Origin of the sequence: Alkalicoccus saliphilus (genome assembly GCF_003044065.1) — a bacterium.
Classification (GTDB): Bacteria; Bacillota; Bacilli; order Bacillales; family Salisediminibacteriaceae; genus Alkalicoccus; species Alkalicoccus saliphilus.
Window position 1 is genome coordinate 56666 of sequence record NZ_PZJJ01000010.1, and the last position, 52574, is coordinate 109239.

Here is a 52574-nt window from a genome sequence, read left to right on the forward strand (position 1 = left end):
ATTGGAAGAAAGTGAGAAAGATAGATTGATAAGTGAAATTAGTAGTAGATTAAGCGAAGCTTTAGAAGAAGGCCCCCCTGATAGTCCACTCTTTCAGTTAATAAATGGATTCCCAGGAATTAATTTAGATTATAAACAAGCCGAATCTTTCAGAGAAAACCTATTTAAAATTGAAAGTTTGCATGAAAAATTAGCTGATCTAAGACATTCCAATGACCCACAACTAATAGAGAAGATTAATGAAATTGAAGAGAGCGTGGGTCATTTTGATTCTTCCTCATATGAATTACTATATGATCTTTTGATGTCATACAGAAGTGTTGAGAGCTGGGATGACATGATTCGGTTAGCTGAGTCTTTACCTTCGCGTGTAGGAGAAAGTATCAAAGTAAAGGAACAACTTTCTTTAGCTTTGAATCGTAGGAATAAAAACGAAGACCGAAGTAAGGCGATTAGAATATTAAATTCTATAATAGATAATTATGGTGCTTCTTCGGAAACATTAGGTATTTTAGGTAGAATATATAAGGATCGTTATTACGAAGAAAAGAATTCAGAAAATGATCGAGCAGCAGATGGCGCTTTAAATAAAGCAATTGAGTACTATTACAAAGGTTTTGAAGAGGATCCACGAGATTACTATCCAGGCATTAATGCCTTAACATTGCTGTTTATAGAAAACAAGGAAACCTCTAAAGAAAAGTTTAATAAATTAAAGCCTCTTGTTCAATTTGCTTTAGAGAGACAAGGAGGAATAGAATCAAAAAATTATTGGGTTTTGGCTTCTTTATTAGAGTTAGCTTCTTTAAATAAGGATTGGGTGCTAGCTAATGATGTAGCAGGGCAAATATTAAGCATGCAATATGAAAAAATGGAAGTGGCCACCACCAAAAACAATCTTAACTTCATTTTAGAAAAACTTAAAGAAAGGGAAGAAAGCTATCAAGAATTAGAAAGCATTATAGAGGATTTGAGAGAGGATTAATAGAACTCAAATATGCTTAAATCACTATCCTCTTTACCAATATGATTTTTATATACTACGTTATAACAAAAAAACACTTTCACGCTTTAAGTGAAGTGTTTTTTGTTAATTTTTTAGATGATTCTTAAACACAAGTTGAGTTCTTCTACATAAGTAGTAGATATTAAGTTTCTAGTTAAAAACATACTTATCAATCACAATTTTTACCTTGTAGCCAATTCTTGAAGCTTTGCTTCACTCCACTCATAAACGTGAATACCATTAGAAGTTAGAATATCTGGAATTTTACCCTTAGTCCCGCTTATCCTCATAGCATAAACTGGCTTCTCCGCATCTAAAGTCATTTGAACTTCTTGAGGTACCCAATAACTTTTGTGTGTTTCTTCCCCTACAAATACAATGGTACGTGAAGTGCCAGTTAGCTTTTTTGAAATTGCTTGTCTAATCACAGACCTATCTGTTGTATCCCAGCGCTTCAATAAGTCTCTAACTCGAAAGTTTAAATTAGCATAACGAGAGTTTACTGCTCGCCCTTTTATAGTTAATACCGTTTCTCTATCCAATTCTTTAAAACCAAAAAAAACTACGTTTGGCACAAACAAGTCCCCCTTCATATTTAAACACACCCTAAATTATAACATATAATCCGTCCCTTACTATTAATGAACTTTTTTATTAGATATTTACATTAATACCATTATTAATATAAACACCTGCCGTTCAAAAAAGTACACGTTTACGAACCACCTCAAAACCTCAACAAGAACATAAAATAACGTTCGTAAATGTCGTAAAACTTGTTCCGAACGTTCGTTAATCAACACACAGTTTTACGTGCAGGATAACAGTTAAAATCACTGCAAAATATCAGTAGAAGTAACAGGAGATTTATATTTTTTCTCACCTATATCAAACATCATCGTTTTTGATAGGGGTGATGCTGTTATTTATTTTTCCTTAATTTTCTTATTCTATAACTTTCTTTTAATCTCCCCCATTAAACAAAAGAAATTTTGTCTAACGGACAATAATTAAATCCAGTGTTCAGTATTTCTCAATATTTTAGCGGTTATTTTATGTGCTTTATACGCATTGCTCAACTGATTGAAAATTATACAATAATTCAATAACGCAACTACTTTTATAATTAGCAACTTTAGAAATTTGAATGTTTGATATTTCTGATCAAAAACTGCCCCCCCATAGAATGTTCTCTGACACAGGCAGGCGCAAAATGTTCTTTACCCTCCTTCGAATTCATTTGTTCTGCACTCACTATATTCGACATTGGGGGTACTCCTTTTTCATGTCCGATCTTCCCTGACGCTTAAGAGACGCAAACTATGAAATTCGCCCGGAAGCCTCATCTTTAAATTAAAAAGAAAAACGGCAGGTTCTCTGCACATAAAGAGCGGACAGCCTCCCATCTGATGAGAGACTGTCCGCTTAAAGAATCAAATATTTTTTAACGACCGGATCTGATCTACGCCTTCTGCAGTGAAATCATGCGAAGAGAAGTACGTACGCAAACTGGCGCAGCGGCCTTGATCAAAAAAGATTTCCATGCAGGAATGATCGAGGTACATGTTAATGACGAGGCCCTTTTCATAAATAGAAACAGGGATGGAAACTGTGTCCTGATCTCCAAGTGCCATGTTGCTCCGGTCCACTAGGAGGCAGTCGGAACGCAGGGAAAAGTGCAGCACGCTGTCTCTGTTTTGAAGTGTCCATTCATCGCCAGGATGAGCTGTTTTTTCCAAGAGGCAGACCGGCCCGGGAGCAGCGAGGGTGTCAGAGGCAGCTTCCCATTCTGCCGGGGGCTGCTGAATCAGGTGGCCATTCACTACGCCCAATTCTCTCGGCATCGTTAATGCCCCTGCCCACCCCTCCGGTTTTTCCGCCATCGTCCGCTCCCACATATTCATCCAGCCGATCATCAGGCGTCGTCCCTTGTCATCAGAAAACGTCTGCGGGGCGTAAAAATCAGGGCCGTCATCTATCTCGCCTTCTTCTTCGACATGAAAAGTTCCGGATTCAAACCGGCCCGTGCGCCACTTCGTTTTGGAGCCGGGGACACCCATTGGTGAAGACAGCAGAACGTCTTTCCCATCGAGTTCAAAGAAGTCTACGCATTCCCACATCGTTCCTTCGCCGCTGGTTCCCTGAAGAAGCACGCCCTCGTATGTCCAGCTGGTTAAATCCTGTGAGGAATAGTAAACGGCAGAGCCAAGGTCATCGAATGAAGTGCCGATAACGAGGAGCCATTTTCCGTTTTTATAAATCACTTTCGGGTCACGGAAATCTTCTGACGCCCCTTTTGGAGGGGAGGAAATAATAGGATTCTGGGTCATTTTCGTAAATTGGATGCCATCCGTCGAATAGGCGCCGCACTGCACTTCTTTCGGGGAGTTGTCTTCATTGTGTCCGGTATAAAACAAGTACAATGTGTCATCTTTCACGACGGCGCTCCCGGAAAAACAACCGCCTGCTTCGTAGTCATGTTCAGGCACGAGAGCGACAGGAAGATGCTCCCAGTGAAGCAGGTCAGGGCTTTTGGCATGCCCCCAGTGCATCGGTCCCCATTCTGTGTCATAAGGATAATATTGATAAAATACGTGATATTCTCCCCGGAAGAATACGAGTCCGTTCGGATCATTTATCCAGCCGACGGGAGCACTGACATGATGTGCCGGCCGAAGCGGCTGAGGCGGAAGGCCGGGAAAGGTGTCTTTTATCCACTGGTCTGCTTTCGCAGAGGTAAATGTCGTCATTGAGAACACTCCTAAGTTGATTATTTGACCGCACCATCGGACACGCCGCCGATAATATGGCGCTGAAGGAAAAGGTAGACCGCAATAACCGGCGCAAGCACCATCAGGTAGGAGGCGAAAGCAAGGTTGTAATCAGCGGCATACTGCGATTCGAATACATACTGCATCAGAGGCAGCGTCCAATCAGCCGCGTTATTTAAAATGACGAGCGGCATGAGAAAGTCGTTCCAGATCCAAATAATGTTTAACACGATCAGCGTAATGGTCATCGGTTTTAACATAGGGAATATAATGTACCAGAACATTCGGAAAACACCACACCCGTCAATTAACGCTGCATCTTCCACTTCCCGCGGAATAGACCGGAAATAAGCAACGTACAAAAAGACGCATTGGAAGAGGCCGTATGTGGCATACAGCATAATCAGCCCCCATTTATTCATCATGCCTACGGCACTTAGCTGCTGTACAAGAGGAAGCATCATAACTTGAAAAGGAACGAAAAGGCCGCTGACAAAGAAATAATACATCACGCGGTAAAAGACAGAATGCTGGTTCCTTGCAATCGCAAAAGAAGCGATGGATCCGAGAAGAATAATAAAAGTGACAGAGACGACGGTAATGAGCAGCGAGTTGAAAAAGGCACTGAAGTAATTGCTCATTTCTGCTGCACGGACAAAATTCTCAATATGCAGAGAAGAAGGAAGGCCAAGCAGTGATTCAGCGGATTCCTCCGGCGTCTTAAAAGCTGTGGTCAGCGTTAAGTAAAGCGGAAATAAAATGATCACGGAGCCGGCCAGAATAAAGCCATAGATACCGATTCGGTTCCAGGAAAACGTCATTATAACTGCACCTCCTTCTTACGCAGTATATTGATTTGAATGATGGAAATAACGATGATAAATACAAACAGCATCAGGGCAACAGCTGTACCGTAGCCGAACTGGTTGTTTAAGAAGCCGAGGTTGTAGATAAGGAGTGTCACCGACTCTGTAGCAAAACCAGGACCGCCGTCTGTCAGGGCAATAATATAGTCATATACCATCAAATGCTGTTTCATTGCCAGAATCACGCAGATGGTAATCGATGGAACAATCAAAGGCAGCGTAATACGCGAGAACCGCTTCCACCCACTCGCACCGTCAATCGCAGCAGATTCATACACGTCTTCTGGTACTGTCTGCAGCCCGGCCATATAAATGACGACCAGAATTGCAGAAGCCTGCCACACCGTCACAATAATAAGCGCCCAGAAGGCAAGATCCTGATTTCCGAGCATGTTCGTCTGCAGGGCTTCGATATTCAGCCGTTCCGCAAAGTAAGGAACGACATGGTAAAAGATCTGCTGCCATATGTATCCAATAATCAACATGCTCAACACTGCCGGGAAGAAAAAAACGGCCCGGAAAAAGTTGCGGAACTTGATTTTTTTTACAAGAACCAGAGCGATGCTGAGCGCGACGATATTGGAAAGAATCGTGGAAACAAAGGCATACTGCAGCGTAAAGCTGAGTGCATTCAGAAAACGGGGGTCAGTAAGGGCCGCACCGTAATTCACCAGGCCGACAAAGTCGTGACTTCTGCTTACACCGTCCCAATTCGTCATACTCATGTAAAGAGCGCTTAATACAGGGTATACATAAAACAAAGCAAGAAGAAGAAGGCCGGGAAGCAGAAGTATTAGGTAACCCTTCCGCAGGGATTTATAGGCACTATTCTGCATCTCAATTCCTCCAGTACATCAGGAAGGAGGAGGGCCCGTGCCCTCCGCTTCCAGACATTAGTTTTCTTTTCGATAGCTCTCAAACATGGCTTCGAGGTCATTCAGGTATTGATCGATGTCTTCATGAATAAAGAAGTTCTGGCTGTGGGACCGGAAGTCCGCCTCTGCAGCGGTGCCGCCTTCCCAGTAATGGTTCGGCCAGTTGGCCACCTGATTGTTTTCTACGTGAGGGGCAAGTCCTTCCAGTACTGGATCCTGTACATCCACACCTTCAACGGCACTGAAGGAGCCATCCATTTCGGCAAATTGATCTGCCTCATCAATGAGGAATTCAACAAAGGCAAGCGCTTCTTCGGGATGCTCGGAATCTGCTGCGACCGACAGGCCGACGTCGACCCCGGAGATCGTCACGTTCTCTTCCGGTTCATTTGTCTGTGGAAACGGGAAGTATCCGAATTCTTCGTCAAAGTTTTCGTTCATGCCGCGGAGTGTTGGAAGAACCCACGCTCCCATGAAGTACATGGCGCCGTCCCCGTTGGCAAACATCTGGTTCGCCTGATCCGTGTCCGTTCCCATATGATCATTCTGCGCATATTGAATAATCTCCAGCATTTTCTCGGAGGCTTCACGCCACTCGCCGGATTCCGTTACAGTCTCTTCCCCATTGTTAAAACGCTCCCAGTAATCCGGGTCAAACTGCTGAGCAATAAAGTTTAAGTTAAAAATCGACGTCTGGTCGACGTTTTGGTTGCCCATAATAAGCGGTGTTTCACCGGCAGCATCCAATGTTTCAAAAGCGGCCGTAAATTCGTCCCACGTTTCAGGAGTATCAATGCCATGCTCCTCAAACGTTGGTTTATGGTATAAAACGCCGTTTGCATTCAGCGATAAAGCGGCGCCGTACATCCGTCCATCTTCAAGGTACCGGTCCTGAATTTCCGGGTTCAGCTGCTCAATAAACTCTTCGTCGGTCATATCCAGAAGATAATCATTGGAAGCCCGCAGAATGTAGTCTTCTTCTACAGGATACGTGATAAAAATGTCTGGAATATCGCCGGTGGAGAATCGTGTCGTGAGAACAGTCATCCCGTCCGGGACGGTATTTTGATCGATTTCAATATCCGGGTGTTCTTCTTCAAATTGGTCGATCAGCGTATCGAATGTATCCACTCCTTCAGGCTTCACCTGAAAAAATTCAACAACGGCTTTGTCCCCGTTCCCGCCGTTTTCACCGCTTGCGGCTTCTTCATTTTCTCCGCATGCTGCCAGCAGTAAAAATGGCGTGCAGGATAGTAAGTACATGGATTTTTTCATATTGTAAATCCCTCCTTGTTTATAACTATATAGAATCGTAAGCGCTTTCTGAATGAGAGGATCATTCGATTTATGTGGAATATTTTACGAAAGCGCTGTCATGAAGAAATAAAAAACCCTGTTAATGAAAATCATTAAAGGGTTTTACGTATCAGATCACGTCGACTGATGCTCCCGCCGGTAAGCGCTCGGGGTCATATGAAAATGCCTGCGGAAAATCTGGCTGAAATAGCGCTGATCTTCATAGCCGACGAGAAGTGCAATCTCATAAGCAGGTTTGTTCGTCTCCCGTAAAAGCTGCTCTGCTTTCTCCATTCGTCTTTGTTTTACATAATCGGAAAAGGAGATATGCATCGTCTGTTTAAATACAGTGCTGAAGTAACTCGGACTCAGTCCCACATGACGGGCAGTTTCTTCACTTCGAAGAGGTTCGCTTAAATGATGGTCAATCCATGTCTTTGCCTGCCGGACCGCCTGCAGGGAAACCGGTTCGATTTCCTGAAACGCACTATAGGATGCCGGTGTAATGATCGTTTCATCCATGTACTCCGCGCTTGCTGCATACATATAGACTTCATCCAGTGCTTCTGCCAGCTGAGAAGGAGAAGCAGGGCTGCTCCAGGCACCCTTTTTCAAGGCATTCTCATACTTAGAAAGCTCTTCCTCTAAAAAAGGCACACCATCCCCGGCACAAATTAAAAGCACTGTTCCCGGGCCTAGCGGGTACGAAAAACAAATACCGGAAGTATCTGATTTTTCCTTCCAGGAAATATCCTTTCCTTCTTTAACAGTTAAGTAAAACAAAGAAAAGCTGGAGAAAGGGAGAGTCACTTCCTGTTTGTGCTGTGTAGCTGCCTGAATCAGTTCTTCTTTCCAAAATCGTTTGTTCGTTTTCCGCTTTTCTTCCAGAGATGCGGCTGCCTGAAGGAGTGTTTCTCCAAGCTCTGCACGATCCAGAGGCTTCAACAAATAGTGAAACGCTTTATACTTCAATGCATCACGTACAAACTTAAAATCATCGTATCCGCTTAACACGATGATTTCATCCACCGACCGCTGCTGAAGCACCTCTTTTAAAAAAGAGATACCATCCATATCCGGCATTTTTATGTCTGTGACGACAATATCCGGTGCTGCTTCCTCAAAAGCGTGCAGTGCTTCCCTCCCATTACTTGCAGTAGCTGTCACTTCACAATAATACTCGCTCCAGGGAAAGGTTTCTTTTAGACTCTGCAGTAGCAGAGGTTCATCATCAATCAGCATTACCCGGTACATGCTCATCCCTCTTTTCTGGAAGTAGTAATCGTATGGTTGTGTTTCCCGGCTCGGAGCAGATGATCAGTCCGCTCTGATTTTGATAAAACAAATGAAGCCGTTCGTGCACATTCCTCACACCAAAACCATCTCCGGGCACCATACGGCCGCTGTTCAAGGCGAGAAGAACTTCTTCTGAAAAGCCGGGACCGTTATCATGCAACGTTATGTGAAGCGCACCGTCGATCTGTTTGGTTCGTACGGTAATGAATAAATCCGGAGCAGAACGGCCGTGCTCTATGGCGTTTTCAACCAGAGGCTGCAGGATTAATTTCAGTACCGGGAGGGCAGTTTCTGCCTCGGCTTCAATATGATAATCAAAGGACTGGACATGACGGACGCGCTGAATTTCCAAATAGCTTCGCACATGCCGAAGCTCTTCATCCAGTGGGATTTCATAGGGACCTTTTAGACTGATCCGTAACAGCCGTCCGAGATTCGTGACAAGATGCTGCGCTTCTTCTATTTTTTGAAGGCTGGTCAGAGCATTCACGGAATCCAGTGTGTTATATAAAAAATGTGGGTTGATCTGATGCTGAAGTACTTGAAACTGGGCGTCCTGTTTCTGGCTCTGCTCCTGTTCGACCTGACGGATCGTCGAGCGAAGATCCATCACCATGTGGTTAAACCCGGAAGCAAGCGTCGTGAACTCTGATTCACGATAAGCTCCCATCTGCACTTCAAGATCTCCCGTAGAAGCTTTGGACATCGACTGCCGCAGCTGCTGAAAGAAATGCAGAAGCCTCTGGGAGAACAGCTTATGGAAAAGAAACAGCAGTACGAGCAGTCCAGTGACGATACCGAGTGTAAACCATCGTGCCGGCTGCAGAATCTCATTCATGCTCTCCACACTCTTGAAAGAGACAAGCGTCCAGTCCTGTGCGGTTTTGGAAGCTGTGAATAAATACTCTCTCCCGTCCGCATCAAAGTAAGTTCCTGCATTCTGCTCCTGAGGGAGTCCAGCTGCAGAGCCGCGGAGAATATCCGGGTTCGTTTCATACACAATGCCGCCGTCACCGGTGATGATGCTCCAGTCGGTTTCACTGTTGGTCCCCAGAGAATCTGCCGCTTCCAGCACTTCAGGATTGATAAATAAAAAAAACTGGCCGAGTTCCCTGAGTGACTGTGGGTGAATGACACTTCTTCCCATCGTAAAATAAGCCTGCTCTGAATCAGCAATGGAAGGATGGGAAGGCCCGATCCACGTGTTTCTGCCTCTGGCTTCGCGGACAGACGCAAGAAAAGAAGATTCCTCAAGGTGGTAAAAGCGGGATTCCGGAGGTTCCAAAAAATAAAGAGGTTCTTCGCCGGGACGGAGGATATGAAAATCCTGGGTCCATTCATAACTGAAAGCCATCTGGGAGAGGGTGTTTTCATTCTGGACGCGCTGCATCGAAGATTCCCATTCCGATGTTGTTAACTGGGCCATCATGGGATCGGACGTCACCATGTAATCCGAGAAAGATTCGGCCTCCCGCATAAGCGAACGAATATTCAAATCGATTGCATGCTGCGTATCCAGCATATGTTCACTGATCTGTCCACGATAGATGGAAGTAGAAAACTCATATGTAATCCAGCCCGTAATAAGCAGCGGAAGCATCACTAATAAAAAGACAAGCATATGAAAACGGCGTCGAAGCGTCATCCGGCATCCCTCCCTGCAAGTACAAAAGTTGTTCCCTTTATCATATAGGGAAGAGACCAGTAAGAGAAGCCCGTATCACGTTTCTATGTAAAGTTCTACACGTTCTACCCGGCTTTTGGATAATACAAATTATTTATATGCCAGAGTGCCGCTGCCGTATCTTCCGTATGTCATCCCCACCCGACGGTTCCTGCTCCTTCCACCACTATAAACAGCACGGCTGTTGTCAGAAGCATGGCCATCCACGTAGGATGCAGCTCGAAAACCGTTGCTAACAACGCTCCCGCAAAGGCTGTGAATAATGCTGTACATAGTGCCATAACGAATGCAGCGGTCTTTTGTTATCATCGTTATACATGCGCCCCTCTTTCTTCATTGTAAGTGAGGTTTTCAGCCCCCTCAAGATGAATTGAACAAGAATTTCCTTTCATTAAATAAATTTTCCATTAAGCACCATTTTACATTGAGGTGCATTCTGTCAGAAATCTCCCAGGCCATGCATGAACTTGTATATCTTCTCTTAAGGGGGAAGCGCCCTTCTTCTAGAAGATATTTATTCCTTGTTCTGAGGTGGGATCAGTCCCGTTCTCCAATGTACAGTTCAACAAAGGTACTATCACCTTGTTTCTTTTATTTATTGTTTCCCTGCTGGAGCCGCAGGGGACGACTCCTGGGCGATAGAGGGCGCGCCCGGAAAGCGTTCCACGAAGGCGAAAGCAGGGAATCGGCTGCCTATGCTTAAAAACACCTTATAAACAGACTGAAACCACAGAGACGATACGTTCTCTGTGGTTTCAGTCTGTTGGTTAATACCTCCTTAAACTCTTTATTCTACAGAAAAAAAGCGCTTGAGTTTTTGGGTGCAGATAAAAGGTTCTGCTGCTTCCATAATCGCTTCTTCGGAAACGTTCAGGTGAAGGGCGAGATCTGACACTTTTGCTTCCTGCCCCTTTCTGGCAGAAAGAAGGTCGTTTGCTTTTTTTATGTCCCTGTTTTTGACCTGTTTTTCGACGGCCAGTTCCATTCTCTTCAGCTTCATACGAGCGACAGCATTTTTAAGAATCAGCCGTTCGCTGGCATCTCCTGTTTTATGAAGCATTAGGACTTCCTGATTGGATAGAAGGAGGCCGACAAATCGGTAAAGCGATACTTCTTCCGCTGTACCGGCAAACTTTTCTGCCAGTTTTTCCACCTTCTCTTCCAGTCTTAACATATGTAAAAACTTTCTTGATTCCAGTTCTTCCATTTTCATTGCCATCTTCATTCACTCCTTCAGTTTTTGAATTATTCCGGGCGTGGATACATTTTGCAGCTCTCAGAGCAGTTTTTTTATTCTTTCCATCGTATCGGAAGGTTCATTTTCAGCTTTCGGATCAGCGGACGGTCTGTTAACAGGCCGTTTGCCGCGCGGCCCCTCGATTCGGCTTTGCCAGAGAATAATACAAGTCTGCGATTCCAGACAAATACGCAAGAATCGTTTCTTTATTTATCATCACACCCAAACTCATAATTCGTCCCGCTATTTTCTCGTAGTCCTCTACTTTCAAAAACTTGATAAAATCATCTACCGTAAGTGAGACCCTGTTCACTTCCAAATAAATTTGATCATTTCTGCTCACTCGATAAGAAATAAACATCTGCATTAAACTATTATCCATCCCAGGGCCCCCTTTTTCTTTTCCTACTGGTTTAAAGTATAGACTTCATCTGCTGTAAGCGGTATCAGGACTTTCCCTGATTTTGGTCAGGTCTGCAGAACAAAGCGTACGATACAGCTTTTATACAGGGTCCTTATTATGAATCCCGGGCGCAAAAAAATCTCCCTCTTCCCGGCGGTTAAGCCCGCCGGGAAGAGGGAGATTATTAACAACATGGTTCGTTGCCGATGTATGAGAATCAAAGAGATTCGATAAAATGTTCCATCTCTTTATAATGTGTTTCAAGTTCATGGAAGCTTGATAAAACTGTTTCCCAATCCCCGCTTTTCGCTGCTTGTTGAATGACTGCACTTAAACGGGTAAATGTTTCTGCCTTAAGGACCGCGGAGCTACCTTTTAAACTGTGCGCAATTTCCGCTGTTTCGACTGATTTCTTTTGTTCAATAGCCTGCCGGAGGTTCTCTAAATAACCGGGTGCATCATTTAAAAACATTTGCAGCAGCTCTTTCACGAGGCTTTCATCTCCATAGCTTTCCTGCAGATTTTCCATGTTAATCGGGGGGTTCTGCGTCTCTGTCCTGTTTTCCGCTTGAAAGGAAAAAGGCTGACCGTTATCGGGCATCCAGTGTTCGAGAACTTGCTTTAACCTTTCCAGATTCACCGGCTTGCTTAAATAATCGTCCATTCCTGCTTCCAAATAATTTTCCTTGTCGCTTTTCATGGCATTTGCCGTCATGGCAACAATAGGAACAGCATAGTGTAACCGGCGGATTTCCTGCGTTGCTTCTATGCCGTCCATCTCAGGCATTTGAATATCCATTAAGATCAATGGATACTTCTGTTTTTTCACAGCTTCCAGCGCCTCTTTTCCATTCGTAACAGCCTCTGCCTGGTAACCTAATTTATTAAGTTGAAAAAAGGCGACTTTACGATTCATCGGGTTATCCTCCACAAGAAGAATCGGCTGCTCTTTGTTGATGATTTCGGTCTGTGGACTGCCTTTATGAGACGTGTCCAGGTTCTCTTTCATCGTTGATTCTTCTTCTGAAAAAAGTGGCCGGGCGACATTCGCAATACAGTCAAAAAGCTGGGATTGTTTCACCGGGGCTGTAAGAAAAGCTTTATATCCATCCGTCCCCTTTTCTTTCTGGCTCTGCTCCCCCAATAAAATAACATCCAGTTTAGAGAGGTGAGGGCTCTGCTTGATAACCTGCAGGAACATTTGGCTGTCCATGCCGGGATTTTTGAGGTGAACAACAGCAAGGTCATACGGCCGGTTGTTATTTACTTCTTTCTGCAGTTCGGCTAAGGCATCGATCCCGTTTTCGAAACTTGCATTTTCCATTCCCCAGGAACTTATATACTTTTCTAAAATTTCACGTTCCTCCGCATGATCGTTTAAAATGATGACACGGAGATTTTCGAGCTTCGGATCGATGTCTGTTTCCGCAGCAGGAGACGATTCAGGCAGAGAAAACGGAACGTCAAACCAAAAAGTGGATCCTTCCCCTTTTTCACTATTCACCCCGATATCTCCCTCCATTAATTCGACGAGCCGCTTCGATATAGCGAGCCCCAGTCCTGTACCACCATGCTTGCGGGTGATTGACCCATCGATTTGGGTAAATGGCTGAAATAAGCTGCTTATCTCGGTGCTGGATAAACCATACCCTGTATCTACAACAGAAAAATGAAGTACCACTATATTTTCATCCGTGATTTTCTTCAAAATGGTTCGGATCAGGACACTCCCTTTTTCCGTAAATTTGATGGCATTATCCGTCAAATTCAACAGGATCTGCTGTATTCTGATAGAATCCCCCAGCAGCAGTCCCGGGATCGATGGATCTATGTACGTTAAAAGAGAAATGTCTTTCTGCCGGGCTTTTGGCAGTAATATTTCAGCAATTCCTTCCACGAGAAGGGTCGGAGAAAACTGCACCTGCTCAATGGTCAGTTTGCCGGCTTCCATTTTTGAAAAGTCCAGAATGTCATTAATGATCGTTAATAAAGATTGTGCCGAACGCTCGACAACGTTAATAATTTCTAATTGTTCCTTGTCTAAAGAGGTGTTCATCAGAACATCCACCATCCCAATGATTCCGTTCATAGGGGTCCGGATTTCATGGCTCATGTTTGCGAGAAACTGGGATTTTAATTCCGAAGCTTCGAGGGCCTCGTCTCTCGTCAGGGCAAGTGCCTCTTCCATTTTCTTTCTATCTGTAATATCGACTCCTGAACCGACAATCTCACTGACTTGGTTATCCATGAAAATCGGGGAAAGCGTAATATAAAATACCTTCCCAGCAAACGCCCACTCATAAGTTACCGTTTCTCCTTCGAAAGCTTTCGCATGATAGTTGTCCAATTCTTTTGATATGGAGAGCGGAAATATTTCTTTGTTTGTTTTATTAAATGTGGAGGAGGTGGACAGACCAATCTCCTGGGCATTATAACCTTCCATTAACGTATACACAGGACGGCCTGCCGGGGCTTTTTCTAATTTGAATACGAGGTTCTGCAGGTTTTTTACCGTGTTTTCAAAATTCTCTCTCGTTGCTTTATCCAGCGCCTCTTCTGTTTTTCTTCTCTCGGTCATATCTTTTGTAATTCCGACAAAATGCATTTCTTCCCCAATAAAAAATTCCGTTACGGCAAGATCCATCGGAAAATGCGAGCCGTCTTTCCGCTGTCCGGTGACTTCCCTGCCGATACCGATTATTTTGGCTTCCCCGGTTTCAGCATAATTATTGATATATGAATCATGTTCTTTTTTATAAGGTTCCGGCATAAGCATCTTGATGTTGTTTCCTATCACTTCTTCCGCTGAATATTGAAATATTTTTTCAGCGCCTGAATTAAACGATTCCACTTCACCTTTGCGGTTAATCGTTATTATTCCATCCAGCACGTTATCAATAACTAACTGCGCAATTTGATCTCTTTCATTTAATTCTTCTTTACGGTTGCCGTTCATTTATTTACTCCTTTTTAAAGCCGGAAGCCTCTGTTTAAGTGAGATTGTAACGTAAAGGAAACGAATTCGCGTTTTTGTTTATGGAAAGGCAGACATCCGGTGCCGATAAAGATTTGTTCAGGTCTCTTTCTTTAAAAGTCCATTATTCAGGGCATACTCCACAAGTTCATACCGTTTTTGGAAGCCAAGTTTGTTCATCAGATTACTTTTATGAGTTTCCACCGTTTTTACGCTGATGAATAACTGAGCAGCAATTTCCTTATTGCTGTACCCTTTTGTGATCAGGATAAGAATCTCTTCTTCTCTTTCGCTGAGAAGCTTGTACGTGGAGAGGTCCTCCCCCTGCTTTACCCGCTGTAAAAAATCTTCTATGAGACTTCTCGTTTCAGAAGGATACAAGTACACCTGGTCTTTCATTACTTTTTCTATCGCCGTAAGAAGTTCTGAATCCAGCGCGTTTTTTAATACATAGCCGGAAGCTCCTGCCTGCAGCCCCTGGAACAAATCATTTTCGTCATCATGCATCGTCAAAATTAAAATCATCGTATCAGGCAGGCTTTTTTTAATTTCTTTAGTTGCTTCCAGCCCGTTCATACCCGGGGGCATGCTCAAATCCATGATGACAAGGTCCGGCTGTGAAGAGAGCGCTTTTTCCACGCCTTCTCTTCCATCGGTTGCCTCCCCGATCACTTCTATGTTTGTTTGCTTTTCAAGCAGCATCTTCACGCCGGCCCTCACAATCGCGTGATCATCCACGAGTAAGACACGGTAGTCCATTTTCATTATTAGGTTCCCCCCCTATTTTCCAGAATTGCGCTTTTTTACAGACCTGCAGTTTTCCTTTCATCATTCATGTCACTGTTGGAAAAATTATAAAATAATGCGTTTTCATTCTGCAGCCAGTAAAGGATGTCAAAGCTTAAGCTGCATTACGGAACAGGAAAAAGGGCCTCTACCCTGCCTCAAATGTGTATAAAGATAATTCAATCCTGTGCGGCAGTTTTAAACTTTTTCATCCTTTCATCCATTTTCCATATTATTGATCATCAAAATTATCATAACATTTCCACCTTACAAATATATGTATTTCTAAAAAATTATCGTTATATCACTATAGTGAAATACCTATGACAGCAAGGTTCTTCTCAGGTAAGGTGCCATTTCCTATGAGCGCGTAGAAGCTGGTGGGTACATGTCCTACTTATCTTATTCTTTCTCTGAATTTATCTGTCTTTAGTTAACTATTGCTTACAGAAGATGCCAATAAACGCTTATTTACTTTACGGGCAGAAATATAAAAAACGGCGTGGCCTCCCACTATTGGAGGCCACGCCGGCTGACTGTTAAAAATACTTCTTTGTGTATAAGGATGTGAGGAATGGCTTTCTCCTTCGGGGCAAGCTTTCCGGAGGGGACGGCCTCCACTAATTTTATCCGCCCGTCAGGCGGATAAAATGGATAGTCGCCGCGTCCTGATCCTCCCGGAGTCATGCCCTGCGGCTCCAGCCAGTGAAATATCGTTGCTATCAAAAAAACGCTGTTACAGCCGTTTTCTCTATTCAAAAGACATCTTCCCCTCTGGAACACTCCGGCGGGGTTGCCACGTCGAAAGGTCTTTTTCCATGTCCCGGGACATAGAAAAGAGCTGCAGCCGAGATCCACGACATGGCTGAGTGCAGGAGAGCCCTTGTAAACAGAATAGTTATTTCAGAAACAAGACTTAATCAAAACGATAACGGCGGAGCCTCCAACTTTTAGAGGGCCCGCCATATGATCGGGAATATTAATTTTGTTCCATATGATCCATTTCGTTAAAGTTTGCTCTCGGTTCTGCTCCCATTGTGCCGTGGTGTTCCTTGTACATCGCTTTTACCTGCTTCGTACTCATGTTCGGATGCATTTCCTTCATCATCTTTTTCGCCTGGCCAAAATTAATAACCGCATTGGAGCCCATCATATGCTGGTGCATTTCTTCCATGTTTATATGACCGCTGTTTTCTTCCCTCATATCCATTTCTCCACTCTGCGCGCTGACTCCCGTCATGCCTCCAGTCAAAATCATTCCAAATGCAAATGTTCCTATAATAAATTTTTTCATTTCATCAGCTACTATTTTGAGATTAATTAATTATGAAAACACTATACCCATAAACTGGGAATAAAGTGTTAAGCCCTTCAATTCTGAAGGTAATTCAAAAAGCAGAGCGTATGAATACAACCGACAAGTAAGTAGCAGTGCAGCTATTACAGTTTATTTTATAAGTTTCCTGTTTTGTACAGCTAACGCCCATAAAATATCTACTGTCAAACGAAGTAAAAAAATAACTTCCTGATCTTTGTTTAGAATACTGGTTTCCTTAAAATATAAACCAAAATAACCCTCAGGTTGTTGTTGATCCAATAGAAAATCTGTTGCTTCAACAATCCATCTTCCATGAAGGTTTAACTCTGCACTAATTCTAATAAGCGAAGCAACTACTGATAGGTCTCCTTTGCTTGCATAAGATAAAGCAATTCCACCTAAAAACTGATTCCAATTATTTATCTCTTCTCTGTCTACATTCCAAGTTTCAACATTTGAATTTCCTACCTGTTGAGCTAATTCAATTATTTCTTCGCGGTTGTAATTTATTAAATCTATCGGTGATTTTAGAATCTTGTGGACGTCGTCTGCTTTTTCAACTGTTAGTAACATTTCTTTTTTATGAATACTTTCTATAAATAATAAACCTAATTCACACAGTGCTCTATTTTGTTCTGGTACTTCCAGAGATTTAATCCATCGTTCGACATGTATTATTACCTCCGAAATATTTTTCATTTGGAAGCCTCTTTTTGTAATGTTTTATTTATCTCAACTGCGCATAAAAGCACGCCGACCAAGGTTGTGTGATAACAAAAACTGAACTCACTCTGTTCACTTTCATTTCTCTTATTTTTCATGGCAGGAATAGACCCATCTTCATTCCATGCGTTTAAAAATGCGTTCCTCGCATTTCGATACAGATAAGTATTATTTTTTTCTAAGAATGTCAGATTAATTAAAAGTTCTCCCATAAGATCATAATGACCAACACGCCAGTAATGTATTAGAAGAGCCTCTAAAACATTTGCTATCTCATCAATATCTGATTGAGATAAAGAAAGGGAACGGTTACCGAAGTCAGTCATATAAAATAAAGTATGTGTAATGGAATATGCTGCACTTTCATCAAGTGTTATTGTACTTTGAAAGCGACCCAAAATCGTTGAAGGAAAGTGTTTTATCCAGTCAGGCTCACCCTGCAAATCCGATTTCCATAAAAAGTACTCTAGATCCATTTTACGAAAGGGAACTAACTCGATGGAGTCATAATGCCCCCAATTTATCATATATTGATGACTTTCTTCGTAATAACCGCTTTTATATCCAGTCGATCTTAATTGTAAATAAGGGAACATCATGTGATAGGCCTCTTTTGGTCTTTTCCTCACAGCCTCAGCATACAGTTTATTTTTCAGATGATTCTCGAAAAAACTTTGCCAGTTAGAGATTTCCGCCTCAAACTCAAGATGATTTCTTTTTTTAAGATAAGTATAAAGAAGAGATAGTTCTGAAAACGCCTTTACGCCATCTAAACAAAGGTTATTATTCCTGGTGGGAGAAAAACTGTCCAAATGTTTATTAAGCCACGATAAAGACTTGGCTGCGAAAGATTTGTGCGTTAATAAAAAATCGCTCTTTAGTTCATTCTCTATGTTCAATCAGGTCACCTCCGCTTCATATGTAAGATGTAATATAGCTATGATTTTCCAAGCAATTTTAGAAATCTACAGCTATATTACAAATGTATGGCTTAGTGAATCTGTTTTTTTAAACTTTAACTTGTTCAAAAACACTGCCAAATTGTTTCAAATAGCCAGAGGGTTTAGTTTGCACACAACGATTTTATTTAATAATTAATTAACTAGATTATCTTTTTCTCGTCCTTCCAACGATAACTTCATTTAAAAAACTTCTAATCAGCGGGACCTTTTTTGATTGATTACATCTTCAGCATCAGTGATTCCAGAAGCCAGAATAAAATTTGTGTAAATTAATGCAGACCAACCTACCTCGTCAATATTGCCTTTAAAGCCATCAAGTTCTTCCATTTTTTTAGCCGCTTCTATAACAGATTTCATAGTCAAATCTGGATTCAAGACACGGCTTTCTTCTAATATTTTTAAAGATTCTTGCATGTTTAACTTTTGGTTAGTCATGATAGTCACCTCCTTTCCTATTTTCATAATATCCATAATATTATGAATATTATAAATAATATACCATGTAAAAGTTATCTATGGTGTAAAATTACAAAAAAAGGTCTTTCGTCCTTTTTTTGTCCATAGTATAGGTTATGGCATCTCTCATAACAGTTCTTCTATTCGTCCTACATTTTTCTGTTGAACTTGCTGGCGGGAGTGTCATCAGAAAAGAAAACTGCTGGTGCAACCGCCTTTTTTCTCATACCAAAGGTATCTTCTTTTGTTATTGCTGCAACCTCCGGATACCGGGTTGCAAAAACGGTTATAAGTCCTTTTTCACATATTATAGGTTGATTTCATGGCAACCTATATCCATTTTTAATAGACAACATACTATACTTTCCAATAACCATTGAAATTGGATAAATTCAACTCACTTTTTCTCGCTTAAATATAATACTATATAAGCATTTGAAAGATATACTTTATCTAACTGAGGGAGTTGAACTTAATAATTAGTTTCTGTTTCTGCAAACAGCCGCAGGCCCTCCAATGACAACACAGACTATAAAAGAGACACTCATGCACAATCAATGCCCCATGAAGAATGAAAATGTCCTTTTCCAGTAAGGTTACCTACTGCCGAAACAGGGGGAACGAAGCCTGTTTATGCACTGTCTTTTATACCGTAAGCTGTAGAAGACATGGAGAGACTACGAACGATTAAGGACGAGCCCCACTCTGACCGACAAAAAGAGGGCAGAATTAGCTGAGGCCGGCCCGCTCGGAAAGCTTCTCTATGGAAACTAAAGCGGCCGTTCATTTTATTTTCAAGGCAGCCATTTTTAAAACGGATTAAATACAACTAAGCTCTCCGTAACGAACAGCGGAGAGCTTAGTTAGATAACCTTACTTATTATGAACGAGGATCAGCCGCATCATGTTTTCCACTAAGCTTGTGAGCCATTCCGAAGAACGAGGTATGATTTCTTCCAGAGAGGCACTTTTTTTAATTAAGGAAAAGGCAGCGAGGATTCCGAGTTTATGCATCTGCTCTGAAGAGAGTTCCAGCTGGCCACATACAGCCACCACCGGGATGCCTAAGGATCCTGCCTTTTGAGCTACTCCGTTAATAACTTTTCCATCAAGTGTCTGACTGTCGAGTTTTCCTTCTCCTGTAATAACGAGGTCGGCTGTTTCCAGTCGTTCAGAGAAGGCAGCTTCTGACATGACCAGCTCAATTCCAGGGATTAATTCCGCCTGTAAAAAGGAAATGAGCGCCGCTCCTATTCCCCCGGCAGCTCCCCCACCCGGCAGTTCCAACATTTTCTTGTTCAACTGCTTCTCAGTCGTTACGGCAAAATAACGCAGATTGTTATCGAGTGTTTTGACCGCTTCCGAATCTGCTCCCTTCTGCGGGCCAAATACCGCACTCGCTCCCGCCGTTCCACAAAGAACATTCTGTACATCACTCGCTGCAAGAAAAACTGCTTCTGTAACACGCGGATCCAACTCAAGCGTGTCGAGCCTGTCCAGCTTGTGCAGATGTCCCCCGCCTTCTGGAATCGGCAGGTTATTTTTATCATAAAACTCTATTCCAAGAGCTCTCAAAAGCCCCATTCCAGCATCATTTGTAGCACTGCCACCGAGACCAAGTATAAAACGACGGTATCCTTTATCGAGTGCGCAGCGGATCAGCTCCCCCGTACCAAAACTGGAAGCATGGAAAGGATCAAGCTCCTCTGAGGTCAATAACTGCAGGCCGGAGGCCGCTGCCGTTTCGATCACAGCGGTTTCTCCATCTCCGAGAACTCCCCAGGCAGCCTCGACTTTTCGAAAAAAAGGATCATTCACTGTTTCATAATGAAGGTTTCCTCTGGAAGCAGCCGTCAAGTTTTCTACGGTCCCCTCCCCTCCATCTGCCATAGGGACTAAATCAACTGCTGCTTCATCCATCACATTGTTGATACCTCTCTCAATCGATTGACAGACTTCAAGTGCAGTCATGGAACCTTTAAAAGAATCAGGAGCTACAACGATTTTCATAAGTTCCCTCCTGCCGGTTTTTACGCTTATACAGCTTATACAGTTTCTACACTATCTTTAATAAGCCGCTTTTTCTTTTTTCCGGTGAATTAAAGAAGCGGCGGCCACCACCCCTGACTTAAAGTTTAAGGAGGACTTTTCAATCTCCACTTCTCCACTTCCGGGGTTCAATGTATTATTCTTCACATATTTTCTCACTTCTTTAAATAACGGCTCTCCTATATTGGAGACCCCTCCTCCAATAATAATTTTTTCCGGATCAAATAGATTAATAAGAGAAACACAGCCGATGCCGATATTTCTAAATATATCTGTCATCAATTCTACAGCCGCTGTCTCGCCATCCATGTAAAGTTGTACTACTTCCTGGGAAGAGAGAGATTTTCCGAAGCGCTCGCTTCCTCTTCTCGCAATTGCGGTTCCAGAGGCTATCCATTCAAAACAGCCTTTTTGCCCGCATCTGCATGTTCCGTAGGCAGGATCCATCACCATATGACCAACTTCTGCTGCATTGCCAGTCCTTCCTTCAAGCAGGTTTCCTTCCGCAAAAATGCCTCCACCTATGCCTGTACTGATCGTCAAATAAATAAAATTATGAAGATCCTTTGCTCCTCCGAGCCACTTTTCAGCTTCCGCCGCTGCATTAGCATCGTTTTGCAATTTGACCGGAAACTCGTACCGGGAAGTAAAAACGTTAACGATATCGAAATTTTCCCATCCCGGCAGATTTGGAGGACAAAGAATGCGGCCGGTTTTGGAGTTTAATGGGCCCGGAGCAATGATACCGAGACCTTCCATGAAAGATAAATCCAGACCCGTTTCCGCTGTTAACTGATCAGCTGTGTTTATTATCCGGAGACACATCTCCGCAGGCGGCACCGATTGATCGGTTTTCAGCGTTTCTTCCAGAAGAACGGTGCCTTCTGAAGTTACGAGCCCGACGGCTGTTTTTGTCCCTCCAATATCAATACCGATACTGTAATTCATTTTTTCCCTCCTTTCGCAGTGCAAAGATTACGTTTCTTCCATATAGAGAAAAACAGTGGAAATAAAAGCTCCCGGCCACGAAAACCAATGTCGGGATGTAACTTCTCCGCTGTTTTCGGAATACGCCTCTGAAAACATTCCATCAAACTGTACTACCTGCTTCAGCCGCTCCAGGATGCGCTGGATTCCCTGCTCATCTTCATGGTAATAATAGTAGAGAAGCTGTTGTCCATCCCCGAGCGGCCATGGATGAGGAGTGTGAACAGAACCGAGCCCTTCATATTTCCCTTCATAAAAACCTCCTTTATTTTCACCCGTCAAAGCAAAAGCAAAGGTTTTGTTCCATACGGGATCTTCTTTTTCGCAAAATCCCCAGACCGGTGCATAAATAAACGGCAGGTCATTGGCATCATGATACAGACTGCAGTTCCCCTTTAAATCGACGAGGTAAGCAAAAATCCCTTCTGGAGTAACAAATTCGGCCCACGTGTCCCGTTTAATATTTTCCGCCCAGCTGTTCAGCGGTTTTTCCGTAAAAGGACGCAGCTGATTCAGTTTATCCAGTTTTTTTATCGTATACCACATAAGAACCTGGCTGGAAAAATGGTAAGGAAATTCTACCTCATCGTCCGCCGGTGTTTCTCCGGTGGCAAAAATCCAGTGGGAAGAACTTTTATATTCGAGAAGCATCGAGAGAATCTGGTCTATTTCTTCCCAAATATCCGCCCCCAGCTTAAAGAGATTTTCGTTATTCATTTCAATGTAATCACAGATTTCCAGGAGCGGATAGCACTGCTGGTCGAGCTGAAAAACAAGATCTTTGCACGTTCCATTTGTTAAATAGGCTCTCCCCCAGTATTTTTCTGGGCGTTCTGCCCGTCTAAACATCCAGTTAATATGTTTTTTCACTGTTTCTTCCGCAGTTCCCGGCGACGTCTTTCCTCTTTTTTGTGCTTCCAGAAGAAGCTGAACCATGTAATAGGAGTCTCTGTTCCAAGACAGCGGTAGCAACTGATGGTCTGTAATAACGCACGTTTCTTCCTCATTTAAGGATACCGAGCAGCAGTTAAGGATATAATTGATGTTCTGCTGGACAACAAAGCTATTGAAATCCACCTCTTTTTCCTTAAATTCCCGGTTTTTAAAATCCCAGATTTTCTCCGGCCCGCCATTCGGCTCCAAGTCGATCGTCAACTGACATTCTCCCGTTTCTCCCGGCTGAAGTGTAATTTCTGTCAACAGGGTGCTCTCTTCGTTTAGTAAGTTCTCGTCTTTAAGAAAACTGCCATTCAAAGAGAAAGAACAAGCTGCTGAGGTTTTTAAGCTTTTATTTTCAAGCAGAAGAGTTTCATTCTGCCAGGAAGATCTGCGCTCAGGTTCCGGAATCGGAATAGGACCACCCTCTGTAAGCTGTCCGTAGCTGCTGCGGTTCATATTTGCTCTTCCTTCCCAGTAGACCGGCACAGCCATAACTTCTGAAGAGCCGTTGGTCAAATGGTCCACCTGGGTTACCGTAGACCCTTCCGCCTGAAAATAAGAACGGAGCTTCAGCGGCCCTTTGTCTCTTTCCAGAATAATCGTGCCTTCTTCGCTTATATAACTCTGCCTGGTTTGAAACCTTGTATAATGCAAGCCGAAACCTGCATTGCCTGCAATGCCTTTTCGGTATTCCCGTACAAATGAACTGTCATACCATTTATCATTAGGAAACTGGTCAAGAAGGCTCATTGTTATATAGCCGTAATCTTCGTTTTTATAATTGACAGATTTAAACTTTCCATCCTCCCCGAGACTGGCACTCAAGCTTCCGGATCCAAAATCCAGAGGTTTTTTATTCTGTACATTTAACGGCTTATAAATATTAAAGCTTTTCATTCTATCTCTCCTTATTCTTTTACCGCCCCGCTTGTTAAAGCTCCAACGATGTACTTCTGCAGAGCAACAAATAATATAATAACCGGCAGAATCGCAATCATACTCGCCGCCGCCAAATAGTGAGTCGTAATTGCTTCGGCTGTAGACTGCAGATTAATTAAACCTACCGATACCGGATAAAGCGCACTGTCATCGAGCAGAATAAATGGAATAACAAATTGAGACCAGCTGAGTACCCCGACGAGAATGGAAGCAGAAGCAATTCCGGGTGTGCTTACGGGAATAAGGACTTTCCAGATCATCTGCAGGCGGCTGCATCCGTCTATTTTCGCCGCTTCATCCAATGCCTGCGGGATCGTGTCAAAAAATCCTTTTAAAAACCATGTCGTAAACGGCAGCTGTATGGCTACGTAAACAAGAATCAAACTCCAGTGCATATTAATCAGGTTGAACTGAACAAACAAACGGTACAACGGAATCGCAACGACTACCGGGGACACCATCTGGAAAATAAGAATAAAAAGCATAAACGCTTTTTTAAACTTAAACTTGAATCTCGATAACGCATAGGCCGCCGGAACAGCGACTATCAGGGAAATAATAATTGTAGAAGCAACGATAATAAAAGAATTCATTAAATAGGTCAATATTTGTGTTCTCTCAAAAATATAAGCATAATTTTCAAACTGCGGGTCGGAAGAAAACCAGACGATGGGGGTCTGAAAAAGTTCCGGCACAGTTTTTAATGAAGTGGACAGCACCCAGAAGAGAGGAAACAGGAAAAACACGAGCACTACGGCATACAGCACATAGATCAGCGAATTTATCAACATTCTTTTCTTTCTGCTTTCCATGTCAGCCCACCTCCTGATTTTTCTGCAGCACTTTAAAATAAATAACGGTCATGAGCGCATTGATGAGCAATAAAACTACTGCAGTCGCAGCTCCCTGGCCCAGTTCAAACTGATTAAAAATACTGTTATAAATACTCAGTGCAATAACTTCCGTGCTTCTTCCCGGACCACCGCCTGTAAGAGCCATGACCATGTCAAATGTGTTAAATGTTTCTACAGTAACAATGATCAGATTCACAAATAAAACAGGAGACAGAATTGGTATAATGACCTTGAAAAGCCGCTTAAAAGCGTTGGCACCGTCCACCAGGGAGGCTTCGATCACGTCTCTGGAAATCGTCTGAAGCCCAGCGTAAATCATAATCATACTAAAAGCTGTACCTCTCCATATATTCGCTACTGTCACAGAAACAAGAGCATTGACCGGATCCGATAAAAAAGCGACGGAATCAGCGATGCCGAGAGAACTCAGTATGTAATTTAATACACCCGAGTCAGCTTCGTTATACATCATCATCCAAATGATCCCGATAATTACCCCCGGGATCGCCCAGGCGGTTAATACGGCTGTCCGGATGACAATCGTGCCGTGCAGTTTTCGTTTCATTCCCTGGTCGACAAGCAGCGCAATCGCCAGCCCAAGTATCATTTGAAATGTCACGCTGAAAAAGACGAAGACACCTGTAATAATAAGCATTTGCGTAAACCCGGGAGATGTAAACAAAGAAGTATACGACTCGAGGGTTACACTGTAATTAGTGTCCAGCAGTCCTGCATCTGTAAAGCTGAAACGAACAATTTCAATAATGGGATAGACGAAGACTAATAATAATACTGCCAGCAGAGGCAGGAACCATGGGATAGGGTTTTCCCCTATCCCTCTGTTCTTTATGCCTTTTTTCTGCATGAACACTCACCCCTTTTTAACGTTTACTGAACAGACTCCCATGCATCATCCAGAGCATCTTCGGGGGAGCTCGATCCAGACAATACACTGGAGACCGCATTGGACAATTCCGCCGAAATAGACGTATAGGATTCTGCTGCCGGACGCATTTCCGCATGGTTCAGGAATTCACTGAATTCATCTGAGAATTCTCCGCCTTCGTAATGTTCACTATCGTACAGGGATTCTCTTGTCGGCAGGTAACCACCTATCGTGGCCCATTCTCCCATCCCTTCATCTTCTACAAAGGTGTGCGTAATAAAGTCAAAGGCAGCCTGCTGCTTCTCTTCATCTTCAGCAAAGATTCCCCAGACCCATCCACCGGCAAGCGTCGTCTGGTCTTCCGGATCTTTATGCGGAATCGGCGCTACATCCCATTTATCTGCATCATCGCCGAGAATTTCTCTCATCTGAGCCACCTGCCAGTTTCCACCGATAAACATACCTAAGTTCCCACCGGCAATCTCCGCATTTAAGTCGGCTTCATTTCCGTAGGTGGTAACCCGTGTAGGTGTCACACCGCTGTCTACGAGCTCTTCCAGATATTCCAGCGTCTCCAACATAATTTCTCTGTTTTCTCCTTCACCAAACACTGGTTCCCCATCTTCATCCACCAGTTCGCCGCCCTGTGCCCAGAAATACGGCCAGAGGGAGGTATTGACGGTCGGCTCATCCGTTCCGCCAGGGAACATAAACGCATCGTATCCATCCTCAGAAAGCTCCTGGCCGATTTCGAGTACTTCCTCCCACGATTCCGGCGGCTCCGGCACAAGCTCGGTATTGTAATAAAGGTTTCGGACGTCAGTGGTAAACTGAATGCCGTAAACATTTCCATCCGGCCCGGTCATGACTTCCTGAGCAAAAGGAAAGAAATCATCAATTGTCAGGCCGGCTTCCTCCATAAATGGATCGAGCGGCTGAAGGTAATCGTAAAATCTCGGGAAAATATAGGAGTCAATCATCGCGACATCCGGGGCCCTCCCCTGGGAAGCCTGTTCCTGAAGGCGCGCCATCCCTTCGGAAATGTTGGAGGTGGTGACCATCGGATTCACTTCCATCCCTTCATTTTCCTCTTCCCACTCTGATATGGCGCTTTCCAGGTATTCCACTCGTTCTTCATCGGTTGCCTGCAAAGAATAAGGGGGGATGGCCTGCCAGTTAAGGACACCCGGTTCTTCTACTACTTCACCTTCAGAGTCGTTTTCTTCTCCACCCAGATTATTTTCCTCTTCGTTATTGCTATTTTCATTTTCCATGTCCTCTGCTGCTTCATTTAACCCGCCGCCGCATGCAGTAAATAATACGGTAACTCCTGCCAGTACAGTAAAAGTGGTCAGCCTGCTTTTTTTCATAATGAATCTCTCCCCTTTAATTAGTAATAAGTTTATTCTGATAAGAAAATAAAGAAAAAGAATCGTTAATTACCAGCGACGAAGCCCCAAGTACCACTCCTTCCTTAAGAATAGACTGCACTACGTGGACATTTTTCGTGTTTTTCCCCAGGACTCTGTGCTGAACGGCCTGTATAACGTTTTCTGTGACAAGTTCTCCGGCTTTTCCAAGCCGCCCCCCGAGGATCACAATTTCCGGGGAAATAATATTCAAAAGATTTGCTGTTCCGGCTCCTAAATAGGTGCCTGCTTCTCTGAGAAGGTTCTGAGCACCCGGCGAGCCTTTTTGAGCCGCTTCCACAATGTCATGAAATTTCACTTTTTCGATAGGCTTTGAAAAATATTCCTGGTCCATATAGGAGCTTTTTAAGTTGTTTCTCATTTTCTTCTCCAGTACCGGTATCGCAATAAATGTTTCCAGGCAGCCATAACTTCCACACGAGCATTTCTCACCAAAAATGTTGATGGTGGAATGACCCATCTCTCCCGCTTCTCCGGCCACGCCGCCATAGATCTGTTCGTTAATAATTAATCCGCTGCCCACCCCGTCATCTGCGAGAATATATACAAAGTTTCTGCTGTCTCCCCCCTGTCCAAACCATTTTTCGGCCATAGCAGCTACGTTGGCGTCGTTGTCGATAATAACGGGAAAATCGAGCTCTTCTTCCAACAGCCGTGTGATAGGTATATCTCCTCCTTTATAGTAGTTGGGTGGAGTGGACAGGCTTTCCATTTCATTAATCGGTCCCGGCATCCCGATTCCGACACCAAGTACTTTTTCTTTCGCAATGTTTCCTTCTTCCATAGTGGCCTGCAGTTCTTCTTTCAGAATTTCAATCAGCTGATCAAAACTTTCAACTTCTTCAGTTTCTTTCTTTCTGAATGAAAGAAAGTCTCCGTTTAAATTCGTAACGCCGATTTTTAGTTCTTTTCTTCCTATCTCCACACCTACCGAATACGCATACTCCGGATTGAAAGCCAGAAGGATCGGTTTTCTTCCTCCATTTGACTTGCCGCGTCCTGCTTCCATCAAAATGTTTTTGTTCAATAAATAGTCTGTTATCCTTGTCACTGTGGGCTGAGGTATATTAATTTCCTGAGAGATATCCACCCGGGAGATTTTTTCTTTATCCCGCACCAGTTTAATAATCCGCTGCACATTTATTTCCTTCACGTTTATACGACTCATCATTACCCCTCGATTCTGTAAAGCGCTTTCAATTTATTTCAGTATATATTCCTCCGGAGTTAATTTCAACATGAAATTAACTGAAAATTTTATATTTGACCTTTAGTCCTGCTTAAATTCTATTATCTTCCTAATGTGTGTTTCTTAAAATTTATACAGCGGCAGTTTTTTATATTGGTTACCCTTCTATTATCTTCGAAGGATCCCTCCTACTTTTAGCCAGTGAATCAATTTCATAAGTCACTTGAAGACAGGATTTTCTGAACATAGTGAAGGATTTGCACAGAGCTCGTCTTCATCCCGCCGGAGTCATGCTTCCGTTTTAATTATCCGATAATACATGCAAATATTCACGTTATAAATTGATAAAATGTTCGTTAAAAAATATATTATGTAATTAATTCCAGTATTTAAATACGGCCGGTCCTCCAATTATTGGAGAACCGGCCGTATGATCGGGAATATTAATTTTGTTCCATATGATCCATTTCGTTAAAGTTTGCGCTCGGTTCTGCTCCCATTGTGCCGTGGTGTTCCGTGTACATCGCTTTTACCTGCTTCGTACTCATGTTCGGATGCATTTCCTTCATCATCTTTTTCGCCTGGCCAAAATTAATTACCGCATTGGAGTCCATCATATGCTGGTGCATTTCTTCCATGTCCATGTGACCGCTGTTTTCTTCCGGCATTTCCATATCTCCACTCTGCGCGCTGACTCCCGTCATGCCTCCAGCAAAAATCATTCCAAATGCCAATGTTCCAATGATAAATTTTTTCATTTTCATCAGCTCCTTTTGGGTAACTATATCAGGAAAATGTGAAGAAAGTATTAAGAACTTCCCGGATTTTTGAAGATACTATAAAAAGAAGGCAGCTCATTACTAAGAATAAACATAATGGGAAGGAACGAATCATCTGAAAAGAGAAGGAATTGAACCTGCAGACTGAACAATAATTACATCTACTTTTTCAGAAAACCTGCGATATGCAGTCTTGCCCTTCCCACGCGGAATTTATCGATCGAATAGTTTTGGGTAAATTATCCACTTCGATGATTATTATAAAAAGAACGAAAGTATCCGCTATTTCTGTCAATTATGTGATGTATATAAGATATGGAACAATAAATATAGAGACAGTCGTCAAGCTGTTTATAAGGTGTTTTTAATACATGGGTATACGTTTCCCTGCTTTCGGGCGGGCCGGCTTCAGCTAATTTCTTCCTCCCAAACGGATCTTCTGCTCGTCCTATCTTGCCTCGGAGACGCCGGTGGGATTGGAGCGAAGTCGGAAGATCCTTTTCAAAGCCGGCAGGCATTGAAAACAGCTGACGGCGAGCCCCAGGGCAAGGCTGAGCGGAGGAAAAAGCTGTACGCTCAGAAGAATCATTATTCTGAAATCAAGACTTAATCAATACTCTGGCGAATATATAGATATTCGTATAGTACACTAAGGAGTAACCTGCTCCTTATTAAAAGATCTTATTCAACCGCCTTCGATGCAGGTGGCAGAAGTGCTGCCAATCAGGTTGTTTAATTCTATAAGAAGAGGAGACAGATCCTCGGGCTTAGTAATTTTTTCTAATGCCTTATTACTAAGAGGAATATTATTTCTTTGGAAAATTAACCTCGTTTCTTCCCAAACTTCAACAATTGCTTTTGGTGACATGTTTCCCTGAATGATCATCTCCGTGCCTCCCCTTCTTTATTGTACGAATCCGCAGCCTGTAAACAAGGTTTTGACTTGTGCATCTGTGAAGTTAACTGTTTTTTTAACAGTTTCTGCTTTTTCTAATTTGTATTTTGACGCAGAAATCATCCAGCGATTCAGCTTTAATTCATTACATTCTCAAGATAGTTCTATGCCATTTTCAGAGCCGCTTGGCCGGAAACTCCCCTTTGTCCAAAGATACGCTGTTACCAGGTGGTTACAGGGTTCAGCGTTGAATATTCATAATGCGGGGGTTGATGAAGTCCTTCGACCGGCTGATTGCTTCGATTAATCCAGGCTGTAGTAAACCCGAATGCTTTCGCTCCGCTTATATCCCAGCCGTTACTGGATAAGAAAATAATCTCGCTCCTGGGAACCTCTACCGCATCTAAAATAAGGTTGTAAGCTGCCGGCGTCGGCTTGTATTGTTTGACAGTGTCCACACTCAGAATATGATCCAAATAACCAGTAATCTGCGCCTGTTCCAGTAATGGATGCAGCATAACTGGATCACCGTTACTAAATACAATTAAGCTGTGCCCCTTTTCTTTCAAATTGCTCAGCACTTCCAGACTTTCTGGAAATAACGAAAGCGATTGGTAAGCCTTCAACAGCTCATCTTCTTCTCTAAGCGTTAAGGGACGGCCGTGTAATTCCGCCGCAAAGCGCAGCGCATCTCTTGTTACGTCAGAAAAAGGGACGTATTTCCCCATTGCCTGCCGGAGAAAAGTATATTGAATCTGTTTTTGCCGCCACGTTTCACTGATAGATTCTCCTATTCCGGGAAAATACGTTTCACAGGCTGTTCCGATAGAATGCACATCGAACAAAGTGCCATATACATCAAAAACAAACGTTTTATTTGCTGGCATGGTCATCCTCCCTCATTGGTCAAGCTGATCTAATTTAAATCCCAGACAATACAACGAATTAGGAAACTTACTTTTCACTCATAAACTTTTTAATTTCTGCAGCGAACTCTTCGGGTGCTTCCTGAGGGACCCAATGGGAAGCGTGATCGATTCTTACGAGCTTCCCGTTCGGCAGATCTTTTTCCAGCTCTTCCCCCGTCTCGACAGGCTGCCAGGAATCTTTTGTCCCCCACAATAAAAGAACGTCATGCTGAATATTAGGAAGTTTATGCGTAATAGAAGTAGTTTCATTTGTATTTAACGCTGAGGCATTGCGGACGAGACTTACTTTCCCTTCTTCGTGCAAATAAGGCTCCATAATTCCTTCTAAGAAAGTACTCGTAAGCTGCTCCTGATGGGAAAACATGTCTTTATATCCCTTGGAGAGAAAGTCTTCTATTTCCTGAGAAGTTTTGTTTTTACCTGACGGATGCCCCATCATCAGCATTTCTTCAATCGGCCAGGAATCGTAAGCCACGGTATTCGAGAGTACAAGTTTGTTTATTCGTTCAGGCTCATTAAGTGCAAGGAGTAACCCGACTCCGCCTCCGATATCATGCGCGGCAAGATTTACCTGCTTCAATTCAAGTTTTTCCATCAGTTTCACGACCAATTCTGCCTGCACCTGCAGGGAGCGGTCGAAGCGGTCCCGCTGATCGGAAAAGCCGTAGCCAAGAAGATCCGGTGTAATCACCCGGTATTCTTTCTCCAGCTCGGGAATAACTGCTTGAAATAAATAGGACCATGTAGGAATTCCGTGCAGCAGCATAATAACAGGACCCGATCCCACGTCTGTATAATTCACTTTTACCGGTTCCTCCACAATCCCCTCTAAAGTAACTGACTTTTGTCTCTGCTTGAATGCTTCTGCGGTCATTGTGTTATTGGTCATTTTGTTTCCTCCTTAAAATGATGTTAAAACTACAGCGGTGTTCGAAAGATTTACTTTCGTCTTTCCTTCTTGCAGCTCCTAGTGAAACTGCCTTTTTCCGTATTTCTTCACTTTAACTTTTTTAATATTTATATAACTGTAAGTCAGCTTACATTCCCATCCATGAGGTTTTATGAGCTTTTCCACTGATAAGGTAACGAATATACTTTTTTCTGGCTGGAAGAGATAACAGGAAAAGAAATTTTAAAGCCGGTAACGACAGCTGCAGGGCTCCGTGGAGCCCTGCAGCTGCTTTTTTATTTTAAATGTTTCTGAATATATTTTGCTGTTTTACGGAGAGCCTTGGCATCCGGCCTGCCAAACGGCCCCGACTGCTTCTGCACAAAAAGGATTCTTCCTTTTTCGTCGAGCAGAAAGATCGCTGGCTCTCCATGATTGCCTTCATCTTCATAGGGACTCGTTTCATCATCATGATAATAGACGCCGTAAGCCTCCAGCATTTCGTACTCTTCATCTGCAAGCATCGGAAAAGGAAATTCGTTTTCCTCCTGCCACACTTTCAGATTTTCGAGACGGTCGGAAGAGACAGTCGTAAAATAAATGTTATTTTTCGTAAAATAGCTTTCGTTCTCTTTTAGATCCTCCAGATCCGTTTTGCACGCTGGTCACCAGGAGCCCCGGAAATAAATAATATATCTCCACCCGCCTCGTTCCTGCATGTCTTCCTGAAGACGATACGTTTCACCGCTGACGGACGGAAGTGTAAAATCGGGAGCCTGCTCTCCTAACTTGAATTCTTTCATTTTCTTCACCTCATTTGAATAAAATAGTGGAAAAACAGCTGCTTTTTCGAACCATTCCCTGTCTGAAATTTCTAAAACTATTGGCTGCTATTATTCACCACTTGAGAAAGCTCCTTTTAGATGCCATTTTTACTAACCAGCTGAAGCTGGCGACGTTAATCGTTCAGCGCATTCAAAGTCCCCTTTTATTAAATTTTCACTAACAAAGCAGGCGTGTTTCCCACCTGCTTGAACGCCTCCACACGTGTTTTCTATGAAAACTGGCTGGAGCTGTTCAAACAAGCAGATTGAGCTCTTTACACTTCTTTTACCACTTTAGGCACTGCGAAGAGTCTGCCGGACCTTCTTCCAGACGCTTGATCCGGGACCTTGTCACATCGATAATTCGTGGGATTAAGTGAGAACACCAAATCACTATTGATCCGATACATTTCCAGTACACCGTATGTTTCAACATAGTAAACACTAAAACAAAGAGAGAACTGTTATTCCATCGGTCAGAAGATCGCACACTATCAGAAATAAAGAAGACCCCCCCTTTTAGAAAAAGGTGGGTCTCTACTTATATACGAAACGAGGAATTGATCTTAAAATTTTTTGATCCGGATCATATGCAATTGTCTTAACGGACAGACACTTCGTCTCTATATACTAGAAATGAAAGATACAAATTCAGAGCCTGTATCCCCGAGATTATCATACGCGCCCTTTGAATAACTGTCACCGGCAAAAGGCACGCAGACCACTGCTTCTTCATCGAACGGCTGTGGTTCTGCCGGTTGAAAAGCAGCTTCGCTGTTAAAAGGCACGAGTGATTCTTTATTGTAAAACGTTTCCTATGTATGCATGTAAATGCCCCAGGCTTCTGCCACTTCCACGTCATCCATGTACCATCCCCATCCGACGGTTCCTGCTCCGGCCAGAAGAACAATCAGCAGCACGGCTCCGTAAAGCTTCTTTCTTCCTCCTGCCGAGTGCTGGGCAAACAGCAGGACACCTGCCACTACTATAAACAGTACGGCTGCTGTCAGAAGCATCGCCATCCACGCAGTATGCATTTCGAAAAAAGTTATTGTCAGCGCTCCTACAAAGGCCATGAATAAACCTGTACATAGTGCCATCACGAAGGCAGCAGTCTTTGTTACCATCGTCATCCGTACGTCCCCCTTTCTTCCTTTATTGTAAGTGACGTACAGACTCTCCTCAAGGTGTTACACCCACTCTTTTCCATGTTTTCGAAGGAATGCCATATCATTTATGTAGTGTTCCAAGTGTCCTTCTTTTATCATTTTTTGAAAAGCTTCGTCCCCTTCTGCCGCTTTTCGTTTCATGTACATACAAAGTCCTTCCAGCCGCCGCACAGTCATTTCCAGATAGTTTTTTTCCATTCCTTCCATACCGTAAGAAGCAAAAAACAACTGCACTCTTTGTTTGATGCGCCCGGCATCCTGTGCTGGATTATAATACACGGCTTTTCCTGTTTCCGTAAGATAAAACCTGCTTAACGGCACACACGTATACAACGTATAGGCGATATCCCAGAGCCTTGGTCCGGGAGCAGCTACGTCAAAATCAATGATGCCTACCGGCTTTTCTTGATGGAAAATGATATTATACACTGCAAAATCGTTGTGGCATATCACCTCGAAGTTATCCGGGGTGTTATCCAGCGGCTGCCATCTGTCCGGAACAAGAAAATCTGCGACAGCATCATGGAAGGCACGCTGCTTTTCCGCTATTTCTTTTAAGACGTCATCCGACCACATGTATTCTTTCAAAGGGTAATTTCCAGCTTCTCCTTCAATATACGTTAATACCTCTCTCCCTTGTTCATCGATCCCTAAAAACTTCGGCGCGAAATCGAAACCCTTCGCTTCTAAATGCTTTAATAATGGATGAATCAAGGCGCTGACCGGTTTTAACTGCCGGCGGACCGTATCCTCCGACCGATAGACGTCTGAAACGTTTCCTCCTGAAAGCTTTTGTTCCTTTCCGCCGTCCTCTTTCATTCGAACCCTCCTTACGATTGATGGCCTGTCTTCGTTTACTTTACCATTATAATAGACGATAAACCCTTTCCTGAAAAAGGAATTTCAGTCAGTTGCATCCTTCTTGCATGAGTTCGTATATTTTCCGGGCGGTATTGACGTTTCTTACGGTAACCTGTTTGTATAGTTTGGAACCTACTATTTTTGACATCCCACTTTTGGTTAAATCTTTCTTGTCTACGGACCAGAGTATGGCTCCTGGGACATATTTCACCGTATCAATAGCTGGCTTGACCGCAAGCTTTTCAAGTACAGCCTCCTCATCCACTTCATCCCATAAAAACATCACATCACTTTTCATGTTTTTATCATTTTTCCATTCAGGAGGGATGGCGTGAATGATCCGGCGGACATCATCGAAACTAAGGACGAGCACGTTAATCTGCAAGCCAAAATCATCATATATCGCTTCTTCCAAAACAGATGACAGTTCTTCTTTTGACAGGTTTTCGTTTGAAAAAATAATATTCCCGGTGTGGAGGTACGTTACAACATCATTCATCTCCACGTTTTCAAACGTTTGTTTTAATAACTTCATATCGACTTTATTATTTCCACCAACATTAATTCCCCGGAGAAGCGCGATATACACCACAGCAATCTTCCTTTCGGCTTTATCTTACTTATACTGATTATACCCGCTGCGAGATCTTCCTTACTTCTTTTTGTTCCCACTGATGAAATAATGCATCAGGATTATTTCTTCTTCATTCGGTGCTTAATGTTTCTTTTCGTAATATCGGGATTTTACATTTGCAAATAAATACGTCCCTTCCTGTTATCTTTCAGCGCGTTCAAGTACGTCCCTAACTCTTCAGACGTTTCCGGTTCATAATGAGAGGTCACACAGCAATCGACTTCGTACTTAAAGATGTGCTTCTGAATCGATCGCTGCCTGATGCATCGTCCCCCCCAGTACTTTGCAGGGATTGGTTTATTTTTCAGGGAGCAGAACCACCTTGCCGAGTTTTCCTTCTTTTTTGAAATACGTCTGTGCTTCCCGGGCTTCTTCCAGCGGAAAAGTACGGTCAATAACTGGTTTGATTTTTCCTTCCGACACAGCGTGAAGCAGTCGTTTAAACTCTTCCCTCGTCCCCAGGACCGAGCCGAAAAGCGTAATGTGCTTTAAGTACAGCGTTCTAAAATCAAGTTCCGTCTTCTGACCGCCGGCAGATCCGGATGTACAGAACTTTCCGCCTTTTTTCAGTACTTGCAGCGAAGTGGAAAATAACGCATCTCCCACCACATCCAGCACCGCGTCAATCGGACCGCCATTTGCTTCTAATATTTCTTCTGCAAGGTTCGCTGATTTATAAGATAAAACATGGTCTGCTCCCAGTTCCTTCAATTTCCCTTCCAGGTGTAAATCCCCTGTAATCGCAATCACCTCTGCCCCAAACACGTTGGAAGCAATTTGTACGTTTAAGGAGCCAACGCCGCCGTTTGCTCCGGTTACCATGACAGTCTCGCCAGGCTTGATGTGCAGCTGTTCTGCCATATGCCACGCGGTCAGCCCGCTTACCGTAAAAACCGCACTTTCCGTATAATCAGCAAGAGGCATAGCAAAACATAGATGAGCCGGCCAGACGACATATTCCGCGTATCCGCCGTCATATTCTGAACCGATAAAGGACATATCTTCGGAGATATGTTCAAAGCCAGCTTCGCCGCTGGACGTAAACGGGAAAAGCACCACTTTTTTACCTGCCATCGATTCATCCACAAATTTTCCGGTCTTCACTACGATTCCTGTTATATCGGAGCCCGGTGTACGGGGAAACTGAACTCCTTCCGGCCGCCACCCGGACTTGGAACCTGTCCCGTAAGCTCCCTCCCTCATCCAAATTTCTGTATTATTGATCGCACAGGCTTTCACTTTTATTAACACTTCATTTTCCTCAGGCTCCGGTACAGCCTGCGTCACCACTTCCAACTTATCCACATCCCCATAGCCTGTTACCTGTACAGCTTTCATCAACTCATCTCCTTCATTGGATTCATAACAGTACAAAGGAAAGACTATTCCTTCACTCTTTATCTTTCCTGCGATAATTCGTTTATACATTCTTCCCTGATCTCCCATAACGTGCCGGCACTGAATGTTTGGTTCAGTTTATTTTCATTTAACCAGACACGTATGTAAGAACGGTGAAAGTTCACTTTATAACTTCCAATCTGCGGTGGGGTGATCTGCTCTTCCTTCAAAAAAGTATTAATCGGTTCGCCATTTTCGTCCAGGCTCGTAAAATCATATCTTCTATCTTTATATTTTAAATAACAGTGAGCTTCTGGAACAGCTTTCAATCCGTGTTTTTGAAGGATACGTCCTACTCCGGGTGTATTGTTGTCATCCATTTCATATATCCCCGTATACAGCTTAATGTCTTCTACTTTTTGTTCCATACACAAGTGCGCCAGTAAAGCATGCTTCGTGCTGCAGGTTCCCCTTTTTTCTGTTAATACAAGTTCATATTCTCTTCTTCTGCTGTTTCTTCCATAAGGTAAATTCCCAATAAAATGCACAGCCTGCGTAAACTCATTTATTCCAAGACGAAGAAATTCTCTGGAAATCCTTCCTGTATGATTGATTTTAAAATTGGGTAAATCCTCTATGTTCATCAGATCCCTCCTGTAATTCTCCTAATGCCTTCTGTACTTCTCGTTATGAAGCAAGAGCTTAGGGATCGCAGACTATTATAAATTCATTCAGTGAGGTGGCTGTTTTAGTTTGTACAGATTGATGACTGCAGGAGTCACTAAAAGCTCTACACTCATTCTGGAAGCAGTAACTCAATCAACCATTTTATAAACCCGGTCAATCCGGCTAATTTATAGGTAACGTTTTAGTATCCTGTAGATGGATTGAATTATTAAAATCATTATATCAAAAACTGTATGAGCATTTTTATGTAACAAAACCAGCGGAGAAGCTCCCTTTAGAATGTTTGCTATTCCTGAACAATATTTTGTATGTAAACTATAGTTACTGAATGGTTATCCCTGTTCCTGGACGTTAACCTCGTTTTTACCAATACAAATTATCAATACGCCAAACTGCCACTGCTGTATTTCCCGTATTCCCCCACAGATCCTGCTCCGTAAAGTTTCTTTCTCCCCGCTACTGAGTTCTTTCATTTTCTTCACCTCTTTTAAATAGACCGGGTAAAAAATAACTGGGTTCATTTCCTGCTTCATAAGCTTCTGTTTAAATGCCTTGAAGAAATATATCTTTACTGAATTGCTCAAAGCCCGGAACATCGAGCAGAAAAAAAGGGTAATTTATTTCTATATGAAGAACAATTTATGCTATAATTTACCAGTAAATAAATGTATAAAATAATGCCGGAAACAAAATGGCGTCTGAGTTCATCCTTACAGAGGCTGTCCGCACCGGTGTTATACGCTTCGCGGATTCAAAAATTACATATACAAAGGAGAAACAGAATGATTACAGCTAACGTGGAAATTGAGAGTATTCGTAAAGAAGGGCGTTATATTCTGGGGACACTGCTTCTGGACAAAGGATCTAGGGTCGAGCGTTATGAGCTGGACTGCTTAATGAAGAAAGGTAATGCCGGGTTTGAACACGTATTTCTGAACGGCGTGAATTTGCTGAATGGCGGCGTGGAAACCGGAACGTATTATTCAAAAGAGGAACTGTACAATATTTACGCGGTGGGACACGCAGCGAAAGATTTAATTATTGATTTCCACGAAAGTGAAAACATATTTTATAAAAAAAGCAGAATGATGGGCATGAGACCGAACTAACATACGAGATGCATACAGCTGCTGCTTGAATCTATTCAGTTTCATAAGGCAGTTTTCACCGGACGCTAAAAGCCTGTCAGGGTACTTCCTGACAGGTTTTTCAGAGTGTTAATTAAGTTTATTTTTAAAATAATTATTCCTATTCCTGCGTGTATCTTTCTCCAGCACTTTCCTGCCTGTAGGACTTGTCTGCAGCTGTCTGTCCTGCCGGCTTTGAAAAGGAACTTCTGACTTCGCTGATCCCACCGGTTTCCCCGCCGGACGTTTCAGAGAAAAAGAAACGCTTGATGAAAGAAAACGATCAGTTAAGTGTAATTTTATCACAGGATATTTCTTTTTATTTTCCTGCTGAAGCCGAAGGGGACGACTCCGTGGCGATAAAGGACGAGCCGAAGATCCATTTTTTCCAACCCTCAGGCGGAAAAATTAGCTGAGGCCGGCCCGCCCGGAAAGCGTTCCCCGTAGGCGAAAGCAGAGAATCATATACGTCTCATTAAAAACACTTTATAAACTGCTTGAAAAGCCTGTCAGGGTACTTCCTGACAGGCTTTCGTCCGTGTGAACGTTTCTTTATTTACCTGCGGATGGAGCGGGCCATGCGGATGTACGTATGACGCCGTCCGCGGATGGCAATGGAGTAGGCCATAATGTTTTCAGGAACAGCGATGCCCATATACCCCGCGTCACCGATGTGATGGATATCGGCGCCTGCCATTTTATTCTGCAGAGCAAGCTGCCGGATGGTGGCTTCATCGGCCCCTTCCTGGCTTGTACCGATCGTCAGCATCGTCAGACCACCGTGTTTTCTGACTATCTCCACCCAACGGCCTGCTTTTTCAAGTGTGACACCCGGCACCGTCCCGGGAGCAGGCAGGAGTACGACATCGGCCCCGGCGTGAACAAATTCATTGACGAGTTCATCGGAAACTACGTCTTCATTTACTCCTGCGCCGTGCATTTTCCCGGCGATGACCATCGTCTGATCTCCGAGTATTTCCCTGGCGCGGCTTACCGCCTCGACAATCTGCCGGTTGGAAACGCCCGTCTGCGGATTGCCTGTCAGACAAACAAAATCCAGTCCTTCTTCCTTTACCTTATGGAGCGTTTCCCGGGAAGCGGTCCGGCCTTTCGGAAGCGTCAGGACAGCCTCGGTGAGATCTGCTTCCGGATCCACCGGCTCGAGATTGATCCCGAGCGGGCGGCCTGTCAGCTGTCTGACCTGCTGGAGCGGATTTTTTTTTCATCCGGCAGGCCGTATACTGCCGGATGGAAGATATCGCAGCCGTTCAAGAGAAGCAAGTCCGCTCCGAAAGCAGAGGCAAGTTCGGCATTCGTCACTTCCGGATACAACGGCGGCGTGGCTCCGATGACTTCCGCTATGACCACCCGCCCTTCGGAAGCTTTAATCGCCTGCTTTAATTCTTTTCTTGTCATGTTCAACAGTTCCGAACTGTCTGCGCTTAACACCCGCTTCATTCTTTTCTCTCCTTTATTGCGTCTGCGAGAAACTCAACATCTGTTCCGATCACGATCTGAATGTTTTTCTCCCCCATTTTCATAATACCTTTCGCTCCATGTTTCTTGAGTGCTGCTTCATCTACTTTTGCCATATCTTCGACGTTCAGACGGAGCCTTGTCGCGCAGTTATCGACACCCGTAATATTTTCTTTTCCTCCGAGGCTTGTAATGAAAGCTTCCGCCATATGGGAGTACTTATCGTCTTTGGACTTTGAAGTTTCTTCCGCTTTGAAAGAGTCACCTGCCCGGATGAGCTCATCATCTTCCTCCCGGCCAGGGGTTTTCAAATCAAGTTTTATAATCAGGAAGTAGAAAATCACAAAGTAAATGGCACCGAAGACGAGCCCCTGCACGAGCAGAATAAGCGGATTTTGAGCTATTCCGAAATTCAGGAGATAGTCAAACGCCCCGGCTGAAAAACCGAAACCGTGCCGTACATCAAGTAAGACAGCCACCATCATCGAGATCCCTGTGAGTGCCGCATGGACGACGTAAAGAAGCGGCGACAGGAACATAAAGGAGAATTCCAGCGGCTCGGTAATACCTGTCAAAAAGGACGTCAGCGCGATCCCGATCATACCGCCAGCCATGGCTTTACGATACTCTTTTTTCGCTGCAAAAATCATCGCAATCGCTGCCGCAGGAAGACCGAACATCATAATCGGGAAAAACCCTGCCATGAAGTATCCTGCCGACGGATCCCCGGCAAAGAAGCGTCCGATTTCCCCGGTGGCTCCTTCATATTCCCCAAACACAAACCAAATCAGTGTATTAATAACATGGTGAAGACCGATGGGAATCAAAAGCCTGTTCAGGAATCCGTACACGCCGGCCCCTAAAGCTCCGGCACCAAGCATCCATTCCCCGACACCGTGAATAAACTCCTGAATCGGCGGCCATGCAAACCCGAAGATAAAAGCAAGAACGACCATCACGGCCCCGGTGATAATCGGTACAAACCGGCGGCCCCCGAAAAAAGCGAGCCATTCCGGCAGCTTGACGTTGTAGTATTTATTGTAAAGAAGTCCTGCAATAATACCGGATAAAATTCCGCCAAGAACCGACATGTCAATGTCCTCGTTAATCGCTCCGGCCCCTTCCGTCAAAACAAAATACCCGACGGCCCCGGCGAGTGCGGCGGCTCCGTTGCCGTCTCTGGAAAGTCCGACAGCCACCCCGATCGCAAAGATGAGTGCCAGGTTGGCAAAAATAGCGTCCCCCGCCGCTGCCATGAACGGAATATCCAGCAGGTCTTCCTGCCCGAGCCGCAGAAGCAGCGCCGCGGCAGGAAGAACCGCCACCGGAAGCATCAACGCTTTACCGATTTTCTGCAAAAAAGCTAACATAATATTCAACCCCTTTTTCTTTAAGTTTAATCAAACCGCAAAAAAATTTTTACAACAGAAACTTTTTTGACAGCGTTTTCGTATACTTGGAATATAACACGATACAGTATGGTTGTCTATACCGGTTCTATTCGCTATAATTAAATCAGCAGCTGCTGCCGACAGAAGGAAACGACCCGATACATTGTCTGCTTTCTCCTCTCTCTTTCTCATGGGCGGCTTTTTAACTTTTAAAGAAATCAGGTGATGACTATGCAAAAGGAATTTTACCTTAAAGGAGGGACAGCTTTTATTGACGGGGATTCTTCTGTACAGGACCCCCTCATTAAAATTTCCCACGGACGCATTGAATTTATTCAGGAACACGGGGAGGCTCCTTCCGGCACAACGGTTTACCGGGCAGGTGAAAACGACGTCATTCTTCCCGGCTTTATCGATATTCATATTCACGGGGCCGACGGAGCAGACACGATGGACGGGGATCCCGGTGCTCTCCGCACGATCGCAGACTTTCTGCCTCAGGAAGGCGTGACGAGTTTTCTCGCCACAACGATTACTTCCAACCGTGAGATCACGGAACGGGCCCTTCAAACGGCGGGAAGATTTACCTCAGCTTCCGGCGCAGAGCTTCTCGGCATTCACCTCGAAGGGCCGTTTATCAGCCGAAAGCAGGCGGGCGCCCAGCCGGTGGAGCACATTACGCCTCCGGATGTGGAGCTGTTTAAGCGCTGGCAGAAACTTGCGGAAAACCGCATCCGTCTTGTCACGCTCGCCCCGGAAGAGCCGAACGGGCTGGACCTATTGAAACATTTCCGGGAAACAGGAGTCATCGGTTCTGCCGGGCATTCCCATGCGTCTTATGAAGAGATGCAGGCAGCGCTTGAAAACGGCCTTTCCCACGCGACTCATTTATTCAACGGCATGCGGCCCCTGCACCACCGGGAACCCGGCGTCGTCGGTTCTATTTATTTAAGCAGCAGCCTCAAAGCAGAACTTATTTTGGACGGCATCCACGTCCGCCCGGAAGTGGCGAGGCTCTCCCACCAGGTGCTCGGCAGCGACCGGCTGATTCTTATTACCGACGCTATCCGGGGGAAAGGCCTCGGAAACGGCACGTTTGATCTCGGCGGCCAGGAAGTGTCGATCCATGACGGCGAAGCCCGGCTTTCGGACGGGACGCTTGCCGGAAGCGTGCTGAAAATGGATGAGGCGGTCCGCCGGTTGTTAACATTCCCGGCTGTTCGATGGCCGGACGTCGTGAAAATGACTTCACAAAACGCCGCAGCATCTCTCGGACTTCATGACCGGAAAGGAAAACTTGCCGAAGGATATGACGCAGACATCGTGATTATGAGTGAGGACGGGCACGTAATAAAAACTTTCTGCAGAGGTGAAGAATATGAAAATTAATATTGCCAGTGATTACCACGATATGAGCAGACAAGCCGCGGAACGGTTTTATGAAAAATTACAGGCGGACCCGTCGGTGCACTTCGGGCTGGCTACCGGCGGCACGCCGATCGGCATGTACCGCCATTTAAGTGAGCTGCTTGCCTCCTCTCCCTTAAAAACCGATGCGCTAAAAACGTTTAACCTCGATGAATATATCGGCCTTCCGCCGTCGGATCCGAACAGTTTTTATTCGTTTATGAAAGAGCAAGTCTACAAGCCGTGGAACCTGCAGGCGGACCAGTGTTTTATCCCCGATGGAAACGCGGCTGATTTAGAGAAGGAATGCGAGCGGTACGAAGCGATGATCGATCAATACGGGATCGACGTGCAGCTTTTAGGCGTCGGAAAAAACGGGCATATCGGTTTTAACGAACCCGGCACCCGGTTTGATGCCCTTACCCAGGTCGTCGAATTAAAGCCTTCCACCCGAAAAGCCAATGCCCGCTTTTTCCCATCGACAGACGACGTACCGACCCATGCGGTGACGATGGGCATCGGCTCGATTTTGAAAGCGAAGGAAATTGTCCTGATCGCGAGCGGAGAAGCAAAAGCGGAGGCCGTATATGCCCTCGTCCACCGGGAGCAGACAGAAGACTGGCCGATTACGGCCCTGAAGCAGCACAGGAACGTGACCGTCATCGTGGATGAAGCAGCCGGCAGGTTAATCGACACAAAGGGAGGAGACGCCTGATGATCCAAAAAGACTCCCCCATCCCGATTTACTACCAGCTGCAGGAACAGCTGAAAGAAATGATTGAAAACGAGGAACTGGATCCCGGCACGCCGCTGCCGTCGGAACGGGAGATGGCCGAAAAGTACGAAATAAGCCGGATGACCGTGCGTCAGGCGGTGACGAACCTCGTCAACGAAGGGCTCCTGACGCGTTCCAAAGGGCGCGGCACGTTTGTCGCCGAAGAAAAAATCGAACAAACGCTGATGAAGTTAACCAGCTTTTCGGAAGATATGCGCGCCCGCGGCATTGAACCCGGTTCCAAACTGATCAGCTTTGAGGAAGTCCAGGCCGATGCGAATACAGCGAAGCATTTAAGCATTCCACCGGATACCTATGTGTTTCAGATCAGCCGGCTTCGTTTTGGCGACGGGGAACCGATGGCGCTGGAAGTATCCTACCTCGTGAAAGACCGGCTCCCGGAGGATACGGTCAACCATCTGGAAAATTCCCTTTATGACTACATCGAACAGCAGCTTGGGCTTGCCATCGACCGGGCCCGGCAGACGATTGAACCTTCCTTTGCCACTTCCCGGGAAGCGGAGCTGTTAACGATCGACGAAGGCTCCCCGGTCCTCCTGCTGGAGCGGACGACGTTTTTGAGTGACAACACGGTGATTGAATATGTGAAATCCGTCTACCGCGGAGACCGCTATAAGTTCATCGCCGACATGAAAAGGCAGAGGTGATCGGATGAAATATCGTTATTTGGAGGCTGTTGAAGAGAGGATATCGAAGCTGAAGGAAACGGAGACAGAGGCACTGGAGCAGGCCGTTTCCTATGTGATACGGACGCTGCGACAGGACGGGATGATTCATATTTTCGGCAGCGGCCACTCCCATCTTCTTGCGGAAGAAGCTTTTTACCGCGCCGGCGGCCTCGTTTCTGTACGGCCGATTCTGATTGAAGAGCTGATGATGCATAAAGGCGCCCTCCGTTCCTCGGAACTCGAACGGCGCCCCGGGTATGCGGAACAGTTCATGAAAGACCAGCCGATCAAACCCGGCGATACGGTGATTGTCGCTTCCACTTCCGGACGCAACCCCGTTCCTGTCGACGTGGCCAACATCAGCAGAGACAAGGGGGCCGCTGTCATTGCGATCACGTCCACGGCGTATGCCGGAAGCCAGCCGTCCCGGCACCCTTCCGGAGACTATTTGAAGGATGCCGCGGACTGCACGCTCGATAACCACAGCCCGGTCGGAGATGCCGTGCTCACCCACCCGAAGCTCGCGACTTCCTACAGCCCGACGTCCACGGCGATCGGGGCGATGCTGCTCCACACCGTCCTCTCCGAAGCGATCGACCGGCTCGCGGACGAAGGGTTTCCGCTCCCGATACTGAGAAGCGGCAACGTCGATCACGCCGACGCCCATAACAAAGCGCTGATTGACGCGTATAAAGACAGGAATGAGCTGTTGAAGTAAAAGTACAGGCGGACTGAAAACACGCTTCTTTCCATACAGAAAAGGGTGCCGCGAAAATATCCGGCACCCTTTTCTTGAATTTTCATCTGCCTTTTTTAGAGAATGGGGCGTTTTTATGCGGGACTTTTCGAAAAAACAACAGCATTCATTGAGTCGGCTGTCTACCTCTGCAGCCCCGGGTACGCCCAAATACCTGTAGCTCTCATCAAGTCGCGGTACACGACGATTTCCTCTTCCCGTTCAAACGTTTCTGCTTCTTCGACAGAGTCATAATCAAGGTAGACGACGTGAGAAAAGTCTCTCTCTACATCTGATCCGTTTTTCTGGGTGATATAATCATCGACTTCCTCGAAAATAACGAGGGCGCGGCGCATATGACTCGCACTAGTAATCATCGTTATATCTTCAATCTGTTCTTCTTCTGCAATCTGCATAGAGAACAAGCCGTTTTCGACGGTATCTGTCGCCATGTCCTCTTTAATGATCCGGTCTTCTTCAATTCCTTCCTCGATGAGCCACTCATGCATTACATCTGCTTCCGTAATTCCCTGGCGGGGCACCCCTCCGGAAACAATAAGTTTGGAGTCCGGGTTCTGTTCCGCTGCTTCTTTCGCCACTTTCAGCCTTTCAAGCAAAGTTTCTTCCATCTCTCCTTCATCCGACAGCGCATAGCCGAGGACAACGAAAGCGTGGTTTTCATCCGGAAGGTCTTCCGGGACTTCCGTGTTGAATGACAGCTCCTGAATTTCTTCTACGCTTGTAATATTTTCCCGGTAGGAAGCCGCACGCTCTTCATCTATAGTATCCAGGGCTTCCATTCCGCTTTCAAAAGCTTCGTCGTCTCCTTCGATACCGGAATAGATCGCGTGCATCAGCTGCGCTTCAAAATGATCTTCTTCCATATTAAGCATTCGTTCGTATGTGTGAAGAGCTTCATCGATTTCCTGCTGCAGAATCTGTGCGGAAGCAAGAGAATACATTAAGTCCGTATCATACGGATCAATTTCCGTCGCCTGACGGAAGGCCTCTTCCACTACGTCGTAATCACCGTGCAGAGTAATGCCTTCAAACACTTCTTCTTCCGCCTGGAGCACATCTCCTCCATGCCAGTAATAATACATTGCAATCTCTTCCAGAGCCTGAATTCTTTCACTCGTCGGGGAATTATTAGCTACTCGTTCAAACAATTCTTCGATCGAGTCCGCTTCGGCTATTTCATCAGAATCATCGGAAACGCTTTCATTATTTTCTTCCGAATTTCCCGCTGCTTCCCCGTTTTCTTCCTGCACACCGTTTCCTTTAACGTTTTCTTCGTTACCACTGTTCGAGGCCAGGGCTTCCTGTGCTTGTTGGCCGCTGCATCCAGCAAGCACAGACGCGGACGCAACAAGGAACGCTATTTTTTTCAATGCAATCTACCTCCTCATTTAAATTAGTCTGCTAATAACAGGGCTTCATGAACCATTGGTCCTCCTTCCTGTAAATTTCTAGTTAGAATAACACAATAAAATATAGTTGTCTATACCACTAAGTGTATTGTTGATTGAAAATTTAAATTATTCATGGCGTAAAAACAGATAGACAGAGAGTTTTGTATCCTATCCCAAAAAGCTTTTTCTACTGTAAACAGGAGGAAAGTGTCGTCCAGGATCCCTGTAAGTTACAAAGTTGTTATACGGTTAAAGGAAATATAGAAACTGCTTTTCGCGCACGATCGAAAAAACAGCCGCTGAAGGATTTCTCTTCAACGGCTGTTTTAATTTTAAGCGGGTGGGAACTTTGTATTTTAATTAAAATAGCAGTTCCTCACCGAGATTCTTAGATGACCGGGGCTTTAACTGCTTTTAGAATAACCGCTTCTCCCTGGAAGCTGCTTACGTTGTCTTCTTCTATTATGATATGAAATTTTGTTTTGATATCCTGGCCGGTGTTTTTAATATAACTGCTTAAGTGCTGCTTTTCATCTTCTGTCATCTGCATGCGGCTGCACCAGTCTTCAAAGTGAAATGTTTTTTTGAATCCGTGGGCTGCAGCTAATTCCAGTCCGTACTGCTCAATTAAATGGATCCATTCCGACTTTTTCCACGCTCTTACGTGACTGTAATCCCGTTCTTTTTCAATCGTGTTATAGAAAGTATCAAAACTGTCTGCTTCCGGGGCGGTATTGTCTATTAGGATAAAAGCTCCCCCCGGCTTCAAAACCCGGCGGACTTCCTTGAGAAACTTGTGCAGGTCCTGAAAATGATGCGCGGCAATTCGACACGTCACAATATCAAACGTTTCTTCCTCAAAAGGCATATTTTCCGCATCTCCACGAACAAACGACACATTTTCGTGCTTGTTTTTTTGTATTAAAGTACGTGCCTGATCGAGCATTTCCTCTGTTAAGTCGAATGCCACTGCTTCCGTGACATAGGGCGCAAGGACATTTACGGTGTGGCCGGCTCCTGTAGCTATGTCCAAAAGCGTGCTGTTATCTTTTTGTTCTATTAAGTTTACGAGTACCTCCAGATCTTTTCCTTTCGCATGAAGCTCACTTACCGTGTATCCGGACGCATTTTTACCAAACTGCTGCCTGACATCTTCTTTTTGATCGGTCACTGTCATCCCTGCTTTCTATACAGTTTAAAAGAACATACCTGCGGGCCATTCTATATCTACAAATTCCTGAAGAACGAATAAAAATACGAGCGTTCCTCCGAGGCTTACGGCTACCTGATGGATTTTCATTTGAGTGACAAAGTATAAAAACGTGATCATGTATATAATTGTCGAAGGAATAAAACCTGCTATATTGATTAATACTATATACCCTATGAGCCACCCGGCGTATTTTATTACTTCCCCAAACTGCTCGTGAAAGAGCGTTTCCTGTCTTTCTTTTCTATCTTTCATAAACGTTTGAACGAAGACCAGGAAGGAAAAAGCTGCTCCGAGCGTCGCTACGGTTAAGGGGAAATATCTTGCGGTAGCCTGGAAAGAAAAAGATTCAATAATCAGCCACAGGCATCCGATAAAAATAAAGAATGCAAACAGGAGTGAAGCTGTCGTCCTTCTCATTATACATTCCCCCCTTTAGCTTTCGCTCCTTTTAATGCGCCTATTTTAGAGATCCAATAACTGCTTCCAAAGATTAAAATAATAATGCCGGCGATAATTAAAACTCCCGGCCGGTATACCCACTCCCAGTCAAAGCGGGAAACAGATATCCAAAGGTATCTTTCGGCTGCCAGCGCCAATACGAATCCTATTAAGATAGGAGCTCTCGGCCAGTCAAGCTGTACCATTATCCAGCCGATGATTCCCAATAAGACAAACAGCAGCAGATCTCCCCAGTGCTGGCTCGTCTGATAAGCCCCGACAATCAAAATTATTGTAAGGAAAGGAACTAGCTTTGACGGAGAAATTAAGCTGAAACGGGAAATCGGTCTCGTAAGGATGAGACACGCAGCAGCGCCAATTATATTCGCAATCACGAGCGTCCATATAATCGACATAGTTAAGGAAAGTTCTTCCGTAACCATTCTCGGCCCTGCTTCCACTCCCATCAGAAGCAGTCCGCCGAGAAGAATGGCGGTAGTACCGCTTCCGGGTATTCCGAACATTAACGTCGGAATTAAAGAGCCACCTTCTTTTGCATTATTGGAGCTTTCCGGGGCAATAACCCCCCGTATGTCCCCTTCACCAAACGTTTCGTTATTTTTACTCGTCTGTTTCGCTGTTCCGTAGCTCAGCCAGTCCACAACACTCCCGCCGAGCCCTGGAATAAAACCTGCTACAGCTCCTAAAATCGAACTTCGCAATACGAGCCAGCGGTGTTTTACGGTATCTTTGACTCCTTCAAACCATTTCCCGGAGAGAGCGGAGCTTTCGGATATGCTCTTCTTCCCGACCAAAAGATCGATCAGTACCGGAAAAGCAAAGAGCCCGAGTGCTACAAGCGGCAGTGGAATACCGTCGTATAAATACAACCAGTCAAACGTGTAGCGGTATTCCGGGACAGATGGGGCGCTTCCTATCACTCCGAGCATCATTCCAAACAACCCTGCCAAGATACCGATAAAAGGACTTTTCCCGGCCAGAATTCCGACCATACTCAGCCCTAAAAGGGCGAGCATAAACAATTCCGGCGACCCTAAACTCAGTATGACCGGACGGACGATGGGAATGATAGAAAAGAGAATAACCCCGCCTATGACACCTCCTATCATAGAGGAAAAAAAGGCAGCTCCGAGCGCTCGTGCCGCCTGGCCTTTTTTCGCAAGCGGGTAGCCGTCCATGATCGTTGCCTGGGAACCGGAAGACCCTGGTATTCCTAAAAGCACAGAAGGAAAGGTGTCCCCTGTATGTACAACGGCTACCATGCCGATTAATAAAGCCATCCCTGCGTAAGGATCCATCCCATAAACAAATGGCAGAAGGATCGACATACCTACTGTTCCGCTCAATCCCGGAAGCAGCCCAATCGTCAGTCCGATAGATATACCAAGCAGCATATACAGCAGCCTTGAACCGTCCAAAACGATCGCTAATGTTTCGACAAGGGTTTCCAGCATCGTTATGTTCTCCTCCTATCCTGTTTATCCGGGGACTTAACGTCCCCGGTCACTCCTTACTGCTCCAGGTCATAATTTTCGTTTAGAAACTGTTTTACCCAGTCCTCTGTTCCTTCAGGCAGATCAAGCAGTCTCGGCATCATTTCCTGGATTTCCTGCCCGACGAACGGTTCGTAGCCCATGACTTCTTCTCCCTCCTGCTGGTATTCCTCGTCTTCCACCATTGTTTCTGCCCCTTCAACTAATTCATTGAGGGCTTCTTCCGGAATATCATCGTGCACCCACAGTACTTTTTGTACAGTAAACACGGCACCTACAAATGCTTTGTAAGCTTCCCAGGCTTCCCCGGACGGCTCTTCTCCGTAAATATCCATGTAAACTTCTTTAACGGTCGGCAGATCCGGAAACTGTGGATCCCTGACAAGCTCCCCATCTTCGTCAATCTGTCCTATCGTATACATCGGCAGCGCATCGCCATCTTCCACCATCGGTTCCACATTCGATACATAGCTGGAAGTCGTTTGGAAATCGACGTTGGTTTCTCCTTGTTCAAAAGCAACTCTGGCGGGTCCGCTGCTTTCATAACCGAAAATTCCGTCTACATCGAGGCCGAGCACTTCAAAGGATAACAGGATCGTCAGCGGAAGCCCCGTCGCGCTCGTTCCCCCGTAAACGAGCTCTTCCTCGGCTTCCAGTATTTCCTCTGGCCCCTCGATGCCGGTAGATTCAGAAACGTACACTACTCCTCCATCAGGATAGCCAAGTACCGGAGTGAAATTATCGTAGTCGTACTCTACGCCCTCTTCGTCAAGCAAATAAGCGGTAGTAGTGGAGATGCTGCCCCACAGGGAGCTTTCACCGTCCGGCTCTCTCATTAGTGCAAACTCATTTGATCCGGTAATCGTTCCGCCCCCTGCGATGTTTACTACCTGCACATCCGGAGAACCGGGTACGTGCTCGCTTAAAAATGGTGCCATGAATCTTGCCTGAATATCCGATCCTCCACCCGGGCTCGTAGGAACAATCATCTCCAGGTCGTTCTCATCATAAAAATCTTCCCCGTCCCCTGCTCCTGCTTCCTGGGCAGAGTCCTCTCCACAAGCTGCAAGCACCATTACCGATAAAAGACTAACACCAATCAATTTTTTACTTTTTTCCATTTTTTCAACAACTCCCCTTATCAATTGTTATACTTGAATTAACCTCAGCCGCTTGAAAGCGCTACCATTCAATAGCGTTAGTGTAGCAACGTGTTTTTATAATTGAAATATTTTTAAAATTTAAATTATTTAAATCATTAAACAACTTATATTCATTATTTTTAAATTGGTATTTATTAGGGGGTTTAACAATGAAGTTCAGCTTGCTGCAAAAAATGATTGCTTTAATTATTGTGGTCGTGTTTCTCAGCCTCAGCACCGCTGTGGTACTGCTTTCGTTTACTTTCAACGGCATTATGTACAATCATTTTGGAGAGCGGGCCATGGATGTAGCGAAAATAACGGCGAGTAATGAACAGATCGCAGCCGGGTTTGAAGAGGAGGATCCTTCTTCCGTGATAAACCCGATCGCTGAAGAAATCCGCACGCAGACAGGAGCAAGTTATGTCGTTGTCGGGAATCTACAGGATATCCGGTACTCTCATCACAACCCTGCTCATATCGGTGAACCGATGGGAACGTCGAACGACCTGGTGTTTGAAAACGAAAGATCCATTGTTTACATAGACAAAGGGGTTTCCGGGGAAGCAGCAAAAGCTAAAACGCCCATTTATAACGAGGAGAACGAGTTAATCGGGGTTTCTTCCGTCGGGTTTCTGCGCTCGGATATTAACGACACGATTACTGAGCATTTGTTCAGCATATCCAAGTGGTTTTTAATTCCTTTACTGCTCGGGATCACCGGCTCGTTTTTTGTATCAAGAAACGTTAAAAAATCCATTTTTAATCTGGAGCCAGAGGAAATATCCTATGCTTTCAAGGAAAAAGAAGCGATTCTGGAGTCCATTCACGATGCGACGATGGCTGTGGATACAAACGGAGAAGTTGTTTCCATCAACAAAAAAGCACGGGAAATCCCCTACTTTGAAAATCAGCAGATCGGAAAGAAAATACAGCATCAGCAGTTAATCCGCCTGCTGAGTTCCATGGTAAGCGAAAAAATACCGCATCAAAGCTTCCGGGTACTGTTAAGTGAAAAAATTTACCTTGTGAATGCCTCCGCGATTATGGAAGAGGAAGTAAAAGGGATCGTACTCACGCTCCGGTCGTTAAAAGATGTGGAGTCCTACGCCAGAGAATTTTCGCAGATCAAAGAATATAAAGAAAACATGCGGGTGACGAACCACGAACATTTAAACAAATTAAATACGATTTACGGCCTTCTGAAATTAAATAAAACCGAGGAAGCTACGCTTCTTATTTCCAAGGAAGTTGAGCAGCAGCAGGACGTTATTTCCTTTCTGATGGAATCTGTGTCTTCCCCGCTCATCGTGGCGTGCCTGTTAGGAAAGAAAAACCGTGCGTCAGAGAAAAAAGTATCCTTGACGATCGATACGGAGAGCTGCCTGTCGTCCCTTCCTTCTCATATTTCCGAAGAACAGATCGTCACGATCGTCGGAAATATTATTGATAATGCGCTGGAATCAGTCCGGGGGAAAGCTGATAAACATGGAGAAGTGTTAATTTCATTTACTGATATAGGAAACGATATTATATTTGATATTGAAGATAACGGCCCTGGGATATCCCAGGCGATGGTGGATAAAATATTTTTAGAAGGGTTTACGAGCAAGACGGGAGGCGACCACGGCCTGGGGCTTGCCATTGTCACCCGGAACTTGAAGCTTTTAAACGGGGAGATTATCGTCGAATCCAGCCAATTGGGGGGAGCCAGATTTACGGTCATTATTCCGAAAACAGAAAGCCGAACCGCTTAAATTTGATCTTTATTTCATCCATACAGGGGGAATCATCATGCAGACGATCGAGGTAGTCATCGTAGAAGACGACGAAACAGCTGCTGCTATATACGTGGAGTTTATAAATAAAATCGAAGGATTTTCCGTTCCCTACATCGCAAATTCCGCTGAACAGGCACTGGAAATGCTAAAAATTAAAAAACCGGATCTGATCCTTTTGGATGTGTTCCTGCCTGACATGAATGGAATAGAATGCATGTGGGAAATAAGAAAAAATTACAATAACATTGATTTTATTTTAATTACGGCGTCCAATGAAACCGACACGGTCAAAGAAGCGATCCGGGGAGGTGCCTTCAGCTACATCATCAAGCCGGTCATGATGAACCGCTTTTTACAAACATTAGACCAGTACAGGCAGACATTTTCTCAGCTGTCCAACGAAAATGCATTGGATTGAGTATTGCGGAGGGAAAGAGCCACTTGTGCTGAGTTTTGAGCCACTCTTTGCGGACAAGGGAGCCATCGAATGCGGAGGTGGGAGCCACTTTCCGTTCAAGAATAGAAAACAGCCGTCGAAGAAG

50 protein-coding genes and 2 pseudogenes (1 of these 52 cut by a window edge) are annotated in these 52574 nt (G+C 44.6%); 9 read left to right on the forward strand and 43 right to left on the reverse strand.

Annotated features, from left to right (window positions below):
- Positions 1-985 carry the 3' portion of a TRAFs-binding domain-containing protein gene (locus C6Y45_RS07890; protein ID WP_107584691.1) on the forward strand. It extends 377 nt beyond the left edge of the window, so only the last 985 of its 1362 coding nucleotides appear in the window; its start codon lies off the left edge, out of view; its stop codon occupies positions 983-985.
- A 203-nt stretch (positions 986-1188) separates the two neighbouring features.
- On the opposite strand, the gene C6Y45_RS07895 is transcribed toward C6Y45_RS07890, so the two are convergent.
- The 36 genes and pseudogenes from C6Y45_RS07895 to C6Y45_RS17475 all read right to left on the reverse strand — a co-directional run bounded on the left by C6Y45_RS07895 (position 1189) and on the right by C6Y45_RS17475 (position 37404).
- Positions 1189-1581: a TIR domain-containing protein gene (locus tag C6Y45_RS07895; protein ID WP_107584739.1), complete on the reverse strand. Its 393-nt coding sequence runs from the start codon at positions 1579-1581 to the stop codon at positions 1189-1191.
- Between the two features lie 858 nt (positions 1582-2439).
- Entirely contained in the window at positions 2440-3756 is a 1317-nt protein-coding gene (locus C6Y45_RS07900) for a glycoside hydrolase family 32 protein (protein ID WP_107584692.1), read from the reverse strand.
- Between the two features lie 20 nt (positions 3757-3776).
- Positions 3777-4598, reverse strand: coding sequence for a carbohydrate ABC transporter permease (locus tag C6Y45_RS07905; protein ID WP_107584693.1), 822 nt, complete (start codon positions 4596-4598; stop codon positions 3777-3779).
- Complete coding sequence (locus C6Y45_RS07910) at positions 4598-5368, reverse strand: carbohydrate ABC transporter permease (RefSeq protein WP_160058235.1); 771 nt, start codon at positions 5366-5368, stop codon at positions 4598-4600. Before C6Y45_RS07910 ends, C6Y45_RS07905 begins: the two co-directional genes overlap by 1 nt.
- A gap of 168 nt (positions 5369-5536) precedes the next feature.
- On the reverse strand, positions 5537-6793 hold the full coding sequence (locus C6Y45_RS07915; protein ID WP_107584695.1) for an ABC transporter substrate-binding protein: 1257 nt from the start codon (positions 6791-6793) through the stop codon (positions 5537-5539).
- Between the two features lie 156 nt (positions 6794-6949).
- Positions 6950-8068, reverse strand: a complete 1119-nt coding sequence (locus tag C6Y45_RS07920) for a response regulator transcription factor (RefSeq protein ID WP_160058237.1) — start codon at positions 8066-8068, stop codon at positions 6950-6952.
- The gene (locus C6Y45_RS07925) at positions 8046-9755 is read right to left on the reverse strand and encodes a sensor histidine kinase (protein ID WP_107584697.1); all 1710 of its coding nucleotides are present in this window, start codon (positions 9753-9755) and stop codon (positions 8046-8048) included. Before C6Y45_RS07925 ends, C6Y45_RS07920 begins: the two co-directional genes overlap by 23 nt.
- Before the next feature lie 170 nt (positions 9756-9925).
- Positions 9926-10075 carry a hypothetical protein gene (locus C6Y45_RS17470; RefSeq protein WP_160058239.1) on the reverse strand — a complete coding sequence of 50 codons (150 nt, stop codon included), beginning with the start codon at positions 10073-10075 and terminating at the stop codon, positions 9926-9928.
- A 506-nt stretch (positions 10076-10581) separates the two neighbouring features.
- Positions 10582-11013: a hypothetical protein gene (locus C6Y45_RS07930; RefSeq protein ID WP_107584698.1), complete on the reverse strand. Its 432-nt coding sequence runs from the start codon at positions 11011-11013 to the stop codon at positions 10582-10584.
- Between the two features lie 130 nt (positions 11014-11143).
- A complete protein-coding gene (locus tag C6Y45_RS07935; protein ID WP_107584699.1) occupies positions 11144-11413 on the reverse strand; it encodes a hypothetical protein in 270 nt (89 codons plus the stop codon).
- A 238-nt stretch (positions 11414-11651) separates the two neighbouring features.
- Entirely contained in the window at positions 11652-14390 is a 2739-nt protein-coding gene (locus tag C6Y45_RS07940; protein WP_107584700.1) for a response regulator, read from the reverse strand.
- Positions 14391-14507: 117 nt separating this feature from the next.
- On the reverse strand, positions 14508-15167 hold the full coding sequence (locus C6Y45_RS07945; RefSeq protein WP_107584740.1) for a response regulator: 660 nt from the start codon (positions 15165-15167) through the stop codon (positions 14508-14510).
- Between the two features lie 540 nt (positions 15168-15707).
- Positions 15708-15920: a hypothetical protein gene (locus C6Y45_RS07950; RefSeq protein WP_160058241.1), complete on the reverse strand. Its 213-nt coding sequence runs from the start codon at positions 15918-15920 to the stop codon at positions 15708-15710.
- Between the two features lie 253 nt (positions 15921-16173).
- Positions 16174-16488, reverse strand: a complete 315-nt coding sequence (locus C6Y45_RS07955; RefSeq protein ID WP_107584702.1) for a hypothetical protein — start codon at positions 16486-16488, stop codon at positions 16174-16176.
- A 153-nt stretch (positions 16489-16641) separates the two neighbouring features.
- Positions 16642-17211: a hypothetical protein gene (locus C6Y45_RS07960; RefSeq protein ID WP_107584703.1), complete on the reverse strand. Its 570-nt coding sequence runs from the start codon at positions 17209-17211 to the stop codon at positions 16642-16644.
- Positions 17208-18134, reverse strand: a complete 927-nt coding sequence (locus C6Y45_RS07965; RefSeq protein ID WP_107584704.1) for a DUF6895 family protein — start codon at positions 18132-18134, stop codon at positions 17208-17210. Before C6Y45_RS07965 ends, C6Y45_RS07960 begins: the two co-directional genes overlap by 4 nt.
- A gap of 258 nt (positions 18135-18392) precedes the next feature.
- Positions 18393-18632 (reverse strand): hypothetical protein, encoded by a 240-nt coding sequence (locus tag C6Y45_RS07970; protein WP_107584705.1) that lies wholly within the window; start codon positions 18630-18632, stop codon positions 18393-18395.
- A gap of 894 nt (positions 18633-19526) precedes the next feature.
- Complete coding sequence (locus C6Y45_RS07975) at positions 19527-20663, reverse strand: glycerate kinase (RefSeq protein WP_107584706.1); 1137 nt, start codon at positions 20661-20663, stop codon at positions 19527-19529.
- A 57-nt stretch (positions 20664-20720) separates the two neighbouring features.
- On the reverse strand, positions 20721-21650 hold the full coding sequence (locus tag C6Y45_RS07980; RefSeq protein ID WP_107584707.1) for an ROK family protein: 930 nt from the start codon (positions 21648-21650) through the stop codon (positions 20721-20723).
- Positions 21651-21677: 27 nt separating this feature from the next.
- The gene (locus C6Y45_RS07985; RefSeq protein ID WP_107584708.1) at positions 21678-23525 is read right to left on the reverse strand and encodes a glycoside hydrolase family 125 protein; all 1848 of its coding nucleotides are present in this window, start codon (positions 23523-23525) and stop codon (positions 21678-21680) included.
- Positions 23526-23536: 11 nt separating this feature from the next.
- Positions 23537-24379 carry a carbohydrate ABC transporter permease gene (locus tag C6Y45_RS07990; RefSeq protein ID WP_107584709.1) on the reverse strand — a complete coding sequence of 281 codons (843 nt, stop codon included), beginning with the start codon at positions 24377-24379 and terminating at the stop codon, positions 23537-23539.
- Position 24380: 1 nt separating this feature from the next.
- A complete protein-coding gene (locus C6Y45_RS07995; protein ID WP_107584710.1) occupies positions 24381-25286 on the reverse strand; it encodes a carbohydrate ABC transporter permease in 906 nt (301 codons plus the stop codon).
- A gap of 23 nt (positions 25287-25309) precedes the next feature.
- Positions 25310-26677 (reverse strand): extracellular solute-binding protein, encoded by a 1368-nt coding sequence (locus tag C6Y45_RS08000; RefSeq protein ID WP_107584711.1) that lies wholly within the window; start codon positions 26675-26677, stop codon positions 25310-25312.
- Positions 26678-26693: 16 nt separating this feature from the next.
- Complete coding sequence (locus C6Y45_RS08005; RefSeq protein ID WP_107584712.1) at positions 26694-27908, reverse strand: ROK family protein; 1215 nt, start codon at positions 27906-27908, stop codon at positions 26694-26696.
- 461 nt (positions 27909-28369) lie between these two features.
- Positions 28370-28684 (reverse strand): hypothetical protein, encoded by a 315-nt coding sequence (locus C6Y45_RS08010; protein ID WP_107584713.1) that lies wholly within the window; start codon positions 28682-28684, stop codon positions 28370-28372.
- A gap of 706 nt (positions 28685-29390) precedes the next feature.
- Complete coding sequence (locus C6Y45_RS08020; protein ID WP_107584715.1) at positions 29391-29591, reverse strand: hypothetical protein; 201 nt, start codon at positions 29589-29591, stop codon at positions 29391-29393.
- A gap of 230 nt (positions 29592-29821) precedes the next feature.
- Positions 29822-30487: a haloacid dehalogenase type II gene (locus C6Y45_RS08025; protein WP_342752434.1), complete on the reverse strand. Its 666-nt coding sequence runs from the start codon at positions 30485-30487 to the stop codon at positions 29822-29824.
- Positions 30488-30554: 67 nt separating this feature from the next.
- A complete protein-coding gene (locus C6Y45_RS08030) occupies positions 30555-31418 on the reverse strand; it encodes an alpha/beta fold hydrolase (protein WP_170098733.1) in 864 nt (287 codons plus the stop codon).
- A gap of 296 nt (positions 31419-31714) precedes the next feature.
- Positions 31715-32071 (reverse strand): annotated as a pseudogene (locus C6Y45_RS17925) (peroxiredoxin family protein); the annotation flags it as partial.
- Positions 32072-32083: 12 nt separating this feature from the next.
- On the reverse strand, positions 32084-32221 hold the full coding sequence (locus tag C6Y45_RS17930) for a hypothetical protein (RefSeq protein ID WP_245922614.1): 138 nt from the start codon (positions 32219-32221) through the stop codon (positions 32084-32086).
- Positions 32222-33057: 836 nt separating this feature from the next.
- Entirely contained in the window at positions 33058-33375 is a 318-nt protein-coding gene (locus C6Y45_RS08040; RefSeq protein ID WP_107584718.1) for a hypothetical protein, read from the reverse strand.
- Positions 33376-33432: 57 nt separating this feature from the next.
- Positions 33433-34230 carry a phosphotransferase gene (locus tag C6Y45_RS08045; protein WP_107584719.1) on the reverse strand — a complete coding sequence of 266 codons (798 nt, stop codon included), beginning with the start codon at positions 34228-34230 and terminating at the stop codon, positions 33433-33435.
- 88 nt (positions 34231-34318) lie between these two features.
- Positions 34319-34864 carry a DUF1697 domain-containing protein gene (locus tag C6Y45_RS08050; RefSeq protein WP_107584720.1) on the reverse strand — a complete coding sequence of 182 codons (546 nt, stop codon included), beginning with the start codon at positions 34862-34864 and terminating at the stop codon, positions 34319-34321.
- A 339-nt stretch (positions 34865-35203) separates the two neighbouring features.
- Positions 35204-36244 (reverse strand): zinc-binding dehydrogenase, encoded by a 1041-nt coding sequence (locus C6Y45_RS08055; RefSeq protein ID WP_107584721.1) that lies wholly within the window; start codon positions 36242-36244, stop codon positions 35204-35206.
- A gap of 59 nt (positions 36245-36303) precedes the next feature.
- On the reverse strand, positions 36304-36888 hold the full coding sequence (locus C6Y45_RS08060; RefSeq protein ID WP_107584722.1) for a hypothetical protein: 585 nt from the start codon (positions 36886-36888) through the stop codon (positions 36304-36306).
- 375 nt (positions 36889-37263) lie between these two features.
- A complete protein-coding gene (locus C6Y45_RS17475; protein WP_160058243.1) occupies positions 37264-37404 on the reverse strand; it encodes a hypothetical protein in 141 nt (46 codons plus the stop codon).
- A gap of 309 nt (positions 37405-37713) precedes the next feature.
- On the opposite strand from C6Y45_RS17475, the gene C6Y45_RS08065 reads away from it, so the two are divergent.
- On the forward strand, positions 37714-38040 hold the full coding sequence (locus tag C6Y45_RS08065) for a hypothetical protein (RefSeq protein WP_107584723.1): 327 nt from the start codon (positions 37714-37716) through the stop codon (positions 38038-38040).
- Between the two features lie 287 nt (positions 38041-38327).
- Positions 38328-38474 carry a hypothetical protein gene (locus C6Y45_RS17480; protein ID WP_160058245.1) on the forward strand — a complete coding sequence of 49 codons (147 nt, stop codon included), beginning with the start codon at positions 38328-38330 and terminating at the stop codon, positions 38472-38474.
- A 140-nt stretch (positions 38475-38614) separates the two neighbouring features.
- Here C6Y45_RS17480 and C6Y45_RS08075 read toward each other — a convergent pair.
- Together C6Y45_RS08075 and nagE are read right to left on the reverse strand one after the other, a co-directional pair.
- Positions 38615-39516: pseudogene (locus tag C6Y45_RS08075) on the reverse strand (DUF7916 family protein).
- Positions 39513-40904 (reverse strand): N-acetylglucosamine-specific PTS transporter subunit IIBC, encoded by a 1392-nt coding sequence (gene nagE, locus C6Y45_RS08080; RefSeq protein ID WP_107584725.1) that lies wholly within the window; start codon positions 40902-40904, stop codon positions 39513-39515. The pseudogene C6Y45_RS08075 and the gene nagE overlap by 4 nt, the downstream one beginning before the upstream one ends.
- A 246-nt stretch (positions 40905-41150) precedes the next feature.
- Between nagE and nagA the strand changes: the two genes are divergently transcribed.
- The 4 genes from nagA to C6Y45_RS08100 are packed head-to-tail and all read left to right on the forward strand — an operon-like array spanning position 41151 to position 44514.
- On the forward strand, positions 41151-42314 hold the full coding sequence (gene nagA, locus C6Y45_RS08085; protein WP_245922618.1) for an N-acetylglucosamine-6-phosphate deacetylase: 1164 nt from the start codon (positions 41151-41153) through the stop codon (positions 42312-42314).
- Positions 42304-43047, forward strand: a complete 744-nt coding sequence (gene nagB, locus C6Y45_RS08090) for a glucosamine-6-phosphate deaminase (protein ID WP_107584727.1) — start codon at positions 42304-42306, stop codon at positions 43045-43047. Before nagA ends, nagB begins: the two co-directional genes overlap by 11 nt.
- On the forward strand, positions 43047-43775 hold the full coding sequence (locus C6Y45_RS08095; RefSeq protein ID WP_107584728.1) for a GntR family transcriptional regulator: 729 nt from the start codon (positions 43047-43049) through the stop codon (positions 43773-43775). Before nagB ends, C6Y45_RS08095 begins: the two co-directional genes overlap by 1 nt.
- A gap of 4 nt (positions 43776-43779) precedes the next feature.
- Positions 43780-44514 carry an SIS domain-containing protein gene (locus C6Y45_RS08100; protein ID WP_107584729.1) on the forward strand — a complete coding sequence of 245 codons (735 nt, stop codon included), beginning with the start codon at positions 43780-43782 and terminating at the stop codon, positions 44512-44514.
- A gap of 161 nt (positions 44515-44675) precedes the next feature.
- On the opposite strand, the gene C6Y45_RS08105 is transcribed toward C6Y45_RS08100, so the two are convergent.
- From C6Y45_RS08105 to C6Y45_RS08125, 5 genes are all read right to left on the reverse strand, one after another.
- A complete protein-coding gene (locus C6Y45_RS08105; RefSeq protein WP_107584730.1) occupies positions 44676-45923 on the reverse strand; it encodes an ElyC/SanA/YdcF family protein in 1248 nt (415 codons plus the stop codon).
- 409 nt (positions 45924-46332) lie between these two features.
- Positions 46333-47121 (reverse strand): class I SAM-dependent methyltransferase, encoded by a 789-nt coding sequence (locus C6Y45_RS08110; protein ID WP_107584731.1) that lies wholly within the window; start codon positions 47119-47121, stop codon positions 46333-46335.
- Positions 47122-47139: 18 nt separating this feature from the next.
- A complete protein-coding gene (locus C6Y45_RS08115; RefSeq protein ID WP_107584732.1) occupies positions 47140-47574 on the reverse strand; it encodes a tripartite tricarboxylate transporter TctB family protein in 435 nt (144 codons plus the stop codon).
- Positions 47574-49070: a tripartite tricarboxylate transporter permease gene (locus C6Y45_RS08120; RefSeq protein WP_107584733.1), complete on the reverse strand. Its 1497-nt coding sequence runs from the start codon at positions 49068-49070 to the stop codon at positions 47574-47576. The genes C6Y45_RS08115 and C6Y45_RS08120 overlap by 1 nt, the downstream gene beginning before the upstream one ends.
- Positions 49071-49126: 56 nt before the next feature.
- Positions 49127-50230, reverse strand: a complete 1104-nt coding sequence (locus tag C6Y45_RS08125) for a type 2 periplasmic-binding domain-containing protein (protein WP_107584734.1) — start codon at positions 50228-50230, stop codon at positions 49127-49129.
- Between the two features lie 191 nt (positions 50231-50421).
- Here C6Y45_RS08125 and C6Y45_RS08130 point away from each other — a divergent pair, with 191 nt between their 5' ends.
- Together C6Y45_RS08130 and C6Y45_RS08135 are read left to right on the forward strand one after the other, a co-directional pair.
- Positions 50422-52008 carry an ATP-binding protein gene (locus C6Y45_RS08130; protein WP_107584735.1) on the forward strand — a complete coding sequence of 529 codons (1587 nt, stop codon included), beginning with the start codon at positions 50422-50424 and terminating at the stop codon, positions 52006-52008.
- 37 nt (positions 52009-52045) lie between these two features.
- Complete coding sequence (locus C6Y45_RS08135; protein ID WP_107584736.1) at positions 52046-52450, forward strand: response regulator; 405 nt, start codon at positions 52046-52048, stop codon at positions 52448-52450.
- The last annotated feature ends 124 nt before the right edge of the window (positions 52451-52574 follow it).

Bases quoted from the DNA above. Each gene is read 5' to 3' on its own strand.
- C6Y45_RS07900 (WP_107584692.1), bottom strand. From the start codon at position 3,756: ATGACGACATTTACCTCTGCGAAAGCAGACCAGTGGATAAAAGACACC.
- C6Y45_RS07905 (WP_107584693.1), bottom strand. From the start codon at position 4,598: ATGACGTTTTCCTGGAACCGAATCGGTATCTATGGCTTTATTCTGGCC.
- C6Y45_RS07910 (WP_160058235.1), bottom strand. From the start codon at position 5,368: ATGAGTATGACGAATTGGGACGGTGTAAGCAGAAGTCACGACTTTGTC.
- C6Y45_RS07915 (WP_107584695.1), bottom strand. From the start codon at position 6,793: ATGAAAAAATCCATGTACTTACTATCCTGCACGCCATTTTTACTGCTG.
- C6Y45_RS07920 (WP_160058237.1), bottom strand. From the start codon at position 8,068: ATGTACCGGGTAATGCTGATTGATGATGAACCTCTGCTACTGCAGAGT.
- C6Y45_RS07925 (WP_107584697.1), bottom strand. From the start codon at position 9,755: ATGACGCTTCGACGCCGTTTTCATATGCTTGTCTTTTTATTAGTGATG.
- C6Y45_RS17470 (WP_160058239.1), bottom strand. From the start codon at position 10,075: ATGGCACTATGTACAGCATTATTCACAGCCTTTGCGGGAGCGTTGTTA.
- C6Y45_RS07930 (WP_107584698.1), bottom strand. From the start codon at position 11,013: ATGGCAATGAAAATGGAAGAACTGGAATCAAGAAAGTTTTTACATATG.
- C6Y45_RS07935 (WP_107584699.1), bottom strand. From the start codon at position 11,413: ATGGATAATAGTTTAATGCAGATGTTTATTTCTTATCGAGTGAGCAGA.
- C6Y45_RS07940 (WP_107584700.1), bottom strand. From the start codon at position 14,390: ATGAACGGCAACCGTAAAGAAGAATTAAATGAAAGAGATCAAATTGCG.
- C6Y45_RS07945 (WP_107584740.1), bottom strand. From the start codon at position 15,167: ATGGACTACCGTGTCTTACTCGTGGATGATCACGCGATTGTGAGGGCC.
- C6Y45_RS07955 (WP_107584702.1), bottom strand. From the start codon at position 16,488: ATGAAAAAATTTATTATAGGAACATTTGCATTTGGAATGATTTTGACT.
- C6Y45_RS07960 (WP_107584703.1), bottom strand. From the start codon at position 17,211: ATGAAAAATATTTCGGAGGTAATAATACATGTCGAACGATGGATTAAA.
- C6Y45_RS07970 (WP_107584705.1), bottom strand. From the start codon at position 18,632: ATGACTAACCAAAAGTTAAACATGCAAGAATCTTTAAAAATATTAGAA.
- C6Y45_RS07975 (WP_107584706.1), bottom strand. From the start codon at position 20,663: ATGAAAATCGTTGTAGCTCCTGATTCTTTTAAAGGTTCCATGACTGCA.
- C6Y45_RS07980 (WP_107584707.1), bottom strand. From the start codon at position 21,650: ATGAATTACAGTATCGGTATTGATATTGGAGGGACAAAAACAGCCGTC.
- C6Y45_RS07985 (WP_107584708.1), bottom strand. From the start codon at position 23,525: ATGAAAAGCTTTAATATTTATAAGCCGTTAAATGTACAGAATAAAAAA.
- C6Y45_RS07990 (WP_107584709.1), bottom strand. From the start codon at position 24,379: ATGGAAAGCAGAAAGAAAAGAATGTTGATAAATTCGCTGATCTATGTG.
- C6Y45_RS07995 (WP_107584710.1), bottom strand. From the start codon at position 25,286: ATGCAGAAAAAAGGCATAAAGAACAGAGGGATAGGGGAAAACCCTATC.
- C6Y45_RS08000 (WP_107584711.1), bottom strand. From the start codon at position 26,677: ATGAAAAAAAGCAGGCTGACCACTTTTACTGTACTGGCAGGAGTTACC.
- C6Y45_RS08005 (WP_107584712.1), bottom strand. From the start codon at position 27,908: ATGATGAGTCGTATAAACGTGAAGGAAATAAATGTGCAGCGGATTATT.
- C6Y45_RS08010 (WP_107584713.1), bottom strand. From the start codon at position 28,684: ATGAAAAAATTTATCATTGGAACATTGGCATTTGGAATGATTTTTGCT.
- C6Y45_RS08020 (WP_107584715.1), bottom strand. From the start codon at position 29,591: ATGATCATTCAGGGAAACATGTCACCAAAAGCAATTGTTGAAGTTTGG.
- C6Y45_RS08025 (WP_342752434.1), bottom strand. From the start codon at position 30,487: ATGCCAGCAAATAAAACGTTTGTTTTTGATGTATATGGCACTTTGTTC.
- C6Y45_RS08030 (WP_170098733.1), bottom strand. From the start codon at position 31,418: ATGACCAATAACACAATGACCGCAGAAGCATTCAAGCAGAGACAAAAG.
- C6Y45_RS17930 (WP_245922614.1), bottom strand. From the start codon at position 32,221: ATGAAAGAATTCAAGTTAGGAGAGCAGGCTCCCGATTTTACACTTCCG.
- C6Y45_RS08040 (WP_107584718.1), bottom strand. From the start codon at position 33,375: ATGACGATGGTAACAAAGACTGCTGCCTTCGTGATGGCACTATGTACA.
- C6Y45_RS08045 (WP_107584719.1), bottom strand. From the start codon at position 34,230: ATGAAAGAGGACGGCGGAAAGGAACAAAAGCTTTCAGGAGGAAACGTT.
- C6Y45_RS08055 (WP_107584721.1), bottom strand. From the start codon at position 36,244: ATGAAAGCTGTACAGGTAACAGGCTATGGGGATGTGGATAAGTTGGAA.
- C6Y45_RS08060 (WP_107584722.1), bottom strand. From the start codon at position 36,888: ATGAACATAGAGGATTTACCCAATTTTAAAATCAATCATACAGGAAGG.
- C6Y45_RS17475 (WP_160058243.1), bottom strand. From the start codon at position 37,404: ATGAAAGAACTCAGTAGCGGGGAGAAAGAAACTTTACGGAGCAGGATC.
- C6Y45_RS08065 (WP_107584723.1), top strand. From the start codon at position 37,714: ATGATTACAGCTAACGTGGAAATTGAGAGTATTCGTAAAGAAGGGCGT.
- C6Y45_RS17480 (WP_160058245.1), top strand. From the start codon at position 38,328: ATGAAAGAAAACGATCAGTTAAGTGTAATTTTATCACAGGATATTTCT.
- nagE (WP_107584725.1), bottom strand. From the start codon at position 40,904: ATGTTAGCTTTTTTGCAGAAAATCGGTAAAGCGTTGATGCTTCCGGTG.
- nagA (WP_245922618.1), top strand. From the start codon at position 41,151: ATGACTATGCAAAAGGAATTTTACCTTAAAGGAGGGACAGCTTTTATT.
- nagB (WP_107584727.1), top strand. From the start codon at position 42,304: ATGAAAATTAATATTGCCAGTGATTACCACGATATGAGCAGACAAGCC.
- C6Y45_RS08095 (WP_107584728.1), top strand. From the start codon at position 43,047: ATGATCCAAAAAGACTCCCCCATCCCGATTTACTACCAGCTGCAGGAA.
- C6Y45_RS08100 (WP_107584729.1), top strand. From the start codon at position 43,780: ATGAAATATCGTTATTTGGAGGCTGTTGAAGAGAGGATATCGAAGCTG.
- C6Y45_RS08110 (WP_107584731.1), bottom strand. From the start codon at position 47,121: ATGACAGTGACCGATCAAAAAGAAGATGTCAGGCAGCAGTTTGGTAAA.
- C6Y45_RS08115 (WP_107584732.1), bottom strand. From the start codon at position 47,574: ATGAGAAGGACGACAGCTTCACTCCTGTTTGCATTCTTTATTTTTATC.
- C6Y45_RS08120 (WP_107584733.1), bottom strand. From the start codon at position 49,070: ATGCTGGAAACCCTTGTCGAAACATTAGCGATCGTTTTGGACGGTTCA.
- C6Y45_RS08125 (WP_107584734.1), bottom strand. From the start codon at position 50,230: ATGGAAAAAAGTAAAAAATTGATTGGTGTTAGTCTTTTATCGGTAATG.
- C6Y45_RS08130 (WP_107584735.1), top strand. From the start codon at position 50,422: ATGAAGTTCAGCTTGCTGCAAAAAATGATTGCTTTAATTATTGTGGTC.
- C6Y45_RS08135 (WP_107584736.1), top strand. From the start codon at position 52,046: ATGCAGACGATCGAGGTAGTCATCGTAGAAGACGACGAAACAGCTGCT.